The sequence below is a fragment of the Clostridium prolinivorans genome (assembly GCF_004011155.1).
Lineage (GTDB): Bacteria > Bacillota > Clostridia > Clostridiales > Clostridiaceae > Clostridium_AT > Clostridium_AT prolinivorans.
Window position 1 is genome coordinate 1 of sequence record NZ_RJWG01000009.1, and the last position, 57,671, is coordinate 57,671.

Here is a 57,671-nt window from a genome sequence, read left to right on the forward strand (position 1 = left end):
TATACATATAATCAATTTGTACATTCTTAAATGATCACTTTCTTACATTCTTATCGTATCATTTATAATTATGCACAGGAAGGACTTTCTTCGGTCTCCAAAACCGTTGGTTGCGGGTTCGATTCCTGCTGCCCCTGCCAAAGTAACTAGAAACATAAAAAAAGAGTTTTAGTATATTTTAGTGTATACTAAAACTCTTTTTTATTTTACTTTAAAACAACTTCAATCCATTGGTGTTATGAAGAAAATTTAACTACTTTAATCTGTTGTTTAGATAATTACCTATTATTAGATAATTACCTATTAAAAGGTTATTTGAATAGATATTGTTAATACTTTTTAATTTATGGCTAAATCAGTTTCATCTTTAATATTAATAATTTCATTAAAAATTTCATCACTATTGATTTCTCTAATCATATTAATTAATTCACTAAATATTATAAACTCCAATTGTAAATCAGTGTTTTTTTCAATATTTTTTAAATATTCCCATGCATTTTTATTAATACTTCCTGTAGTAACTATAATTCCTTTTTTTATGCCATCACCAACCATAGCTCCAACTAACTTTTGGCATATTTCTCTACCTATTTCAAATGTATCATATTCACCATTACCATCATTGTATCTTTTACACTCTACATATGTATCTCCATTTAATATAATATCTTTACCTCCATCACAAGAAGCTTTAGTTAGTTCAACACTTTCGTACTTTCCAGATTTTTTAAATAACCATGCACAAAATTTTTCAAATTCTCTACCTGTCATATTTTTTATTAAATTTTCTGCTATTTTTAAATCAATTTCACTTAATGAATTATATTCTTTAAATGAATTATGATCTTTAAATATAAATTTAAAGATTTTTACTATTATTAATTTAATCCATTCATATGATAATATTGCCAATATAAAAATAAAAAACATTTCTCCATAATTTACATCTAATAATTTTAAAATAATTTCTCCCATAAAAAATCACCTCATATAAATTATTGGCACAATATATATTTTTATACTTATTTGAATAATATATAAATTTATTAATAATTATGTTTATATATTTTCATAATTTTGTCAATAATTTAATTGAGGTGATTTCATGAATATAAAAAAATTAACTAAAAATATTGCTAAAATATATTTTTCCATAAGTGTGATTACATTAATTTTATTTTTTTTATTAATTTTATTTACTCCTAAAATTTTAAACTGGATTTTGTTTAAATAAAAAATTAAAATTTCCATGATTTTTAAAAATCGTGGAAATTTTAATTTTTATGAAATATCCAATAAAATTTCATATTAAGAATTTACTGATTTACATCTGCTTTTTTACTTTCTTCTTTTAATTGTATATTTTGAAGTAAAGTTTCTAAATTTTTTAAATTATACTTTAACATATCCTTATAATTTATGTCATCTTTATAAGATATAATATTTAAAGTATTAATATTATACTTTTTTATAAGAAAATCATTTGCTTTTAGTTTTTCTTCATTGTCATACAAAAATATAATATTGTTATTCCCTTTAATTTTCTCCTCTAAATCAGAAATTTTTTTCTTATCTTCTTCTGTAAGTACTAAACCATAATTATATAATTTTAAGCTGTTAAGTCCATAATTTTTTATAAAATAATCAAGTTCATCACCATCTACTATGAATGTATAGTCTTTTAATTGTTCAGTAATATTTTTTAATTCTTTTTCATATCCATCAATTTCTTTTATTAAATCATTAAAATTCTTCTCATATATATCTCTATTTTTTGTATCCTTATCTTGTAATGCATTTTTAATATTAAGCATTGCTATTTTATAATTTTCTGTATTTGACCAAAAATATGGATTATCATTTATAGTTTTATCTTTATATAAAATTCCACGCTCTAATTGTATTATTTTAACACCTCTTGATATATTAACAGGAGCAACCTTATTTTTATTTAGCTCATTTATAAAATTTTCAATCCATGGTTCCATTGCATTCCCAAAATAAAAGAATATATCTTTTTTACTTATATAATCTAAATTTTCTTTTGAATAATTAAAATTAAAAAGTTCATCCTTATTAGTAAACATATATTCTATATTGTTTTTATCTTTTGATATATCTTTAACCATATTATAAAGAAACTTATTAGTTGTTACTATATTTAATGGAATTTGTTCTTCATTTTTATTCTCTGATTTTATATAAGGTTTAGTTTCTTTAGATTGGACAGTACAAGATACAAATATAAATACAAAAGATAAAATAAATATGCCTATTATATTTTTTTTCAATTTATACACCTCTGTATTATTATAATATGGTATTTACTATATATATTTTACATAATATATATGTTAAGTGCAAACTAAACTTTCTATATATTTAATTCCCATGTTTAATATTATAATAATAGTTTATTATATAATTGCCTTTTTTATTTATGTGTATTAATATAAAAATATATGTTTATGTAAAAACTTAGGAGTGAAAATTTATGGAATTTATTGTAGATAGTGTTGAAAAAACTATTGCTCTGGGTGAAAAAATTGGAAAACTTGTAAATTCTCAAGATATTATATGTTTAATAGGTGAACTTGGAACAGGTAAAACTCATATAACAAAAGGAATAGCAAAAGGTTTAGGTATAAAAGAACATATTACAAGTCCTACATTTAATATAGTAAATGAATATTATGGAAGATTAAAACTTTATCATTTTGATGTATATAGAGTTAATGATCCTGATGAAATATATGCTATTGGCTTTGATGAATATATATTTTCAGATGGAGTAAGTATAATAGAATGGGCTAACTATATAGAAGAACTCATCCCAAAGGAATATTTAAAAATTACTATAGAAAAACTCCCTAATTTAGGTGAAAATTATAGAAAAATAACTTTAGACGCATATGGAGATAGATATAATTATATAAAGGAGATTAGTTTATGATAGTATTAAGTATAGATTCCTCAACAGAATGTGCTAGTTGTGCACTTGTAAGTGATGAAAAGCTTATTGGAGAAATAAATTACAATAGCAAAAAACAGCATTCTATAATATTAATGCCAATGGTGGATAAACTTCTTAAAGATTTTAAATTAACTTTAGAAGACATAGATGGATTTGTAGTTTCAAAAGGACCTGGTTCTTTTACAGGCCTTAGAATAGGTATGTCTATGGTGAAAGGGTTAAGTCAAGGAACTAATAAACCTTTTGTTTCTATATCCTCACTTGATGCACTTGCTTTTAATTTTCCTTGTAGTAATTCTATTGTTTGTCCTATATTAGATGCACTTAGAGATAACGTATATACAGCTTTATATTATTTTAATGATGGAAATTTAAATAAACTTACAGATTATATGACACTTTATATAGATGATTTAATAGAAATGATAAAAAAATATAATAGTCCAGTTATATTTGTAGGAGATGCTGTACCTAAATTTAAGGATAAACTTGCAAATAATATCTTAAATACCTATTTTGCACCTAATCATCTTAATGTAGTTAAGGCTTCTTCATTAGGAGAATTAGGCATAAAAAAACTTTTAAACAAAGAATACGATAATCTTTATACTTCTGTACCAATATATTTAAGAAAGCCTCAAGCTGAAAGAGAGTATGAAAAGAAGATGAGTATAAAAAATGAATAAAATAGAAATTGTACCTTTTAACGAAAATTATATAAATGATATTTTTAAAATAAGTACTATGAGTTTTACAACCTCTTGGAGCTATGAATCAATAAAAGAAGAATTAAATAATAAATTTGCTAAATATGTAGTGGCAAAAATAAATGATATAGTAATAGGTTTTGGAGGAGTATGGCTTATATTAGATGAAGGACATATAACAAATATTGCAGTTCATCCTGAGTATAGAGGTATAGGAGCTGGTGATATGATTGTTGAAGCTTTAATTGAACTTTGTAAGTTAGAAGGAATAAAATCTATGACTTTAGAAGTTAGAGCTTCAAATATAATAGCACAAAATTTATATAAAAAACATGGTTTTATAGAAGCTGGTATAAGAAAAAATTATTATTCTGATACTAAAGAAGATGGAATTATAATGTGGAAATATAATTTATAATTTAAAAGGCAACTTGTAAATTTACAAATTGCCTTTTAAATTATAATTTTATATTTCATTATATTTTTCTTTTTTGGCTGAAAAATCAGTATTTTTATGAAGTACTGGAGATAAACCTTTATATAAAGGTGTTGTAATGACTGCAATTACTATACCTTTTAAAATATTAAAAGGAACTATTGACCATATTATAAGAGTTTTTAAATCTGTAACCTTTGGATTAATTGCTTTTGCCATATCTATAATAGCTTGAAGTCCAAATCCTCCTGCTGTTGCATAAAAAGGTATTAATATAAAATAATTAAATAATGCAGCAGTTATTGTCATAGCAATGTTCCCAAGAATCATACCAAATATGGCATTTTTCTTTGATTTGTGTCTTTTGTATATATATCCTGATGTAAATACAAAAGCTGAACCTACTAAAAAATTCGCAAGTTCTCCAATCCACATTGTTTTTGAACCTGTTATAGCACCATTTAATATATTTTTTAATAATTCAATTATTACACCTTCTACTGGACCTAATGCAAAAGCTCCAATTAATGCTGGAATATCACTTAAATCAATTTCTAAAAAAGATGGAAAAATTGGTAATTTAAAACTAAACATCATAATTACAAATGATATAGCCCCTAAAAATGAAATTTTTACTAATGTGTTTATATTTTTGTTCTTCATTAAAGTCCCCTCCTTATAATATTATTTTGTATATTTGTATAATTTAATTCACAATAAAAAGCCCTGACAAAACTGTCAGGGCAAACAAGCTTATAAATTAAATATATTTCTAAATATATTTCTTCTTTCATCCAGACTTTACTGTCGGCTTCGGAGTTACACCGAATCTGCCATAAAATGGCTCGCGGGCTATACCGCCGGTCGGGAATCCTAATTTCTTAGTCACCCTGCCCTGAAGATTATAATTATTAACTTTTATAAAAAAATTATATAACAATTTTATACATAAAACAAGTATTACAAAAAATTTTTTAATAATTATTCTTTTTTCATACTAAGAGATATTCTTTTCCTTTTTTCATCTACATCTATAACTTTAACCTCTACTATATCTCCAACTTTAACAATATCTAAAGGATGTCTTACAAATTTATCTGACATTTGGCTTTTATGTACAAGTCCATCTTGATGAACTCCTATATCTATAAATGCTCCAAAATCAGCTACATTTCTTACTGTACCCATAAGTACCATCCCTGGTTTAAGTTGAGTTATATCTATAACTCCTGTTTTAAATATAGGTTTAGGGAGCTCTTCTCTTGGATCTCTTCCTGGTTTTTTTATTTCTTTAACTATATCTTTTAATGTAGGAATACCTATGCCTAATTTTTCAGCTAAAAAATCTATTCCTTTTTCATTAATTCTTTCATCTATGTCATAAAGCTTTGAATTTTTTAAATCATCTAAAGTATAACCCAAAATATTTAAAAGCTCTTTAGCAGCTTTATACGATTCAGGATGAACAGATGTATTATCTAAAGGTTCATCACTTTCCATAACTCTTAAAAATCCTGCACATTGTTCAAAAGCTTTTTCTCCAAGCCTTTTTACTTTTAAAAGCTCTTTTCTATTTTTAAATTTTCCATTTTCTTCTCTATATGCAACTATATTTGAAGCTATTGTTGAGTTTATACCAGATATATAAGATAAAAGTGATGGTGTAGCTACATTTAAATCAACTCCAACAGAATTAACACAATCTTCTACTACTCCTCTTAAGGATTCATCTAATTTTTTAGGACTTACATCATGTTGATATTGTCCTACTCCTATGGATTTTGGATCAATTTTTACAAGTTCAGCTAAAGGATCTTGTAATCTTCTTGCAATAGATATAGCACCTCTTATAGAAACATTAACTTCAGGATATTCTTTAGATGCAAGTTCAGATGCCGAATAAACAGAAGCTCCAGCTTCACTTACTATTACATAATAAATTTCTTTACCTGTTTCTTCTTTAACTTCTTTAATAAGTCTTGAAAGTACTTCTTCTGATTCTCTGCTAGCTGTTCCATTACCCAAAGATATAACATCTACATTATATTTATAAATTAATTCTTTAAGTTTTTTTATAGAACCTTCTATATCGTTTTGAGGTTCAGTAGCATAAACTGTTGCCTGATCTAAAAATTTTCCTGTATCATCTAAAACTGCTATCTTGCATCCAGTTCTAAATCCAGGATCATATCCTAAAACAACTTTTCCTTTTATTGGAGGCTGCATAAGAAGTGATTTTAAATTAGCCTTAAATATTTCTATTGCCCCATTTTCTCCTTTTTCAGTTAAATCTGCTCTTATTTCTCTTTCAATAGAAGGATATATAAGTCTTTTAACAGCGTCTTTTATAGCCTCTGCAATATAATAGTCTGTTTCTTTATTTTCTTTTAAACATTTTATATTTAAATATTGTATTATTTTATCATTATCTACAGTAATTTTAACTGATAATATTTTTTCTTTTTCTCCTCTATTAATAGCGAGAATTCTATGAGGTGGAATTGATTTTACAGCTTCACTATAATTATAATACATTTCATAAGGTGTAGGCTCCTCTGAACTTCCATTAGTTTCAATTATACCTTCACGAAGAACTAAACTTCTTATCCATTTTCTATAATCAGCTACATCTGATATCATTTCACTTATAATATCCATAGCTCCCTTTAAAGCTTCTTCTTCATTTTTAACTCCCTTTTCTTCATTTATAAAAGTTTTAGCATATTCTTTAATATCTCCATTAAATTCACCATTAAATATTATTTCTGCTAAAGGTTTTAAACCTTTTTCTACAGCTATAGTTGCTCTTGTTCTTTTCTTAGGTTTAAATGGTCTGTATATATCTTCAACTTCTGTAAGAGTTTCTGCTGCCTCTATATTAGCTTTTATTTCTTCAGTCATATTACCTTGCTCTTCTATAAGTCTTTCAACATCTTTTTTTCTATCTTCAAGATTTCTAAGATATGTAAGTCTTTCTGAAAGATTTCTAAGTGTTATGTCATCAAGACCTCCAGTAACTTCTTTTCTATATCTTGCAATAAAAGGGACTGTATTGCCTCCATCTAAAAGTTCTATGAAATTTTCCACTTGCTTTTTTTTTAAATTAAATTCTTGAGCAAGTCTATTTGAAATATTTCCCATAATATTATTTGTACCTTCTTTCTTTAAATTGTTACATTAAATGGTAAAATAGTATACTCTATACTATATTATTTTACAAAACTATCCTGCAAATTAAAAGATAAAATTTAACTTTAGTTATATAAAATTATAAAAGTTCATATTATTTATAGATAGTAATAATATAAAGGAGTACAAAGTGAAAAAAAATATAACTGCATTTATGATAATAATATCAATATTATTATTAACTTATAGTATAAATATTTTTAATAGAATTTATAGTTTTAACCATACAATAGTAAAAAATAACATAAATTATTTATCTTCCGACTATTTTAAAGGAAGACTTGCAGGGAGTCTTGAAAATTTAGAAGCTGCTACATACATAAAAAATGAGTTTAAAGAAATTGGTTTACTACCTTTTAATAATGATTACTATGATCCATTTGATTCAATTTATCCTCAAAAATTAAATCAAGATCCATACTTTAAAATATTAGATAAAAAAGGATCTTTTGTAAAAGAATATAAATACGGTGTAGATTATAAAGAAGAAATGTTAAGCTTTAAAAAAAACCATATAGTTTTTAGTAATAAAGACTATATTAAAGAAGGAAATGAAGCTTTACAAGTTATAAAAGGAAATAATAGTTTTTTATTCTTTGTACCTCAAGGAGAGGACCTTAGTTTTAGAAGTTCTTTTATGGCTTTTGAACCTTCTTCTCAAGATATGTATATAATGCTTTCTAAAAATGCACTAAAAGAAGTAAAAAATTATTTATCTAAAGAATATACAATTTCATGTTTTATACCTTTTGAAGTAAAAGAAACAAAATTAAATAATGTTACAGGCTATATTAAAGGGAAAAACTCTAGCCTTCCACCCATTATAATATCTGCTCATTTTGATCATGTAGGTTCTGATGCAAAAGGAACAGTATATAATGGTGCTCTTGATAATGCATCTGGTACTGCATTTTTACTTGAATTAAGTAAATATATATCCTCTTTAGGAACTCCAGAGAGAGATATAATTTTTGTAGCCTTTAATGCTGAAGAATTTGGGCTTTTAGGTTCTAAACATTTTGTTGAAAAATACTTAAATGAAATTCAAGGAGCAAAAGTTTATAATTTTGATATGATTGGCAGCAGTTCTGTACCATTAAATATAATGGGAGGTAAAGATGATTCTGATAATACAAAATTTGTTCGTTCTATAGTTTCTACACTAAATAAAGAAAAAATAAATTATAATCTTACATTTGAACCTTCCAGCGATCACGAATTTTTTAGAAAAAATGGAATTGATGCTGTAACTTTCTGTGACAGTGATATGTCTAGAATTCATACTCCAAAAGATGATGCTCAATATATAGAAGTTTCAGCTATTGATAGAGCTTTTAATGTAATTTCTAAAGAAATAATAAAAGAAGGATTTGATAACAATATTTTTCTTATATATTATAAAGATATTATTATATTTTCATCATCAACGTTAATTTTGTTTATTTTTATATATCATCGTATAAATAGCTCAAAAGAATAAAATAAAGCAGCAGTTTAAATTCACTAACTGCTGCTTTATTTTTATATATCTAATTTACCATTACTGCTTTGCTTTAAATATTCTTTGATAAATAAATCTATTTCTCCATTCATTACACTTTCTATATTCCCATCTTCTATTCCAGTTCTATGATCTTTTACTAATGTATAAGGATGAAAAACATAAGAACGTATCTGGCTGCCCCACCCTATATTTTTAAGTTCTCCTGTTAAATCTTCTATCTTTTCTTTATGTGCTCTTTCTTTTAAATCTATAAGTTTTGCTTTAAGCATTTTTAAAGCTGTTTCTCTATTGCTATGCTGACTTCTTTCGCTTTGACATTGAACTACTATTCCTGTAGGTATATGAGTTATTCTTATTGCTGATTCTGTTTTATTTACATACTGTCCTCCTGCTCCACCAGCACGATAAGTATCTACTTTTAAATCTTCAGGTCTTATTTCAATATCTTGATCTTCGGTAAGTTCAGGAAGAACTTCAACAGAAGCAAAGGATGTTTGCCTCTTTCCATTTGCATTAAAAGGCGAAATTCTAACTAATCTGTGTATTCCCTTTTCTGCTTTAAGATATCCGTAAGCAAATTCTCCTTCTACCCTTATAGTTACTCCTTTAATACCAGCTTCATCTCCACTTTCATAATCTAAAGTTTCAATTTTATAGCCTTTATTATAACACCATCTTGTATACATTCTTAAAAGCATTTCTGTCCAATCTTGTGCATCTGTTCCTCCTGCTCCAGCATGAAGAGTTAAAATAGCATTATCTTTATCATAATCACCAGAAAGCATAGTTTGTATTTTAAATTCCTCTATTTCTTTTTTTATGTTTTTAATATTTGTTATTATCTCTTTTTTTATTTCTAAATCTTCTTCATCTTTAGAAAGCTCTATTAAAACTTCTATATCTTCTAATTCACTTTCTAATTTTTTATATTTATCTAATTTATCTTTAAGGATTTTTGCCTCTTGAGTTATACTTTGGGCTGTTTTTAAATCATCCCAAAAATTCTTTTCCTGCATTTTATTTTCAAGCTCATTTATTTTTTTTTCTAAAGTTTCTAAGTCAAAGAGACCCCCTAATCTCATTTAATTCTATTTTTAGATTTCCTAAAGAATTTATTGCTTCATCAAATTCTGAAAACATACATATCACTCTCCATTTTATTTTGCAAATTGAAATAAATATAAGTTATATGAAAATTAGCTGCAATATATGAAATATGTAAATACTAATATATTTCATGTATTGCAGCAATAAATTTCGTAACAGTTTTTATATTAAAAATATTTTAAGCTAATCTTCCACAGCAATTTTTGTATTTCTTTCCAGATCCACAAGGGCATGGGTCATTTCTGCCAATTTTTTTATCTTTTTTTATAGGCTGCTTTGGAAGAGATTGTTCAGCATTTGTACTAGTTTCAACAGCTACTTTTTCTCTTTCAGGTGCTTTTTCAATTTGAACGTGGAAAAGATATTTAACAGTATCAAGCTTTATGTTATAAATCATTTCATTAAACATTTCGCTTCCTTCAAATTGATAAGCCTGAACAGGATCTTGCTGCTTATATGCTCTAAGACCAATTCCTTGTTTTAAATGATCCATATTATCTATGTGGTCCATCCACTTACTATCTACTACTCTAAGAAGAATAACTCTTTCTATTTCACGCATTTGTTCTGGAGTAAATTCTTCTTCTTTCTTTTTATATATATCTAATGCTATTTCTATAAGTTTTTCTTTAATTGCTTCATTCCCCATATCTTTAAGTTCTTCTATAGAAATAAAGCTTTTAGGAATACAAATTTCATCTAAATAAGCAATAAGCTTTGATAAATCATCTTCAAATTCTTCTTCAATTCCAGAAATATGGGAATCAACTGCAGAATTTATAACATCTTTTATCATATCTTGAATTTGTTCTTTTAAGTTTTCCCCTTCAAGAACTTGTGAACGCTGTTTATAAATAATTTCTCTTTGAGTATTCATTACATCGTCATAGCCTAAAAGAGTTTTTCTTATATCAAAATTATTACCTTCTACTTTCTTTTGAGCATTTTCTATAGCAGAAGAAACCATTTTACTTTCAATTGCTTCATCATCTTGAAGGCCAAGTCTTTCTACCATACTTTGAAGTCTTTCTGAGCCAAATATTCTCATTAAGTCATCTTCTAAAGATACGTAAAATCTTGATTCTCCTGGATCTCCTTGACGTCCAGAACGTCCTCTAAGCTGATTATCTATACGTCTAGATTCATGTCTTTCTGTTCCTATAATCTTAAGTCCTCCAAGTTCTGTAACACCTTCTCCAAGTTTAATATCAGTACCACGGCCTGCCATATTAGTAGCTATTGTTACCATTCCTTTTTCTCCGGCATGAGATATAATTTCAGCTTCTAATTCATGAAATTTAGCATTTAATACTTGGTGAGGTATTCCTTTCTTTTTAAGCATAGAAGAAACAAGCTCTGATTTCTCTATACTTACTGTACCTACAAGTACTGGCTGACCTTTTTTGTAAGTTTCTTCTATTTCTTTAACTACAGCATTGAACTTACCTTTTTCTGTTTTATAAACTAAATCAGGATGATCTATTCTTATCATAGGCTTATTAGTAGGTATAACAACTACATCAAGACCATATATTTCTCTAAATTCTGTTTCCTCTGTAAGAGCAGTACCTGTCATACCAGAAAGTTTTTGGTACATTCTAAAATAATTTTGAAATGTTATAGTTGCTAAAGTTTTAGATTCCTTTTGAACTTTTACTCCCTCTTTAGCTTCTATTGCTTGATGAAGTCCATCACTGTATCTTCTTCCTTCCATAAGTCTTCCGGTAAATTCATCTACAATAACAATTTCTCCATCTTTTACAATATAATCTTTATCACGTTTCATATGATAATTAGCTTTAAGTGCTTGAACTACGTGATGTTGAATTTCCATATTAGAAGCATCTGTATAATTGTCAAGTCCAAAAAACTTTTCAGCCTTTAAAACACCTTCGTCTGTAAGCATAACTGCTCCAGCTTTTTCATCTACAGTAAAATCTTTATCCTTTAATAAAGTTTTTACAAACATATCTGCAATTCTATAAAATTCTGTAGATTTATCTCCTTCTCCAGAAATTATAAGAGGAGTTCTTGCTTCGTCAATTAATATAGAGTCAACTTCATCCACAATAGCAAAATTAAGACCCCTTTGAACTCTTTCTTCTTTATAAATTACCATATTATCTCTAAGATAATCAAAACCAAATTCGTTGTTTGTACCATAAGTTATATCTGAATTATAAGCTTCTCTTCTTTGTTCATTATTTAAATCATGAAGTATTACTCCAACACTTAAGCCTAAAAATTCATAAATTTTTCCCATCCATTCTCTATCTCTTTTAGCAAGATAGTCATTAACGGTAACTATATGAACACCTTTTCCTGAAAGAGCATTTAAATAAGCAGGTAAAGTAGCTACTAAAGTTTTTCCTTCACCAGTTTTCATTTCTGCTATTCTTCCTTGATGAAGTACAATTCCTCCAATAAGCTGCACTCTATAATGTTTCATGCCTAAAGTTCTCCAAGCTGCTTCTCTGCATACTGCAAAAGCTTCAGGGAGAATATCGTCTAAAGTTTCACCATTTTTTAGTCTATTTTTAAATTCTTCTGTCTTTCCTCTAAGTTCTTCATCGCTAAGACGCTGTATATCTCCTTCCAAAGATTCTATTTTATCAACAATTGGAAGTATTTTTTTCACTTGTCTTTCACTATAACTTCCAAATATTTTGTTTATTAATCCCATAATTTTTCATCCTCACTATCTTATTCAAATTAAAACAAACATTTATACTTAATAGATTATATCATCTAATTAAATTCCATTCAACTTTTTACAATTATTTAAATTATTTTGTTAAACATAATAAAGGACACAAGCTTTAAGCCTATGCCCTTATGGTTAATTTAATTTACTTAAAATTCCGGTTCAATTAAACCATAATTTCCATCTTTTCTTTTATAAACTACGTTTACATCTCCAGTATCAGCATTTGAATATACGAAGAAATCATGACCTAAAAGATCCATTTGAAGTACTGCTTCTTCAGATGACATTGGTTTTATTGCAAATTTTTTAGTTTTAACTATTTTAGGTTCTTTAACTTCATCAGCACTATATTCATATATAGGTATATTTTGATATTTTAATGGAACATTTGAATGATATTTTCTTTCAAGTCTTGATTTATGCTTAACTATCTGTCTTTCAAGTTTATCGCTTACTATATCAATAGCTGCATACATGTCAGAGTTGGCTTCTTCGCTTCTTAAAAGTACACCATTAAACCTTATGGTTACTTCAATTATTTTTCTTGCCTTCTGCACACTTAAAGTTACAAAAGCCTCTTGTTCACTATCGAAAAATTTATCCAATCTAGATAATTTTTTTTCAATAGCATTTCTTAAGCCTTCTGTAACCTCGATGTTTTTCCCTAATATGTTTACCTTCATAAAGACAGCCCCTCTCTACTTATATTAAATCTATAATATAAGATTTTAAATAGTAAATTTTTATTTCTTAAGTATATTTTGTTAATATAATTTTATAGCGAATTTTACCAAATATCAATAGTAATTTTTATAATTAACAAAATATTTAATAAATTCACATTTTTATTACTTATGTTACACAAAATGCAATAATTTTTGATTTTTTATATTTAAAATATTATATTTATATATAGCGTTGCTTTATAATTATATGTATTTTTTTATTTTATATCCTTAAAGATTTTTAGTTAAATTTTAATAATCAGAAATTTATAGAAAAAAATGTAAATTTTTTAATTAGCTGCAATTTCATTAACCTCAATAAGCTGTAATTTAATTTTCATTACACAATTTATAGTATATGTAAATTTCTATTACATCTATATATAGTTATTAATATTTAATAAAAATCCCTTTTGCAATATAATTATTTTATAATAATTTACTATATATATTTTAAAATATATTTAAAATTCTTATTTTTTTATTTTTTAAAGTAGTTTCAAGTAAAACTAAAGAAATAGCATTAAATAACCCTAATAAATAATATTAAAATAATAAAAAAATAATGTGATGTATTAGCCATATAAAAACCGATACACCACATTATTTTTACTATAAGTTAGTTGACCTGGTCTTTGCCCCCACACTCGCCTGCTGGAGTTTTTGCTACTCGGCATTATCCTCTCACTACTCACTCTCTCGTAAATTTACGGCAGGACTTACTTCTAAGCCGCACCATGCTCATTAAACATTTGTTTAACTTACGTGGGTCGTTTTGCCTGCGACTGGCATCGACTTTCAACCACAAACCTAACTTATCATTTTTTATTATACTCTACTTTTTGCTGCTGTCAATATAATGACCTCTTTCGCTCCTTTAGATAAAAGCTCTTTACTGCAGCAAAAAGCTGTAGCTCCTGTAGTAAATACATCATCAATAAGTAATATTTTTTTATCTTTAAAATATTTTTTATTTACTGCTTTAAAACTGTTTTTTAGATTTTCCCAACGCATATCATCATCTAATCCTATTTGATCTTTTGTATATTTTATTTTTTTTAAACAATTTACAATAGGTTTTTTATTATAATTTGAAATACGTTTAGCTAAAAATTTGCTTTGATTAAATCCTCTATGGCTAAGAGATTTTCTATGAATAGGAACAAATGATACTATATCATATGAAATTTGTTTTTCTTTTATAGTTTCAAAAAGAATATTGCTTAAAACTTCACCACATCTAAAATCACATTTATATTTTAATTTTTTAATTAGTTCCATTACTATTCCATTATAATAAGTAGAACTATAACACAAAAGTTCTATATTATCCTTTTTTAAATTAAATTCTTTATTTAAATTATTTATTTTTCTACTGCATTTAATGCAAAGAAAACTATCTTCATGGCAGTAATCATTACAAATAATACAATTTTCATCATTGTTGTATATTACACTTAAAGAACTTTCTATTAAATATCTAATAATCCCTTTTCCCATGCTTCTTTATTAAAACATCTTATTATATTTTTAGCTTTATCCATATTTTCACTTTCAGTATTAGCTAAAAATATGACTTCTTCTCCTTTTAAATATTTGTTTCTTCCTGCCTTTGCACAAAAATATATTAATTTTTTATAATCAAAATATAAATTGTCTGCATGATATACTATTATATCTGTATCCTGCATATTTATAGATTCTTCTTTGTAATCATTTGTAATTAATATAGCTTTTTTTATTTTAGAAAAATTATATAATATTTTTTCATCATTTTCATTGGCTATATAATACATAATATTTTTGCCTAAATTATCTTTAAAATTTATAAAATACGAATAGACATTATATACATCTTCTTTACTTGGAAGATAAATTATAATTTTTCTATCATTAGAAATTAAAAATTTTAAATAATCATATATTATATATGGAATATCTTTATTTAAATCTACTCGTGTAATTACATATCTTGGTTCTATTAAAGGCATTCTATTAATTCTTGTAGGTATAATTATATCCTTTATATTTTTAAATATACTCTCTATAGAAAAACATATTGCTTTACCATTCTCATCTAAACATTTTATAACTAAATCTAATATTTCATAACTAGTATATTCTGGAAAACTATTTACATCATCATATACAACTAAATTATATTTATTTTTTAATTTTACAGCATTTTTATAATTACATATGATTAAAGAAGCATTTTCAGAAACATAACTATTTCTTATATAAGTATAATCTCTAAAGTCAGTGTATTTTTTTATTACATTTAATATTTGAATATTATTTTCATCTTCTCCTGTTATGTAAAGAACTTTTTTATCTTTGTCTATAAAATATAGTAAAGTTTTTAAAAGCACATTAGGCGGATTATAAGGAGGGGAAATAACATTTAAAGCTTTTTCTCTTCCTAAGCACCAATTAAATATACTTTCAGAAATTTTATCTTTATAATTTATAAAATTAGATGTTTTATAAATAACTATAAAAATCCCCTGCCTTTCCTACCTTTATAATCTTTTATTTTTCATTGTCTATTATATTTTTAATTCTCCAATTTAAAGCAGAAAATCTTTCAAAGCTTTTATTATTGTTTATCATAAATTGTATTGCTTTAATAGAACCTACTAAAACTACCATTTGTTTAGCTCTTGTTATTCCTGTATAAAGAAGATTTTTATTCATAAGAAGGGGAGGCCCCATAAAAGCAGGCATAATAACTACAGGAAATTCGCTGCCTTGACTTTTATGTATAGTTATAGCATAAGCTAAATCTAATTCATCTAATGAAGTACTATCATAATATACTCTTTTTTCATCATCAAAATTTACTATAATAGTATCATTTTCTTCATCTATTTCTTCTATATAGCCTACATCTCCATTAAATATACCTGTTCCTTCAGGCTCTCCTTCTCCTTTTATTCTAGTCCATTTTATACTATAATTATTTTTAATCTGCATTACTTTATCGCCGGTTCTAAATATAATATCTCTAAATACCTTTTCGTTTTTATAAGGTTTTTTAGGATTTAATATTTCTTGAAGTTTTTTATTGAGATTAAAAACTCCTAAATTTCCTTTTCTCATTGGAGAGAGAATCTGAATATGCTGCATTTTATTCCATTCTTTATTGAATTTAGGTAATCTTATGTTTATAAGTTCTATTATTGTGTTTAATATTTCATTTTGATTATCATTTCTTATAAAATAAAAGTCTTTATTTTTTTCATTTAAAATAGGCATTTCTCCACTATTAATTTTATGAGCATTTACAATAATCATGCTTTCTTTTGCCTGTCTAAATATATGTTTAAGCCTTACAACTTTAACACATTTACTCTCTATTATATCTCTTAATACATTACCAGGTCCTACAGAAGGGAGCTGATCTACATCACCAACTATTATTACTCTGGTGCCTATAGAAACAGCTTTAAGTAAACTATTCATAAGCATAATATCTATCATAGAAGCTTCATCAATTATTATTACATCACATTCTAAAGGTGAAGATTCATCTCTTATAAAATCTAAATTTTCATCTTCACCTATTCCTATCTCTAAAAGCCTATGTATTGTTTTTGCTTCTCTACCTGTAGCTTCAGTCATTCTTTTAGCAGCTCTTCCAGTTGGTGCAGCCATAAATACTTTCATACTAGCTTTTTCAAATATACCTGTAATACAATTTATTATGGTAGTTTTCCCCGTTCCAGGACCTCCAGTAATAATTTCTATTCCATTTTCAAAAGCCCCTTTTATTGCCTCTATTTGAGTTTTTTCAAAATTTATATTATTTATTCTTTCAAATTCCTTTATCTCAAACTCTACATCAATATTTATAGGTTGGTATTCGCTAAAGGCCAAAGTAAGTATTTTACGCGTTACTCCAAGTTCACAATAATAAAAAGGTATATTAAAAACACATTCTTTTCCATCTATGACTTCAACCTTTACATTTCCCTCAAGAGCACTATTATATAATACTTTTTCTATTTCCTCTTCTGACACTAAAAGTAATTTTTTGCACTCTTTTACTAATAGATCTAAAGGCATATAAGTATTTCCCATAGAACAAAAATCATTTACTATATACTTTATACCACTTTTTATTCTAAAATCAGAATTCATTTCTACACCAAGATTTCTAGCTATTTTATCTGCAGTTTTAAAGCCTATTCCTGATATTTCTTCGCAAAGTATATATGGATTTTGTTTTACAATATTTATGGAATCAATGCCAAATTTTTTATATATTTTTATACATTGATTAGGAGTAACTCCATAGTTTTGAAGGAAAAGCATTATATTTTTAATTTCTTTCTGTCTTAAATAAGATTCTTTTATAATTTCAACTTTTTTATCTCCTATTCCCTCAATATCTATAAGTTTATCTATATCATTATCCAATATATCTAAAGTTTTATCTCCGAATTTTTCTACAATCTTCTTTGCAGTTACAGGTCCTATACCAGATATAACTCCTGATGCTAGATATTTTTCAATATCATAAGCTGTACTAGGAACTAATTCTTCATAAGCTTCTACTTTAAATTGTTTACCAAATTGAGGGTGAATAACCCATTGACCTTCAATTTTTAAATTTTGTCCTTCTGTTAAATATGGTATAAATCCAACAAAAGTAACTTTTTCATTTTCAGTTTTTATATTTGCTACTACATATCCATTATCTTCATTTTGAAATATTATATCTTCAACTAATCCTTGTATTTCTGGCATAAAATCGCCCCTATATTTAAAGTTTATATTTATACATTTTTAACAATAAAATATTATATATATAGAATACTTCAAAATAAACTATTTCTCAACCTTATATTACTTAAACATAATTTTTTAATAAAAAACTCAAATTTTAAAAATCCTATAGTATAATAAAATAATAATCTAAAAAGAAAATATGTTTTATATTAAAAGAGATCGTTTTTTAATATATTCATAAATTAAACTTTAAGTTTTATATATACTAAATTGGGTTGACTATTATGTTTAAAAATTTTACTATATAAATAAACGTAAAATTAGCTATAGGAGGCAAAATTTATGTTAATTAAAAATTGTAAAATAATATTTGAAAATAAAATTGAATTTGGAAACGTTCTAATAAAGAATGGAAAAATAGAGAAAATAGACATTGAATTTTTAGATAATAATGAAATTGATGATAATGAAATTATAGATGCAAAAGGTTTATATCTTTCTCCCGGATTTATAGATATTCATATTCATGGTGCAGGTGGCTGCGATACAATGGACGGCACTGTAGAATCTTTAAATACTATAGCTAAAACAATCGCTAATTATGGTACTACTTCCTTTCTTCCTACAACAATGACTTGCCCTATAGAAGATATAAAAAAAGCAGTTGATTCTGCTTCTCAATGTATGAAATATGGTACAGAAGGAGCAAATATACTTGGAGTTCATCTTGAAGGTCCTTTTATAAGTCCATATATGATAGGTGCCCAAAATCCAAAATATATTCAAAAGCCTTCTATTGATACTTTTAATCTTATTGCAAAAGATAATATAACTGCCATTAAAAGTATAACATTAGCCCCGGAAATAGAAGGAAGTAAAGAGCTTATTAAATATTTAAAAGATAAAAACATAATAGTTTCTATAGGTCATTCTAAAGCTACATATAAAGAAACTTTAGAAGGAATAAAATGTGGAATTAGTCACTCAACTCATCTTTATAACGCTATGACTCCTCTTCATCATAGAGAACCTGGAATAGTAGGTGCTGTTTTTGATACTGATATTACTACTGAAACTATTTCTGATGGAATTCATATAAGTTATCCATCGCTTAGAATTGCATATAAACAAAAGGGACTTGATAAAGTTATTTTGATAACAGATGCAATGATGGCTTGCGGTATGCCAGATGGAAAATATTCTTTAGGAGGTCAAGATGTATTTGTTAAAAATGGTGCTGCAAGGCTTAAAGAAGGTAATTTAGCCGGATCAATATTAACTTTGGATGATGCAATAAGAAATATATATAAAAATTCAAATTATAAACTTTATGAAATAGTAAAAATGGCAACTTATAATGCTGCTAAACATTGCAAGGTTGATAACAAAAAAGGCCTCATAAAAGAAGGTTATGATGCAGATTTAGTTTTATTTGATGAAAATATTAATATTAAAAAAGTAATTATTGGGGGCAAAATATTTAAATCTTAATAAAATAAATTAAAACTAATAAATTAAACCCCAAAATATTATTTATAATTTTGTCTTAATCTAAAATTATAATTTTATAATTAAATTACTATAATAGCTAAACTACCCTTTTATTATATTTTAGGTTAAGTTTCACTATATTTATCTATTTTAAAAATCTATTTTTATAAATAGCACTTAATTATTAAAAATATTTTATAGATTAATTATTCTATTTTTCTTTAAAATAAGAATTTAATCTTTTTTCTAAAAAATAAGATATTAAAGGTATGGTTATTAAAATTATAAATAATGATATAAAAAAACTTGGATTTATTTTGAAAACAAGAGCTATTTTATTTATAAAATTTATAAAAGAATATATAGAAAGAATTGCACTTCCTAAAAGTACTATAGCTATTAATATAAATGCTTTTGAAAAAGTTACCCTTATTATATGAAAAAATTTAGCTAATTTCATAGTAATACCTCTTTTCTTTTTATATATTAAGAGTATTGACAATTTAAAATAATTTATTTATTAAATATTAGTTATACAATAAAGACTGCTTATTTGCAGTCTTTATTGTATATATTCTTTAATTTCATTAACTTTATCTAATCTTTCCCATGGAAGGTCTAAATCCGTTCTACCAAAATGTCCATAAGCTGCAGTTTGTTTATATATTGGTCTTCTTAAGTCTAGATTTTTTATTATAGCAGCAGGTCTTAAATCAAATACTTTATTTATAATTTCTATAATTTTATCATCTGAAATTTTTCCAGTTCCAAATGTATCAACCTCTATAGATACTGGTTTTGCAACTCCTATAGCATAAGCAATTTCTACTTCTAACTTATCAGCTACACCAGCAGCAACTAAATTTTTAGCAACATATCTTGCTGCATAAGCTCCAGATCTATCTACTTTTGTTGGATCTTTACCTGAAAAAGCACCACCGCCATGTCTTCCATATCCACCATAAGTATCAACTATAATCTTTCTTCCAGTAAGACCAGAATCTCCTTGTGGTCCTCCAACAACAAATCTTCCTGTTGGATTTATGAAGTATTTTGTATTTTCATCTAAAAGATCTGCTGAAACTACTTTATTTATAACATGTTCCATTAAATCTTTTTCTATTTGTTCTCTTGTTACTTCTGAATCATGCTGAGTGGATATAACAATTGTATCTATTCTAATTGGCTTATCATCTTCATATTCTACAGTAACTTGTGTTTTTCCATCTGGTCTTAAATAAGATAAAGTTCCATTTTTCCTAACTTCTGAAAGTCTTCTTGCCATTTTGTGTGCTAAAGAAATTGCAAGAGGCATATATTCTTCTGTTTCATTTGTAGCGAAACCAAACATCATACCTTGGTCTCCAGCTCCAATGGCATCTATCTTATCCATTTCCCCTTTTTTTGCCTCAAATGCTTCATTTACTCCCATTGCTATATCTGGAGATTGCTCATCTATAGAAGTTAATACAGAACAAGTATCACAATCAAAACCATATTTAGCTCTGGTATATCCTATATCTTGTATAGTCTTTCTTACTATTTTAGGTATATCTACATAACAATTAGTAGATATCTCTCCCATAACTAAAACCATTCCTGTTGTAACTGCAGTTTCGCAAGCTACTCTAGCATTTGGATCACGAGATAATATTTCATCTAATACAGCGTCAGAAATTTGGTCACAAATTTTATCTGGATGTCCTTCTGTAACAGATTCAGAAGTGAATAATCTTCTCATTTATAAATTTCCCTCCTATGCTACATAAAAAATAAAACCCCTTCATAACGAAGAGGCACGATTAACGTATCCTCTTATCTTGCAGTAAATACTGCTGGAATTGGCACCTTTGTTGTAAAACTGGTTGCCGGGCTTCACAGGGCCATCTCCCTCCACCTCTCTTGATAAGAGATTATAATTTGGATTACTTTTAATTCTAGTACATAATATCACAGTAAAAAATTTCTGTCAATATTTATCGAATAAGCTATTTTGTAGTTATTATACTCAAAATATTATTTATAATATCAAACTAATAATTTTCAAATACTAAACTTTTTAGATATCTTAGAATTATAAAACAAAGTACTAAAGTTTTTGAATAAGTTAAAATTATAAAAAATTTAATATTCTAAAATTTAAATAGTTTAAGATTTATTAATTTTTTTATATTTTTCTTCTATATTTTTAATATTTTCATATTCTTTATCTGAAAGTCTCTGCTTTAACAAATTTAATGCATTTATTATATCTGCATTATTTATATATTCCTCTATTTTACTCTGATCTATAGGGGACAATGTTTTTGAAACAGTCAGTATTTTTTCTTTATCTAAATCTGTTATAAGTACATTATTTTTATTAATTGAATTATTAAACACTGATAAATTTTCCTCTGTATTTTCTTTATTATTGTTTTGATTTATTTCTTTATTATTATTTTCTTTATTGCTTTCTTTTAGTTTATTATCAGCTAAGCTATTATTTAAATTTGTAGTATTCTCTTCTTTTAATGCATCTAATAATTCTTTTTCATCTTTATAAGCTCTATCAAATTTAAATCTTATTACGCTTTTAGGTAATGGAGAAAATTTTATATTTTTTTCATTACTATCTGCTATTTTTTCTTTTTCAGAAGTTTGAGTATTTTTAATATTATTATTTAAATTTTTACTCTTTTTAGGTAAAATAGTTTGTACATTAATTTTTTTAATATTTTGAAAAATATTTATTTGATGAATACTATATTTTTCGTTTAAATAATCTTTATTTGTATATACAGTTGCAACTGTATATATAATAGTAAAAAATATAACAATTACAGAATAAAATTTTTTAGACATAAATAAAACCACCTCATCGTATTAGTATCCCCTTATTTAATATTTTTATTCATTCTTAATATTTTTATATTTAACAGCATATATATTATTAAATAGTTTATTACAATATAAGTAGAATGAACTTTATTGGCTACTGAATATTGATAGATATTAATCTCTTTTTAATAAAAAATCAATATGATAAGGAGGTTATTTGTTGAGTAAAGTTAAAACTCATTATAAAAACCCACTAGCTTATTACGAAATTGCAAATTTCCTAAAGAATTATATGGATGAAAATACAGTTATTGTATGTATAGGTACAGATAGATGTATAGGGGATTGTTTGGGACCATTAGTAGGAACTTTTTTAAAAGAAAAGTTTTTCCCGTTACCCGTATTTGGTACAATATCAGAACCTATTCATGCTTTGAATATTGATAAAAAGCTCTCTGAAATAAAAACTCTTTTTCCTAAAGCTAATATTATTGGTATAGATGCCTGCTTAGGAGATGATGATAGTATAGGTGAAATTCAAGCACGAGATTATCCTATACACCCTGGAAAAGGTGTTGGTAAATCGTTACCAGAGGTAGGGAAAATTTCTATTATAGGTATTGTAGATTCAAGCGACAATAATGAATTATTTACTAATAGAAATATAAGATTAGATTTAATAGTTGAAATAGCTAAAGTAATAACTCAAGCTATTATACATTCATATTATTTATATGAGAAAAATAAAGCAAAATCAACTTAAAATAAAAATCATTTTTATAGTTAAATATAAAACACATAAAATGCGTAATATCTAATCTTTTAAAAAGATTTATTTTAAAATAGCCACAAATCAAGTATTTTCGTTAAACTTACTAACGTTTAAACAAATAATACTTAATTTGTGACTATTATTTTACAAAAAGTTTTTTAACTTTACTTAATGTCATCACGCATTTTTTATTTATTTCGGCTTATAGGTCTATATATTTTTTAACATCTAAATTAAAATTTATCCTGATATTAATGAAACATCATATCCACTAATTCCAGTATCTATTTTATCTATATATTCTAATACTTTACCTGTTCCTTCTGCCACGCAAGAAACAGCATTGTCAGCTATACGTACAGGTACCTTAGTAACTTCAGCTATAAGGCTATCCAATCCGTTTAATAAAGATCCTCCACCAGTCATTAATATACCTTTTTCAGCAATATCAGCTGCTAACTCAGGAGGAGTTTTTTCAAGGACTGAATGTGTACAATCGGCAATAGCATTGACAGTTTCCCTTAAAGCTTCTCTCATTTCCTCTGAGGATACAATTATATTTTTGGGAAGTCCTGTTATAAGGTCTCTTCCTCTTATTTCCATAGTAATTTCTTTTTCTCTTTTATAGGCTGATCCTATATTTATTTTTAAATCTTCTGCAGTTCTTTCTCCAATCATTAATTTATGTTTTTTTCTAATATATCTTATTATAGATTCATCAAATTTATCTCCAGCTATTTTTATAGAAGCTCGTACTACGATTCCGCCTAAAGAAATTACTGCTATATCTGTAGTACCACCACCAATATCAATAACCATGTTTCCACTTGCTTCGGTTATATCAAGATTAGCACCTATAGCTGCTGCTAAGGGTTCTTCAATTAGATAAACTTTTTTAGCTCCTGCATTTATTGATGCATCTCTTACAGCTCTTTTTTCAACTTCTGTTGCTTGAGATGGAATACATACAACCACTCTAGGAGCAGATATTTTTTTACGACCACAAGCTTTTTTTATAAAATGCTTTAGCATTGCTTCTGTAATATCATAATCTGATATTACTCCATCTCTAAGTGGTCTTATAGCTACTATATTCCCTGGAGTCCTTCCTATCATTTGTCTTGCTTCTTCGCCAACAGCTCTTATTACATTGTTGTTTTTATCAATAGCCACTACAGAAGGTTCTTTGAGTATAACACCCTTTCCTTTGAGGTACACAAGTACTGTAGCTGTACCTAAATCAATCCCCATATCAGTTCCAACTTTAAAAAACATTCCCTTCTCCTCTCTATCTCTCATATAATATAGCAAGTTATATTTAACTTGAATTTATATTAAAATTAAATCATATAGATTAATTATAATAGGAATGCTTTTAACCTTCAATAGCTTTATACTTCATTTTAGTGGCTTTTCCACCTCTAATGTGCCTTTCTGCTTTATTAAAATCTAAAATCATTTTGGCTTCATCTGCAATTTGAGGATTTATTTTGGGTAATCTCTCTGTCATATCTTTGTGTATAGTGCTTTTACTTACTCCAAATACCTTGGCTGTTTTTCTTATTGTAGCTTTGGAATCAATAATATAATTTGCAACTTCAAGTACTCTTTCTTCAATGTAGTCTTTCAAAGTGCTACCTCCTTAACCCTTCTATATTTATAATATGCTTTTATACCCTGTTAAATTACTTTCATTAGCCATTTTCCGATGTTCATTTCGGTAAATGGCTAATGAAATGTTAGTATTTTATGCTATTTGCAAAATAGTATAATATTTTGCAATTTAAAAATAAGTTGATTTTATAACTATTTAGAAAGCGTATATTTTACATATTTAGCAGGATCAACTTTATTTTCATTTTTAGTTATGTCCTTACCCTTTACAACTTCAAAATGTAAGTGGCTGCCATATTTTTCATAGCCTGATCTAAGACTTGTGTTTCCTACTTTACCAATTACTTCACCTTTTTTAACTGATTTATCTTTTGATACTTTTATATCTGGGTCTAAATTGGCATATACAGTAGTTAATCCATTTTGATGATAAATGGCAACATATTTTCCATATTCGCCTTCACCAACTTCTAATACTTTACCATCTAAAGCAGCTACTACTTCTTTACCTAAATCAGTTTTAATATCAATACCTAAAACTGGTCTATATGTGCTAGTGCTATCTGACCATACAGGATCTTCGCTATATGCTCTTGCAAGTGTTCCTTCAACAGGATTAGCAAATTTAGTATCAACAGTTTTTGATACTGCAGCTGAAGTTTTGTTTGTTGAAGTTTTAGTCTGAGTATTATTAGTTTGAGTATTATCTACTGTAGATTTTGAAGGAACAGTATTTTTCTTTACTTGAAGAGCATTATCATACTCTTCATTAGCCTCTTGAGCTACAATTTCAGAGCCTTTTGTATCCTTTGCTGATTCCTGCACTACTGGTGGCTTTACAGGAGTCTTGTTACTTTTTGAAGTAACCGCTGCTACCGTAGCAACTACACACAAGCAAACAAAAAGTACTACATAAAAACCCTCCTTTTTAAAAAAGTTTGACATTTTGTTGAAATTTTTTTTGTCCATACAAACACCTCCTTTTTGTAGTTTGTCCAGTAGATACTAAAAAATACATATTTTATGAAAAAAATTTACTATTTTTTTCTACATTTTTTGACATAATTTATATAAAAATAAGCTGATGTACAAATAACCATTTAGTTAATTGCACATCAGCCATTTCATTTTTGTATTATATTCACTTAAAAGAAACTATTATAAAAAATGATGAGGGATTCTTTGCATTTCTTCTTTTTTTATTTTATATGTTATAAAATATTTTATGATTATCTCACAAAAACTATTTTTCTTAGAATTGATCACTATATTTTTGAAGTAAATCAATAATAAAACATACTACTTCATTGTGTAATGAAAATTTATTTAGAGTTTATTGTGGTTTAATCATATTATGCATAATAATATATTAATTTATTTTTGTCTAAAGATTATGATAAAGGTATTACAAAATATATTATGCATAAATAATTATTTTATTTCATCTATTTTATTTATATTAACTCCTTTATAGTAGTGAGTTAATATTTCTTTATAGTTACTTCCAGTGTCAGCCATAGCATCAGCTCCCCATTGGCTCATACCGACTCCATGTCCATAACCTTTACAAGTAATATTTATTACTTTAGAATTAAATGCTATCTGAAAATTAGAGGATTTTAAATCAAGCATACTCCTAAAATCAGAACCAGTTATTGTAATATCTCCAATTTTAATTTTTTTTACACTTCCCCCACCTTCAGTTCTTTCTAATATAGATATTTGATTTTTTAATTTATTTTTTGAAACTTTAGCATTAGGATATTTTGAGTTGATTATATTTGCTAACTTGCTATATGTATACTCTGTAGAACTTTCATAATTTTTTAGTTTTTTATCTAAACTACTATCTACACTTTTAAGGTATGGACTATCCCCTGAGAATACATCTACAGCATTTTCAGTTCTGCCACTACTTATGGCAAAATAAAAAGGCCTCATAACTAACTTTCCATCATAAGTTAATACTTCCCCTGCAGTATCTGAAACTGCTTTTGTAATTTTACTCCAATACTCAGCTGCCGAAGATTTTTTCCAACCATTAAATCGTTCTTCTTTGCTTAAATATGCTTGACAATGTACTGTATCGCATAAATCTGCCCCTTTACCATTAGAACAACTGCTCCCTCCAAATTCTTCCATATGGGCTAATGCATAAGTTCTTGCTGCTACAGCTTGAGCTTTTAGAGCTTCAATATTAAATTCAGCAGGCATTTCTGCTGAAACCACTCCTCTTACATATTCCTCAAGATCCATCTCAACTATTTTATTTTCTTTAGTTATATACACCTTTACTTTATATTCTTTATTATTATTTTTCAAAATTATATCATCATTTTTTAATTCATAATTTTTTAATTTATCTATACTACTATTATTATTTCCTATTCCTACAACAGATATAGATAATATTATTATAAAAGTTATAACTATTGATATAGAAATAAATAATTTTTTTACATGATTAAAGATAATAACTTTCTGCATAAAAATATCCCCCTCTTTAGTTAATAGCTATAATAAAACCAGCTATAATATAGTTTATTAAGGGGGGATATTAATTATTACCATATAATATTTTATCTAATAAATTACTCTTTCTATATCAGCTCCTAAAGCTTTAAGCTTACCTTCTATATTTACATATCCTCTATCAATATGATATACATCTAAAATTTCGGTATATCCTTCTGCAGCAAGTCCTGCTAATATCAAAGCTGCACCTGCTCTTAAATCTGTAGCTTTAATTTCAGAGCCTGTGAGTTTGTCAACTCCTTCTATAACAGCTGTTCTCCCGTCAATTTTTATATTTGCACCCATTCGTTTTAATTCTTGAGCATGCATAAATCTATTTTCAAAAATAGTCTCTGTTATAATGCTAGTTCCTTTAACTAAAGATAATAAGCTCATCATCTGAGCCTGCATATCTGTCGGAAACCCAGGATAAGGCATAGTTTTTATATCTACAGGTTTTAATTCTTTTCTTCCATCAACAATAATACTATCGCCATCTATTTCTAAAAAAACTCCCATTTCTGTAAGTTTTGCTATAACAGGCTTTAAGTGTTCTTCATTTATACCGCAGACTTTAATTATACTTTTTGTTATTGCAGCTGCTACCATATAAGTTCCAGCTTCTATTCTATCATAAATTGGTTTATAGGTAACACCTTTAAGGCATTTTACCCCTGTTATTTTTATTGTATCACTTCCAGCTCCAATTATTTCGGCTCCCATAGCATTTAAAAATTTTGCTAAATCCTCTATTTCAGGTTCTGCTGCTGCATTTTCTATTATAGTTTCTCCATCTGCTAAAACTGCCGCCATCATTATATTTTCTGTTGCTCCAACTGATGGAAAATCTAAATATATTTTACTTCCTATCAACCTTTTAGCAGAAGCCTCAACATAGCCATGTCCTATATTTACATCTGCTCCTAAAGCTGTAAGTCCTTTTAAATGAAGATCAATTGGTCTAGTACCTATGTTACATCCTCCTGGAAGAGATATTTTAAATTTCCCAAATTTAGCTATCATAGGGCCCATAATTAAAAACGATGCTCTCATTTTTCTTACTAATTCACTTGAAGGCTCTCCAAAGGTTAATTTACTTGTATCAATAAATACTTTATTGTTATATTTATCTATTTTTGTATATGCACCTATAGATTTTAATACATCACTTATTACAAATACATCCTCAAGCATAGGAGCGTTTTCTATTATGCATTTATCTTCACTTAATATACTTGCTGCTATTATTGGTAGTACGGAATTTTTAGCTGAACTTATACTTACACTTCCGCTTAATTTGTTCCCACCTTTTATTACTATTTTCTCCATATATATCCCCCATTTCATTAATAAGTTTCTATTATTATAGGAGTACCAATAATGATATAGTTTCCTGAAGTATAACTGCATAGTGCATAATTAAAATCTATATATTTACCATTATTTTTTATAACAGGATATTTACCAGTATAAGCAGTACTAGTGTAACCATTTTCTATTTTTACAGTGTCTATGTTTTTTACCCCATTATCTTTTAATAATACTTCTATATCTTTATTAGTTTTATAAATATCTTTACTTGGAATTTGAGCTTTTATATATTGAAAATACTTCGCTTTATTATAATTTTCTCCCAAAGCATTATCGACAAGCTTTTCTAAACTATTAATACCATTTGTTGATCCCTTTTTTATAATGTTTAATGTGACAGTATTATAGCTATCACCTTTTGTGCTTTCTATGTAACCGTAAATATTATTATTTCTAAATTCTATGCAATAAATATTACTTTCTTTAGTAATATTAGTTATAACGTCTTTTAAATTTAATGATTTTAAAATTTTATTACAATAATTTTCACTGTCTTCTTTTGTATTAACTACAGTTTTTATACCATATTCTTCTACACTTCCATTTACTTTAGTTAGTATTTCATTGAAAAAATTAATATTTTTTTTAGCAAATGATAAATTCTTATTAATCCCCCCAAAAAGTATTATTAAAATTAAAACTAGTATAAATAATTTATTTCTCATTTTTTCCTCCTGATTTTAACTTTTTATATAGGTATTAAAACTTATACCCCCTATTTTCTTTATAGATTATTGACAACAAAACGATATTTTATTCTTTAATATATTATTAATATATTAAACTTGCAAAAAAATGTGAAAAAAAAGAAGGCATTAGCCTTCTTTGAAATATTTATAAATATTTTTTAACCTTTATTTTTTATTTATGTAAAACTATATAAATTCTGATACTCTATCTTTTTTGTAGCCAAAACTATATAATATAGCATCTACTATTCTTTCAGAAGCTTTTCCATCTCCATACGGATTTATAGCTTTAGTCATATTTTGATATTCTTCTTTATTTCTTATTAAATTATTTGCTTCTTTAGTAATACATTCTATATCTGTACCAACAAGTTTTACAGTACCTGCTTTAACAGCCTCTGGTCTTTCTGTTACTTTCCTTAATACTAAAACAGGTTTGCCTAAATGAGGGGCTTCCTCTTGAAGACCTCCCGAATCTGTCATAATCATATAACATTTGTTCATAAGATTATGTGTCTCTTTTGTGTCAAGTGGAGGCAAAAGGTGTACTCTTTCTAATTCGCCTAAACATTTATAAACCACATCTTTTACAACAGGATTAAGATGTACAAGATAAACAATTTCTACATCTTCGTTGTTTTGTACTATATTTTTTAAAGCTTTGCATATATTTTCAATTCCTTCTCCCCAGTTTTCTCTTCTATGGGCTGTAACCATTATTACTTTTTTATTTTTAAAATCTATACTATTTAAAATTTCATTGTTAAATATATAATCTTTGCACACCGTAAAATTCATTGCGTCTATTATAGTATTACCTGTAACAAAAATATCATTTTCTTTTACACCCTCATTTAAAAGATTTTTCTTGGAAGTTAAGGTAGGTGCAAAATGTAAATCAGCTATAGATCCTGTAAGTTTTCTATTCATTTCTTCAGGAAAAGGAAAATATTTATTAAAAGTTCTAAGTCCTGCTTCAACATGCCCGACTTTAATTTTTTTATAAAAAGCAGCAAGTGCTCCAGCAAAAGTTGTAGTAGTATCTCCATGTACAAGTATTAAATCAGGCTTTTCTTTTTCAAATATTTTCTCTAAGCCTTGAAGAACATTTATAGTAATACCAGTTAAACTTTGTTTAGATTTCATTATATTCAAATCAAAATCAGGGTTTATATTAAATAATTCAAGAACTTGATCTAACATCTGTCTATGTTGTGCAGTAACACATACTAAAGATTCTATTTCATTTCTTTTTTCAAGTTCTTTCACAAGAGGAGCCATTTTAATAGCTTCAGGTCTTGTTCCAAATATTGTTATAACCTTAATTTTTTTCATTTGTATCCTCCTTATCTTTAATAAGAACCGTCTCCTATTAAAGAATCATCATTTTTAATCCATTCTTCTACATATATAATTCTAAATTCATTTTTTGTATCTCTTATTATAACTTTATCTATTCCAGCATTTATAATAAATCTTTTACATAAAGAACATGGAGATGCATTTTTTACAAGCTCACCATTTGATTTTTCTTTACCAACTAAATATAATGATGCCCCTATCATATCTTGTCTTCTAGCTGATATTATGGCATTTTGTTCAGCATGTACAGACCTGCAAAGCTCATACCTAGTACCTCTAGGAATATTAAGCTCTTCCCTTCTGCAATATCCTAAATCACAACAATTTTTTCTTCCTCTGGGCGCCCCTGTATATCCAGTAGATATTATTTCATCATTTTTTACTATTAAACTTGCAAAATTACGTCTTAAACAAGTTCCTCGTTCAAGTATAGTTTCGCATATATCAAGATAGTAATTATGTTTATCAATTCTTTCCATAAATCCTCCACTTAAAATTTACGAAGATTTTTATTTTTATTTTATTGTATATTATATCTATATTATAATCCTAATTTTATGTTTAGTGAATAAGCAAAGAGGATACAAACATTATGTTTATATCCTCTTAATATTATACTACTTAGTTCCAAAAAGTCTATCTCCTGCATCTCCAAGTCCTGGAACTATATATCCATTTTCATTTAATTTTTCATCTATAGAAGCTACATATATATCTACATCAGGATGAATATCCATAACAGTTTTTATTCCTTCTGGAGCTGCAATTAAACACATAAGTCTTATATACTTTGCTCCTTTGTTTTTTAATAATGTTATAGCATCTACTGCAGAACCACCTGTTGCAAGCATAGGATCAGTTACTATAACATCTCTTTCTCCTATATCTTGTGGAAGTTTGCAAAAATACTCAACAGGTTTTAATGTTGTTTCATCTCTATAAAGTCCAATGTGTCCAACCTTAGCAGCAGGGATAAGTTTAAGTATTCCATCAACCATTCCTAATCCTGCTCTTAAAATTGGTACTATTGCAATTTTTTTACCTGCAAGCATTTTACACTTTGCTTTACATATTGGTGTTTCAATTTCTACCTCTTCAAGTTGAAGGTCACGAGTAACTTCATAAGCCATAAGCATCGCAACTTCTTCTACAAGTTCTCTAAAATCTTTAGATCCTGTATTTTTATTTCTTATAAAAGCTAATTTATGAAGTATTAAAGGATGGGCAATTTGTGTAACTTTACTCATTTTTTGTTCCTCCTATTTCATGTACTTTTTCTCAATTTCAGTAATCTTATTTATTCTTCTTAAATGTCTATCTCCTTCAAATTCAGCATTTAAAAAAGTATCAACTATATCTAAAGCTATGCCTGTTCCAACAACTCTAGCTCCCATAGCAAGAATGTTTGCATTATTATGTTCTCTGCAGGCATGAGCACTAAAAGTATCACTGCAAAGTGCTGCTCTTATACCTGGAACTTTATTAGCTGCTATACTTATACCAATTCCTGTCCCGCAAATTAAAATACCTAAATCATAATTTTTACTTGCTACTTCTTTAGCAACAATTTCTGCAAAATCAGGATAATCACAAGATGCCTCACTAAAGGTTCCAAAGTCTTTAAAATCATATCCCTTTTCTTTTAAATGTTTTACTACTTCTTCTTTAAGCGAAAAACCTGCATGATCGCTTCCTACTGCAATTTTCAAAATTATCACTCCTTAATCATAATTTTTACTTGCTGCTTTTCTTTAGCAACAATTTCTGCAAAGTCAGGATAATCACAATATGCCTCACTAAGCTTTTTTATATATTATAAATTAACAATGTATTGTTTGACAATTTTAAATTTTTTATCACAAAAAAGAAGATAAACATGCCTATAAGGCACCTTTATCTTCTTTTAATTTATCTATTAAAAGTAAAATACTATTTTTTAAAGATTCAAAAGTTTTTCTGTAAATAGCTATACTGCCGCCATAAGGATCTAAAACATCGCCCTTAACGCCGACATATTCATTAAGTGAATATATTTTATCTTTCATATTTGGAAAATTATTCTGTAATATATCTTTTATATATGAAGTCATAGTTAAAACCAAATCTGAATCTTTTAATATTTCTTCTGTTAATTGTACTGCTTCTCTATTGCTTATATCTAAATTGTAATTTTCTTTTATTAAAATAGCGGTATTTTGGGAGGTTTTGCTTTTAGGAACAACTGAAAGTCCTGCTGAAGCAGCAGTTACATTATTTAAAGTACAAAGATTATTAAATATAGCCTCAGCCATACAACTTCTACATGTATTTCCGGTACATACAAATAATATTTTCATAAACTCAAACCTCCTCTTTAAACATCTATAATATTAAATCCTGCAGATTTTTTTAACCTGTTCATAATAGCAATGCCTAATTCATTTTCATCAAATGCTTCTGATAATATAATATCTACACCGGCATCATCAAAAGTTCTAAGTGCTTCAAAAAGATTTTTTCCGATATTTTCTATTTCATTTCTGCTTCCAAGAGATATTACTATTCCCTTTGGATAAAGATTTTTACTTTCATCAGTAGCTAAAATCCCAACTTTTTTATTTTCATCTATACTATTTTGCACTATTTCATTTATTTTTGCAATAGTTTTTTTCAAATCTCCTCGTATTATTTTAAGTGGTGCTTTAGGTGCATAATGTCTATATTTCATACCTGGAGCTTTTGGCTTAAAATCTCCTTTAGGTTTTTCCATAACTGCAGGATCTAAATATATAGAAGGTTCTACTTCTTTTAACATATTTAAAGTAATACCGCCAGGTCTTAATACACATGGTGGATTTACAGTACAATCTATTATAGTAGATTCTAATCCTACATCGCATCTTCCACCGCCTAATATAAAATCAACTTTACCATCTAAATCCTCAATACAACGTGAAACTTCAGTGGGACTTGGTCTGCCTGATATATTAGCAGAAGGAGCTGCTACAGGTACTCCTGCTTCACGTATAAGTTCTCTTGCTATTATATTTGATGGCATTCTTATCCCTACACTTTTAAGTCCTGCACTAGTTTCATCAGGTATTATAAACGATTTATTTAATATAATAGTTAAAGGTCCTGGCCAAAACTTATTTATAAGCTTTTGTGCTACTTTGGGGATATCTTCAACTAAATGTTCTATATTAAAATCAGCTACATGAACAATTAAAGGATTGTCTTGAGGCCTTCCTTTAGCAATAAATATTTTTTTAACAGCTTCTTTGTCTAAAGCATTAGCTCCAAGTCCATAAACTGTCTCAGTAGGGAATGCTACAAGTCCTCCATTTCTTAAAACTTTTCCAGCCTCTTTCAAAGCATCTTTATCTAAATTACATTCATCTAATATTACAACTTTTGTTTTCATTTTTATTACCTCTTAGTTTAATAAAATTTTAAATTATTTTTGTCATTATAAGACCAAGCATTATTCCTGTTAATATACCAATGCTGCTGGTTATTCCGTCCCAAAGTTTATTTGATTCTGGCAGCATCTCCCCGCAAACAACATACATCATTATTCCAGATGCAAAAGATAAACAAGCCCCTAAAATATTTTGAGAAATACTTCCTACATATGCCCCTATCCAAGTTCCTATAGCTGTAGGGAAGGCAGTTAAAAAAGCATATAAAAGTATTTTAGGAATTCTTACATTTGAAGCCATAAGTGGTGCAGATACTGCTATACCTTCTGGTATATCATGTATTGCTATAATTAAGCTCATTTTTAATCCAAGACTTTGTCCTCTAGCAAAACCGCAGCCCATTATAACTCCTTCAGGGAGGTTATGTAACATAAGTCCTAAAGCAGCCATAAAAGCTACTTTTAAATGCGTATTATGTTTAAATTTACTTTCATTTATGTTAATTTTAGTGTCCATTATTACTATGCATATTATTCCCAAAAAACAAAAGAACAAAGTCCCTATAAAACTCCAACTAGACATGGCTTCAGGAATTAAATCAAAAACTACAATAGAAAGCATGAGACCTCCTGCAAAACCTATTATAGCTCCTAAAAATTTTTTTGATGGCCTTTTTACTATTATTCCCAAAGAAGCACCTATCATAGTACCAATAAGAGAAACAATACTGCCTAACAAAATTATTAAAATTATATTGCCCTTATCCAATTTTTACCCCTTTTTAATAAATTACTCTTACTTATATTTTATTTATTAAAATGTAGGTGAAGAACTAAAAATTTTATTTTCTAGGAAACTCTATATTCTTTTATTCTTTCAATTGCTTCCTCACTATAATAAGCTGTAATACAATTTTTATATATTAAATCCAAAAGTCTATATTTGTGATATCCTCCCTTATTAATTATAATATAAAAATAATTATTTTCGGGATGATGTTTCTTTATTATATAATACTTATGAGCCAAATAAGGATACTTTTTAAGTAAATTTTCATCTATAGGTTTTATATTTTTATTTCTAAATTTAGAAGTAGTTATTATTATAATTTCCATATTGGAATTTTTTCCTTCTGCAAAAACCATGGCTACTTTATCACATAATATATTGATACTTTCTCCAAATTTTTTTAATTTAATTTTTAATTTATAATTTTCAACACTATATTTTAAATAATTATTATTTATATTTATTACTATAGCTATTAGTATTAATAATTCTATTACAAATAAATAAATAAATAAAAATATATTAAATCTACCTGATAAAAATAATATTAGAGGAAGTACAAAAAAAATAAAGCATAAAGTAAGCAGAAACCTTTTATTAGATTTTTCTTGCTTTCTTATAGCTTTATTTATATTCATTAACTTCACCTCAGAATATTAAAATAATTTATAAATACAAACTTTTAATTATTCCCCATAGCTTCCATTTTTTTAGCTTGATCCTCAGTAATAAGAGCTTCTATCATTTCTTCAATATCTCCATCCATAAAAGCTTCAAGTTTATAAAGTGTAAGTCCTATTCTATGGTCAGTAACTCTACCTTGAGGATAGTTATAAGTTCTTATTCTTTCACTTCTATCTCCTGTACCTACTTGATTTTTTCTATCTTCTGCTATTCCTGCATTTCTTTGAGCTTCTGCAATTTCATAAAGTCTGGATGCTAAAACTTTCATTGCCTTTTCCTTATTTTTAAGCTGTGATTTTTCATCTTGGCAAGATACAACTATACCTGTTGGAATATGTGTTATTCTTACAGCAGAATCCGTAGTATTAACACTTTGTCCGCCATGACCTGATGATCTGAAAACATCTATTCTTAAATCATTTGGATTTATGTTTACATCTACTTCGTCAACTTCAGGAAGTACAGCTACTGTTGCAGTTGAAGTATGAATTCTACCGCTGGATTCTGTATCTGGAACTCTTTGTACTCTATGAACTCCACTTTCATACTTTAATCTACTATAAGCAGATTGTCCTTTAACCATAAATACAACTTCTTTGATTCCGCCAAGATCTGTTTCATTTATACTCATAAGCTCAACTTTCCATCTATGACGTTCTGCATACCTTGTATACATTCTAAATAAATTTGCTGCAAATAAAGCTGCTTCTTCTCCTCCAGCTCCAGCTCTTATTTCTATAAATACATTCTTTTCATCATTAGGATCTTTGGGAAGAAGAAGTATTTTTAACTCTTTTTCTAAATTTTCTTTTAAACTTGTTAATTCTTTTATTTCTTCCTGTGCCATTTCTTTAAGCTCTTTTTCAATATCTTCATTAAGCATTTCTTTATTTGCTTCTATATCTTCCACCACTTTTTTATATTCTCTATATTTATTTACAACCACTTCAATATCCGAATGTTCTTTGCAAAGTTTTTGCCACTCTTTTTGATCTGCCATAATTGAGGGATCACTTATTTTTCTTGAAAGCTCTTCATATTTATTTTCTATAAAATTAAGACGTTCTAACATCATATTATCACTCCATACATTATTTTCACAATTTATTATTATAACACAGTAAATAAAATTTGCGAAGAATTTTTTAAATCTTAACTCCAATAACTACTCTATCTAATCCCGATAAATCTTTAACAACTCTAATGTCCGTATAATTATATTGTTTTAGTATATCTGAAACTGCCTCTGCTTGATCATAACCTATTTCATAAGCTAAAACTCCTCCACTTTTTAAAAGCAAAATACTTTCTTTGGTAATTTTTTTATAAAAATCTAATCCATCTTCTCCACCACAAAGTGCAATATAAGGTTCATATTTTTTTACATCTTCCATAAGAGTCGGTATTATATCTTTTTTTATGTAAGGTGGATTAGATACAACCACATCAAAATATAAATTTTCATCTATTGCAAATTTCAATAAATCGCTTTTTACAACACTTGCTCTAGATTTAAGAGAAAGATTATCTATATTCTTTTGTGTAACTTCTAAAGCTGTATCATCTATATCAGAACATACAACAATTGTGTTTTCTAAAAGTTTAGCTATTGAAAGTCCTATAGCACCACTACCACAGCATACATCACATACTTTTTTTAATTTTCTTTTATTTATTTCTTTTAAAACTTCTTCTACTAATACTTCAGTATCAGGTCTTGGAATTAAAACACCTTCTTTTATATAAAAATCTATTCCCATAAATTCTACAGTTTCTGTTATGTATTTTATAGGCATTCTAAGTTTTCTTTTTTTTATTAGTTCAAAATATTCATAAGCTTTATCCTCACTTACTTCTAAATTCCCATTAATAATTATAGACATTCTATCTAAGTTTAAAACCTTACCTAAAATTAATTGACAGTCTAAAATATAACTTTCTATTTTTTCTTCTTTTAAAATTTTATATCCTTTATTTAAAAGTTCTTTTATTTTCAATATTTTCATTCCTTTATTTTTTTATTCTATACCCTCTGCAGCTTTAAGTGCTTCAATAGCTACTTCTATTTGACTTAAATCTGGTTCTTTAGTTGTAAGCTTTTGAAGCATAAGTCCTGGATATGATAAAATTTTAGATAATTTACTTTCACTCTTACCCATCCACTTTATAATTTCATAAGTTACACCTGAAACCACTGGAAGTAATATAATCCTATATAAAATTCTCTTCCATAAAGAACTCCAACCTGTTAAAGAGAAAATAATAATGCTTACTATCATAACTAAAAATAAAAAATTTGTTCCGCATCTTGGATGAAGTCTACCAAATTTTTTAGCATTTTCAGGGGTAAGTTCTTTGCCGTTTTCATAGCAAAATATAGTTTTATGCTCAGCACCATGATATTCAAATACTCTTTTTATATCTTCTATTTTGGAAATAAGATATATATATATCAAAAATATAGCAACTCTTATTATACCCTCTATTATATTTAGCAATACAGCATTTATATTCAAAGTCTTTTTAAAAAAATTTGCTGCAAAAGTCGGAAGTAAAAAAAATAATAAAATAGTAAAACCTAATGACATTATAAGAGATACAATTGCAATTATATCATTACCCTTATCTTTAAATTTTTCTTTAAACCATTTATCAAATTTAGATTCATTCTCATCATCCTCAAAAAATGAAGATGAATAATTTAGTGTTTTTATACCAACTATGAGAGAGTCTATAAAAGATACAAAACCTCTAATTATAGGAAGTCCTAAAATTTTATATTTTTTAGTATACGGAATGGTTTCTTCTTTATCTACAATAATTTCACCATTAGAAGTTCTTACTGCTGTAGCAATTCCCTTTCTTCCCCTCATCATTACGCCTTCAATGACTGCCTGTCCACCAACTGTTACATTTTTATCCATAATTTAAATACCCCTTTATATTTCTATGCTTTTTTATTTTTTTCATATTCTTCCTTGTATTTGAAATAACATTTAGGGCAAAGTGCTTGATATTCAATATTATTTTCTTTATCTATAGCAATTTGTTCTCCTTCAAATACAAATTTTCCATTAATAATTCTACCATTTAAAAGAGCTTTTTTCCCACATTGGCATATATTTTTTAATTCTTCAATACTATGAGCTAAAAGGAGAAGTCTTGAACTTCCTTCAAAGCCTCTCATCTGAAAATCCGTTCTAAGTCCATAACATATAACTGGAATATCCATTAAAACAGCTATTTCAAAAAGTTCATCTATATGCTTTTCCTTTAGAAATTGAACTTCATCTACAAGAATACAATCTAAATTTCCATTTTTATTTATCCAATTTCTAACTTCATTGCATATATTATGTTCTTTGTTTATAAGAATATCTGCCTCTCTAGTTACTCCAAGTCTTGATACAATTTTATTTCCACCTTTAGTATCTGTTTTAGGCTTTATTATAATTACTTTCATTCCTCTCTCTTCATAGTTATGTGCAACTTGTAAAAGATTTGTTGATTTACCACAATTCATTGCACCATATCTAAAATACAGCTTACTCATCTTTCTTTCTCCTTTGTAAATAAAGTGCATAAGTATATTTTATCAGACACTAATAATTTATTAAAGATAATATTTTAACTTTATAAGTTATTTTTCTATTTAAGCTTTCACCTTATCTTGACGCATAATATCTACCATGTTATAATTTACTGGTTAAGAATATGAGTTCATGTTCTAAAATCGAAAGAGGTGAAAAAAATGAGAGAAGGCATACATCCAGAATATAACCACGATGCTGTGGTTAAGTGTGCATGTGGAAATACTTTTACAACTGGTTCTGTAAAAAAAGAACTAAAAGTGGAAATATGCTCTAAATGCCACCCATTCTTCACTGGCCGTCAAAAGATAGTTGATGTTGGCGGAAGAGTTGAAAAATTCAGAAAGAAATTCAACATCACAGAAGAATAAAAAAAATGGGAAAGATAAAACTTTCCCATTTTTTATTTCTATATTTATTTTTATATATTTATCTTCCTATGTCTTTATTTAATATATCAAGTTTTGTAAATGTCTCAAGAAATTCTTCATTTCCTTTTGTTTTTGACATAAGAGCTATAAGCTTTTCTGTTACTGAGTCTATATTATTATCTCTATACATAACTTTTCTAATATTAAAAGCCACTTCCTGCTCTTTTGGAGTTAAAAGTAAATCTTCTCTTCTAGTACCTGATTTATAAATATCAATCGCAGGAAATATTCTTCTTTCTTGAAGTTTTCTATCTAAATGTACTTCCATATTACCTGTACCTTTAAATTCCTCAAAAATCATATCATCCATTCTACTTCCTGTTTCAATAAGCGCAGTAGCAAGAATAGTAAGGCTTCCACCTTCTTCTATATTTCTTGCAGCTCCAAAAAATTTCTTAGGATTAATAAGTGCTCCTGGATCTAATCCCCCTGATAAAGTTCTACCAGTTGGAGTTATTGTAAGATTATACGCTCTAGATAGCCTAGTTAAACTATCTAAAAGTATAACTACATCTTGCCCTTGTTCCACCATTCTTTTAGCTCTTTCAAGCACCATTTCAGCTACTTTTGCATGATGCTCTGGTTCTTCATCAAAAGTAGAAAATATAACTTCTCCTTTTATAGAACGCTGCATATCAGTAACTTCTTCTGGTCTTTCATCTATTAATAATACTATAAGTTTTACTTCTGGGTGATTTATCGAGATACTATTAGCAACTTTTTTTAGAAGTGTAGTTTTACCAGCCTTAGGTGGTGCTACTATAATTCCTCTTTGACCTTTTCCTATTGGGGAAATTATATCCATAAGTCTTGAAGATAAATCTAAAGGACTTGTTTCTAATTTTAATCTTTCATTTGGATATATAGGTGTTAAAGTTTCAAAACGCTTTCTATTAACTGCTCTTTCAGGGTTTTCACCATTTACACTTTCAACATATAAAAGTGCTTTAAACTTTTCACCTTCTTTAGGTATTCTAACTTTACCCTCTACCATATCTCCAGTTCTTAAATTAAATCTTCTTATTTGAGATGGGGAAACGTAAATATCATTCGGACCTGATAAATAGTTTTCTCCTCTTAGAAATCCAAAATTATTTTCTATAACTTCTAATACTCCTCTTGCAGTGTCCGATTCATTAATCATTTCTTTTAATTTTTCTCTTTTTTCTTCATAAGAAGGTTTTATTTCAGAAGGTTTTACTTCAGAAGGTTTTACTTCTTCTAAATGTTTATTATAAGATTTAACATCATCTAAATTAACTGTGTTTTCCTCTTTTTCTTGATTATCATTTATTTCATTAGTTTCAATTGTTTCATTATTAAAATTTTCTTTTTTGGGAGATATTTTTTCTCTTAATACAATACCATCTTTTTCAATTGATACAGGAGAAACTTTTTTGATTTGTTCTATTAATTCAGCTTTTTTAAATTTAGATATGTTTTTTATTCCTAACTCTTTAGCAATTTCTCTAATTTCAATCAGAGTCATGCTATCAAAATCTTTGCCAAGCAAACAATGCACCTCCAAATATTTTTTATATACCTTAAACTTTAACCCTATATTAATAAATCATTATAAATATCCAAAATTAATGCCGGCCTCTTAGTAAAATAATAATATTCCATATTTAAATAATATATATTACCTGTCATGTCTATAACATTGCATCCTCTTTTTCCATCAAATGCTTATATTTAAATCTACTATGATTATTATTTTACTAAGCTATATTTATTCTCATACTTGGATATGTATAAAACCAATACTCTAAATTATATACTATTTTATTATTTAAATCTATATAATTTGCAAAATTATACATTCTTATTTTAAACAAAAAAAGCTGCAATTATGCAGCCCTTATATCATGGCATATATGGATTTATTTATTTGATTGTATTTTTTTATTCTCCAATTAACTTTTCTACAATCACCAATAAAAAATAATGGCATACCTAAAATTTCACAGCCCCCAATGACCATATCACGTTTTAAAATTTCATTTATATTATATTTATAATAATGATATTCTCCGCACAATGGACATTTTAATCTAAAGCTTACTTCTTTATTTTTATTGAGCCTTACATCTAAATTTAAAAAACTGTTTTTTAATTTATTTAATTCAAATAAAGATATTTCTTTTATTTCATACTGGCCGTAGTGATTTTTTAAGGCAATGCTAATGTCTGTAGTAAGCAGCACCTTTTTCACCCCCTGAATTAAAAAATATACTTCCTTTCTTGTATAATTTAATAATTCTATAACTTTTTATAAAATCCTGCAAAAAATATGACATTTTTTGCAGGATTTTAATAAATTAATTCGACAAAATAAAAATATACCCATATATTTATTTTTAATTTTTATTTTTAATATCTAATGAAGCTTTTATAAAATCTCTAAAAAGTGCATGAGGTCTATTAGGTCTTGATTTAAATTCTGGATGAAACTGTACCCCTACAAACCAAGGATGATTTTCTATTTCTATAATTTCAACAAGTCTTTCATCAGGACTCGTTCCTGAAAGTATAAGTCCCGCCTCAGTTAATTCTTTTCTAAATTCATTGTTAAATTCATATCTATGTCTATGTCTTTCATAAATAAGCTCTTCTTTGTAAGCTTTAAAAGCCTTACTTTCTTTTAAAATCTTGCATGCATAAAGCCCAAGCCTCATAGTTCCACCTTTTTCATCTATATCCTTTTGTTCTGGCATTAAATCAATTACAGGATATTTAGTTTCTGGATTTATTTCTGAAGTGTTTGCATTTTCATATCCAAGTACGTTTCTAGCAAACTCAATTACAGCGCATTGCATACCAAGACATATTCCTAAAAAAGGAATGTTATTTTCACGAGCATATTTTATAGCTTTTATTTTTCCTTCTACTCCTCTATCTCCAAAACCTCCTGGGACTAAAATACCATCCACATCAGCTAAAAGTTCTTCTGGATTTTTATTTTCCATATCTATAGAATCAATCCATTTAATATTTACATTAGCATCATTAGCTAATCCACCATGATTTAATGCTTCTACAACCGAAATATATGCATCATGCAATTCAACATATTTACCAACTAATGCTATATTTACATTTTTAGATAAATTTTTAAGTTTATCAACCATGTCTATCCAAGGTTTATTATTAATTTCACTACAATTTAAATTAAGTTTTTTGCAAACTAAAGAATCTAATCCTTCTTTATGAAGCATAAGTGGTACTTCATAGAGATTTTCTGCATCTAAATTTTGAATAACTGAACTTCCTTCTATATTGCAAAATAAACCTATTTTGTTTTTTAATTCTTCAGATAAAGGTTTTTCTGATCTGCACACTATAATATCAGGTTGAATTCCTATACTTCTCAATTCTTTTACAGAATGTTGAGTTGGCTTTGTCTTTAATTCACCAGCTTTCCCTAAGTAAGGTACTAAAGTTACATGAATAAAGCACACATTTTCAATACCAACTTCATATTTTATTTGTCTTATAGCCTCTAAAAATGGAAGTGATTCAATATCACCAACAGTTCCTCCTATTTCAGTAATAACTACATCTACATCTTTTTCTTTAGCAACTCTATATACCCTTTGTTTTATTTCGTTAGTTATATGAGGAATAACCTGAACAGTACCTCCAAGATAATCTCCTTTTCTTTCTTTTGATATTACCGACCAATAAATTTTACCTGTGGTAACATTACTATTTTTACTTAAATTTTCATCTATAAATCTTTCGTAATGTCCTAAATCTAAATCTGTTTCCGCTCCATCATCTGTTACAAAAACTTCTCCATGCTGATAAGGGCTCATAGTTCCTGGATCTACATTTAAGTATGGATCAAATTTTTGAATAGAAACTTTAAATCCTCTATTTTTTAAAAGTCTTCCTAAAGAAGCTGCTGTTATTCCTTTTCCTAAAGAAGATACAACTCCACCTGTTACAAAAATATACTTTGTATTATTCATAAAAAACCTGCTCAACATATAAATAGAGCAGAATTTCACCCCCTACAATAAATAATTTTTTAAAACAATGTCAATTATTTTAAAAAATGTCCCAAATTTTATACTATTGGCACCAGTTTCAATAGTGCTTTTTTAATTATTTTTGTGCAGTTATCAACAGAAATTGTGGTATATTGGGACATTATCATAAATTAATCATACATAAATTAATCATACATAATAAATATAATAAATAATTGACAAATATAAAATAGCATGGTATAATGGAAATTACCTTAAGTATACTGTTTTTTTGATTTTAAAAATACTATAATATAATAGCATAATCTTATTTATTATGCTATACATTTTTGTTACTTTTTTTATATTTTTTTATCTGTTACATTTAATTTTATAATAAATCTATCTTTTATAATATACTTTTGTTGATGATGTTATCTATTTCAAAATACATATCTCTAAACTCTTTATTTATAAAAAACTTTTCTTCAGCCTTTTTATAATTGTAATTAATTGATTTTTGACTTTCTATAAGAAAATCCTTATTAAGCATTTCTATATCTGCACATTTATATTTTTTTAGAAGTAAAAATAATAAATACTTGCATTCTCTGTCTTTTAATATTTTAGGAATATCATTTTTGCTTATACCTTTAATTTCGCATATGGTTTCTATTATTTTTATATATTTGTCCTCTTTTTTAGTAATTGTATCCAATATTAACACCTCCACTACCTATTTAAATTATTGTCAAAAATTCCTAAAATAAACCTGAAACAAAAAAATAGCTATTGCAAAATAAAAATTACTTCGCAATAGCTTTATAAATTCTTTTTATGCTTTAATATTTATTTTAAGCTCAGTTTTTTGAGGACTTTGTCCTGCTATAATCATATCATAATTTATTATAACTTCTCCTCCATTATCATTCATATTAACTATTAAATCTTTAGTATTTATTGATATTTCAATAACACCATAAGGAGTACTATAAATTGTTTTATCTTTATTTCCTTTTATAAATCTCATGTCTCCTGTTGTTGTCCCAGTTCTTGTAAGTAAAAAGTCATTTTCTGAAATTCTAATTTTAGTTTTTGTTCCTTCCATTCCTGATAATTCTGTTTCATCATAAACAGCATAGTAATAATTATCTTCTATATAAAATTCTCCTGGCGTAACAACTTCTATAGCGTCATCTTCTAAATCTTTTTGCTTGCTTACTATTGTAATAATAGCCCTTTTACTCATTTGTGTTCCTCCAATTAAGTAGTTAATTAGTTATTATTTCTCTCTATAGCAAGTTCTATAAGATCATCTATTAATTCTTCATAAGGCTTGCCAGATGCCTGCCACATTTTAGGATACATACTTATTTTAGTAAATCCAGGTATAGTATTTACTTCATTTAAATAAGCTTCTTCGGTATCTTTATCTACAAGAAAATCTACTCTTGCCATACCAGCACAATCTAATATTTTATAAACTTTTATTGCTGTTTCTTTTATATACTCTAATTTATCTTCACTTAAAGCAGCTGGTATTAAAAGTTTTGAAGCTTCATTTTGATACTTAGCTTCGTAATCATAAAATTCTTTAGCTGGAATTATTTCTCCTGGAACTGCAGCTTTAGGATAATCATTCCCAAGCACTGCAACTTCTATTTCTCTAGCATTTAATCCTCTTTCAACTAATATCTTTCTATCATATTTTAAAGCCTCTTTAATACCTTTTTCAAGTTCTTCTTTATTATGAGCTTTTGTTATTCCAACAGAAGATCCACTATTAGATGGTTTTATAAAAATTGGATAAGTTAAAATATTTTCTATATTAGAAATAACTTTGTCTTTATCTTCTTTGTACTCATAGGCATTTACTACTACATACTCTGCTTGTTTTATTCCAAATCTTTCAAGAAGGTATTTAGTATATATTTTATCCATACAAACTGCAGAAGACATAACTCCTGGGCCTACACAAGGAAGATTTAATAACTTGCAAAGCCCTTGTATAGTTCCATCTTCCCCATAAAGTCCATGAAGCACAGGAAATACTACATCTACTTCTTTATTAAATAAAAACTTATGTCCATCAGGAGTTTTATAATATTCATCTTGCTCCCATTGTCCATTTTCAATTTTATCTATACTTCCTGTATATTCAAACCATTTACCTTCTTTAGTAATTCCAATAGGATAAACATCATACTTGCTTTGATTTATATTTCTTAAAACTGATGCTGCTGATACTCTAGAAACTTCGTGTTCTGTTGATTGACCTCCAAAAAGTACTGCTACCTTTTTCTTCATAAACCATTCTCTCCTTATATAATACAAAAATTACTATATAATATTATATCACTAAATTATCTTATTTCCACTTATAAAAATAAAATAGAAAAAGATTAAGAATATAATGACAGAAGTTATAATCTTAATCTTTTTCTATTTTTTATAATTAATTTCCCATGTATTAAAACCTTTAAAAGATAAATTCATATTTTACATAGTTAACTCTCCATTAGGAGTATTAATTATTTGAATTATTTTTTGTTCAAATCCTGTTGCTGCATTTATATAAACTATAAATTTATCATCTTTGTAATTTCCAACAAATTCATAACACAATACTTCTTTATTAGATTCTGTTGGTATCAAAGCAAGCCTTTCAGTAGTTATATTAAGTCTTTTACTAACTTTTGATTTTGCTTGAGTCTGTGTTATTTTTGGACTATCTATTTTTCTATTTTCATCATGAGCAACTAAATATTTCTCAGATTCTATTCCTAATATACTTCCATCATCCATAGCTATTTTAAGTTTTATTTGATCTGGATATATAACTGTTTTATCCTCTTTATATACATAATTTATTATTGCTGTATTATCATATCTTAGACTATATGTAGAAAACATATTTTTATAACCTAATTTTTCAAGATATTTATTACCTAAATCTATTGCTTTTTTCATATCAATAGTTGGATTATTTATTATTCTATTATCAAGCATATATACTACTTTACCACCGTTTTTACTAATTTCAATATTTACTACATTTTCATTTTTCTCTCTTCCTTTTAATGTAACATTAAATCTATAAGAAGGAATTCTTGTTTTTCCATCACTAGATAAAGTTTCAATTTTTTCAATTTTATCTTTCCCAATAACTTTATATACTACATCTTTTGCAGCCTTTTCCGAAACTTCTTTTTCAGATAATACTTTAGGTTTTATTTCAAGAACATTATCTGAAAAAGGTCCATCATATATTAGAGCAGGATATTGTGCAACTTGTTTTTGTATATTTTCAAATTTATTAGTAAGAGTTTCCTCTTCTCTATCTTTTGCGAAAACTCCACTTGTTTTCTGCCTTATCTCTCCCCATTTCACACTTCCTTCATTTATTGCCATTAATGAATTGTTTAGATCATTTTCAAGAGTAAATGCATCATTTTTTAATCTATCTATTGTATTATATTCCTCTTGTGTTAAATCTCTTCCCTCAGAAGAAGCTTTTACAAGACTATAGCAAAAATCTCCTACCTGCGATATAAATTTACTGGTATTATTTATATATTGCTGTTCAATAGGCAGAGAATGTAGCTTATCATTAGCCATTGCACTATATCTAAATATCTCTTGGAATGTAACAATCTTTTGTTCCCTTGAACCTGTTACTGCTGCTTTGCCTAAATTTACTCTTATATTCTCTACAGAAGTTATTAAGTCGTACATATTTTTACTATATTCCCCTTGAAGATAATTTCTATAATCATTTCTTTCAAGAGTCATCAAAACTGCAAATGTAGTTGAAAATACAACTATTAAAGTTACAGCTAAAGTATATATAATTCTTTTTTTTGTCATTTTCATTATACTAAGCCTCCTATGAATATTTTCCCATAAATTCCTTTCTTGTAATTTCTCTAAATAGTATTTGTAGTTATATTTGTTATTATTCAGTAAAAATTAAAACCCAGCTTATATAGACAATATTAATTACTTATTATCTATAAAACCGGGCAGATTTTATTTTTTAAAAATATCATTAAATACTTCAACTATTTTAAATTTTATTATAATTTTATCTCCATTTTCAGCTCCTTTTTCTTTATTTAATTCACCTTCTTTATCTTTATTTAATAAGTCTTTATTTTTATCAGTTTTTTGATTATCTATTGCATTATATTCTTCCTCTGAGAGCACTTTTTTCATAGTGCTCTCTGTTTCTTTATAAGCTACTTCACCTTTATTTATATCTATAAAACATAAAGGAGGAAACATAACACACCACCAATTTTGGCCTTTTCCGTTTCCTATAATTATTCTATAAGCTTCATACTCACCTTGTGGCAATGTTATATTACCATAAGTTTTTATAGGAAAATTTTCTTTTGATAATGTAGTATTTACACTATAATTATATCCATTTGATTTTATAACAGATTCTGCTATTTGCTTTATTTTTTCATCATTTGCTTTTAGTATATTTCTTGATTGTTCAATGCTTTTTGAATTTTTTAATTTAGGATTTATATATTTTAAAACTTCATCTCTAACTTTAAGTTTTAAAGCTTGATCAAAAGAAGTATCACTATTTGCTATTACATGAAATCTTATAATTTTATTTTCTATTGAATATTGAATTAAATTTTCATTATCAGCACTTTTAACACTAGAATTCCCTATAGATATAGTAAATATAATAATTAAACAAACTAAAACATAAATTATTTTTTTCATTGTATATCCCCCTGCATTGTTTTATTTGTTTAATATTATTTCCAGTATTTTACTAATTATTCAATTAAAATATTTTTATTTAGTTATTCCGATTCTTCGTACTTTGAAATTTATATTAACATTTATATCTGCATCTTTATAAACTTCATCCCAATTATCTTTAACTTCATTCCATAGAGATGGTTTCCTCTCCTCTAAATATTCTCTAAGTCCTATAGGATCTACTTGAAAGTTATTTTGAAGCATTTTAGCTATTGTATTACATTCTTTGCTAAGTGAATCACTAAAATTTTTTTCTATAGAATTAAGTTCCTCTTTTGAAAAAACATTGTTATCTATATAATATCCTTTAAGCTGCCCTTCAATCTTAATATCTATATTAAATTTTAATTTATTTTTATCACCTGATACTCTTAACTTTCTATCTATATCTTCAATATTAACATCTATAGGATGACCTTCTTTATATATAACTCTTTTCCCACCTTTTGCATTTCCTCTCATTATTTCAAGATCAGCAACTTCAAGCCTTGTTAAATAACCTTTTAGTCCATAATTTTTTATTATAGCTACACCAGATAAAGTTATTTCATTTTTTTCTTTTTCAATCTCTAATTTTGGTATAATAGCATTACCATTTTGCCCTAATTGAATAAGCATTTCACTTACTGTAACAGGTAATATTGTAGAATTTTTTTTAGTATTTTCCATAAGTCCTGTTAAATAATATTCAACATTCTTTTCCATAGGCGGCTGATATTTAACGTATTCCTCTGCACTGCCTTCTACTACTACTATCTGCATCATTTTATTTAAATTTGGATGTCTTTCTATATAATCAATTATTTCTTTAAATATATCTGGATCTTCTAAAATTCCACTGCTTATCATAAGAAGTTTAGTTTGACTTAAATATATACTTCTACTGCTTTTACCAGTAGCTTCAAATATACCATCTTCCATAGATGCTGCATCTACATTTATAAATTGATCTTTTGCTGTTCCGCTTTTCCCCGGCCCTAATTCACTCATATCTGGGAAACCATACGTTATAGAAAGCTTTTTTTGCTGAACTCTTCCTTGAAATGGATCAGATAATTTCATTTCTTTAGCTTCTTTTTTATTTGAATAATCTTTACCAAGATCAACGGCAATTACAGATATAAAAAGCTGTTTATCTATTTCCATCTTATCCCAGCATCCAGTAAATAAAGTAGAAAATAAAAGAGAAGCTAAAATTATAGATAATATTTTTTTATGTCTCACTTTTATTTTTCCCCCTTTCTTTTGCTCTACCAAAAAACAGCAATATTAGAGGTAATATTAAAAAACTAAATACAGATAAAACCGGATTAATTTTTTTAGAAACATCATAAACTTCAGCTATATTTTGAGGATATAAAGCTATTATGTATACAATAGGAGCTAAAATAATAGAGGACAATTTTATATCGTGTAAATTGAAAATATTTTTAATAATATCTCCAGAAAAATAATACATATTTACAAATGTAGTAAAATAAAAAAGCACCCATAATGCCATAACAACACCTTCCCATCTTTCAATAAAAGCCCCTGGCATATTTATAGCTCTAATAAGTGTTATTGTAGGCCAAAGAAGTTCTTTTGTATGTTCCTTAGAAAAAAACATTATACAAAGTATAGTAACTATAGCATAAAATATTGTAATTATACTTATACTTTTAAAAAATGTTTTTCTTATTCCATCTTTGTCCTTCATATATGGCAAAACCATATATGCAATTTCAAATCCACCAAATGCAAAAGTAGAATCTACTAAAGCTCTTAAATAATCATCAGGTTTATGCTGAAGAACTGGAAGTAAATTTGTTGCTTTACCTCCTTTTATTGAAAATATAAGTGTTATAGCTATTGGTATAAACATTGCAGGAAAAGCTATTTCATTAAATTTAATCAAAGCTGGAATTTCTCCTCTTACTAAATATATTCCTGTAAAAATCATAACTAAAATTATAAATTCTGTTGGAGTTCTTTCAAGCAGATACATTTTTATAACTTCTGTAAAAATTCTCATACCCAAAGATATAGAAAAAATAAAGTGTATGCAAAATATAATCCCAAAAATTTTACTCATTGCTTTGCCTAAATTATCTTCTAAAATATTATAAAAAGTCTGGTAATTATTTTTTATAATTACTTTATATATTAAAGATAAAAATAAAAAAACTATTAATCCTGATAATATAGCAACAAACCATCCATCAGTTCCTATTTCATTTGCCATAAGATTAGGATATGCAAATACTCCTACTCCTGTAACAGTTACTACAATTGTAGAGAGTAATCCATATTTGCTTATAAATCCTTTATTATTCATAAATTGGATTCCTCCATTCTTATATACAGTACTTTATTTTTGCCTTATTTTATCTCTAGGTTCTATAAACTCTGGTCTATTTTTAAACATATTAAGAGGAGCTCTTATAAATATGTCTTTAAAATCTTTTTTATGTGGATGTACTATTGGAGATAAATAAGGTATCCCAAAACTTTGTAGTTTTGCTAAATGTATAAGAATAATTATAAGTCCTAGTGATATACCATATAATCCCATAATAGTTGCAAGTATTATAAGAAAGAATCTTGAAATCCTTAAAGCCGAACTTAATTCATAATTAGGAGTTATAAAACTTGCTATAGACGTTACAGAAACTATTATTATCATAATAGGGCTTACTATTCCTGCACTAACTGCAGCCTGCCCAATTATAAGACCTCCAACTATACCAATTGTAGAACCTATAGCTTTAGGAAGTCTTACTACTGCTTCTATTAAAAACGACATAGCAACTTCCATTATTAAAGTTTCTACAAAAGCAGGAAATGCTACTCCTTCTCTAGAAGCTGCTATTGAATATGCAAGTTTGGTTGGTATAATAGAAACATGAAATGATGTTACTGCAACATATAAAGCCGGCATTATCATTCCTATAAATATAGCTAAAAATCGTATAATTCTAAGCATAGATGAATTCATCCATCTTTGATAATAATCATCTGGTGTTTGAAAAAGACTTGGAAATGTTGCTGGTGCTATAATTGCAAAAGGAGAATTATCTACAAGTATAGCAACTCTTCCTTCATAAAGTGCACCAGCTACTACATCTGGCCTTTCTGTGCTTTGCATTTGTGGAAAAGGGGACCATTTATTGTCTTCTATAAGCTGTTCTATATATCCACTATCTAATACCGCGTCTATATTTATTTTATCTATTCTTTCCATTACCTTTTGAAGAATATCTTTATTTACTATGTCATCTATATAAGATATAACTACATCTGTTTTTGATCTTACTCCTATAGATTTAGAAACAAATTTAAGCCTTGTATCTCTAATTCTTCTCCTTATAAGTGCAGTATTAAATCTTATAGTTTCTGTAAATCCATCTCTTCCACCTCTTATAACTGTTTCTCCAGATGGCTCTGAAACTCCCCTTGCAGGCCATGACCTTGTTGCTATAACATATATAGCCGGTATACCTTCTATAAACATTATAGTTTCTCCTGACATTAAAGCATTTACCCCTTCACTGAATTTTAAAATCTCTTTCATGTCTGAAACAGTTAAAATGTTGTTTTTTATATCCATTACATTATTTACCCGTTCGCTTCTAAGCATTACAGATTCTAAAATAAAATTATTTATAATTTCTTTATCTGCCATACCATCAATATATGAAATAGCCGCCTTCCATTGTCCAATGTTAAATTCTCTATATACAATATCAGAAGCATCTTTTAAAATTTCTTTTAAATATGATATGTTTTCATCTACTTTAGGAGTTATTAAATCTCTGATTATTTCTTTCAAAACTATCACTTCCTTAATTTTATGTAATGTGTAATTATATATTTTGCATTATATTGCTATTTTAAATAACTCTTATTTTATTGTTTAGTTTTATGCTAAATATCTAATAATTACAGCTTTATATTTAAAAAATATAAAACTATCCCTATAATAATAGATCCTATTCCTAAAATTCTTGCCTTTCTTGCTATATAATTTAAATGACTTCTTTTAAAAGAATAAGTATCTATAAATGCAGCTATTATCCCTTGCACTAACATTAATATTAAAAAATATTTTGAACACAATTTTATAATCTGCACAGTATTCCTCCATTTTTATAATTTTTATAGATTAGTATTATTAAATATTTTTCGCTGTAAATTTATAAAATATACATTAATAAAAATAAAGCATACTACATTAAATTTTTAAATTTAATGTAGTATGCTATTTATAATTTTTATGTTATGATTATCCAACAAAAGTATTTTCCCTTAGAACTGATAAATATATTTTAAAGTAAATCAATAATAAACATACACTCATGTATAGCGAAAATTTATTTACAGCTTATTGTAGTTTAATCATGTTATATATAAGTCTTTAAAAATTAATTTATCATTCTAAAAAATACAATATCTCTTTTAAAATATATTCCTATTTATTATTTTAAATTGTTCTTGTTATAAATACTTCATTATATTTTTCTTTAAATCTGTCATAACATTTTGCAGCTTTCATAATATCATCAAAAAATCCAAATACAGTAGGCCCGCTGCCACTCATCATAGAACCTAAAGCTCCTAATTTTAGCATTTCATTTTTAATATCTTTTAATACACTATATTTTCTTAAAGTTACATTTTCAAGTACATTTTTCATAAAATATGAAGCTTGTATTAAATCATTATTTTCTATTGCTTTTATTATTTCATCTGTTTTAGGGTGCTTATGTATTTTATTTATGTCTAAATTTTGATAAACCTCTTTTGTAGATACACCAAATGGAGGTTTTACTATAACTAAAATATGGTTTTTAAAAGGTTTAAGTATAGTTAATTTTTCTCCAATTCCTTCACATAAAGCTGTTCCTCCTACAATACAAAATGGAACATCTGCACCTATTTGAAGTCCTAAATTTATAAGTTCTTCATCTTTTATATTAGGATTAAATAAAATTCTCATAGCTTTTAAAACTGCTGCAGCGTCTGTACTCCCACCTGCTAACCCTGCCGCAATAGGTATATTTTTTTCTATATATATATCTACTCCAGATTTTATATTATATGTGTCCATAAAAAGTTTAGCTGCTTTGTATGCCAAATTTCTTTCATCTTTTGGAATATATGCTTTATTACATATTATATTTATATCTTTTTCTGATTTATTAACTGTAATTAAATCATAAAGTTCAATTGTCTGCATTATCATTTTTAAAAGATGATAATTGTCTTCTCTCTTACCAACTACATCAAGTGACATGTTAATTTTAGCATAAGCTTTTAACTGCATATCATTTTCTTCCTTCCATATAAATTTTAAGTATCATTATATTATATTATTTTAAAAAAATAAAGCTAAATTAAAAGATAAACTTTTTTATTTACAATAAATTCGTTTATCTTTTAACCTAGCTTTATATATTAAATTTATACCATAGTTAAGGTTTTTTCTGACTCATTTTCACAACTTATTTTTTCTTTTATTAATTTTACAAGAGGTTCATATTCTTCAAAAAATACTATTATCAAATCACCTGATCTTATATTTTCAATAGCTTTATTAAGAGCTTCAGCTTCATTTAATATTATTTCCATATTTTTGGGGTTAAATTTTGAATTTAAAACTCCCTTTTCTAAAAGTTTAGCTACTTCCATAGGCTTTCTTCCTCTTTTGTCTTTATCTTCTTTTATATATATATAATCAAAATATGTCCCTGCAATTTTTCCAAGTTCTAAAATATTTTTATCAAGTCTATCGCCTGGTACTCCTATTACCCCTAATAATCTATTGTGTTTTATTTTTTTTGCTCCTTCAAGCACAGCTTTATACCCTTCTATATTATGTCCATAATCTAATATTACAGTTCCTTTATTTAAATTATAAATATTAAATCTCCCGGGATTTTGTTCTTCATTACATCCAAAAGTCATTAACCCTTTCCTAATTACAGAATAATCAACATTAAGAGCTACCAAAGCTCCACACGCTGCCATAGAATTTTCAATATTATATTTTAATTTTCCATTCATAGCAATATTTATATTTTCTATTTTTATAAGAGGAAATGCATTCCCTTTTTTCTCAATATATATATATCCTTCGTGAGAATAGATGCCAAAACCACCTTTTTTTAAGTTTTCTCTAAGAAGTTTATTATTTTTATCCATTGAAAAAAATATAATATTGCTTTTAATTTTATCGATAATTGTTCTGCTTACAGGATCATCTGCATTAATAACTACATAACCTTCATCTTTAACTGCTTCAGCTACAAGAGATTTAACATAAGCTAAATCTTCTATTGTATTTATTCCATCTATGCCTATGTGATCTTCAGTTATATTTGTAATAACACCTACATCTGCTAAATCATAAGCAAGACCTTTTTTTATTATTCCACCTCTTGCAGTTTCAAGAACAGCAGCATCAACTTCTTTATTTCTAAGTACTGTCATTGCACTTTTATACCCAGTTGTATCTCCTTTATCTATACACTTGTTGTTTATATATATTCCACCTGTTGTAGTCATACCTACATTATAATTCATAAGAGAAAGTGTATGCCCTATAAGTCTTGTAGTAGTTGTTTTACCATTTGTACCAGTTACAGAAACTATAGGTATACTTCCTTTACCTTCTTTAAACATCATATCAATAATAGCTCCTGCTACATTTCTTTTTTTACCTTCATAAGGATAATGATGCATTCTTATTCCTGGAGCAGCATTTACTTCAATTATAGCTCCATTTTCATTTAAAGGTACACTTATATCATTACAGCAAATATCAATTCCGCAAATATTTAATCCAATAGCTTTAGCAGCCCTTTTACAAATTTCTATGTTTTCTTTACATATTATATCTGTACAATCTATTGCTATGCCCCCTGTTGAAATATTTGCATTTTCTCTTAAGAAAAGTTTGGTACCTTTAGGAAGAATAGAGTTTAAATCCCATCCATTTTTGTTTATATAATTATTAAGAGATTCATCTATTTTTATTTTAGTTAATGGTTTTTCGTGTCCTATTCCTCTTCTTTCGTCTTTATTTACTTTATTTATAAGTTTTCTAATAGTACTTACACCATCACCTACTACAAAAGGTGGTATTCTTTCTGCTGCAGCTGCAAATTCACCATCTACTATGCATACTCTAAAGTCTCTGCCTTCTATATATTTTTCTACCATTATATCTTTATAACTTTTACTTAATATGCTATATGCTCTTAAAGCTTCTTTTTCATCTTTAATGTCTATAAATACGCCTTTCCCTTGATTTCCATAGCGTGGTTTTAATACTATAGGATATCCTATTTTTTCACTTTTAAATAAAAGATCCATTGGATTTTTTATTATATCTCCTTTAGCTACGGGAATACACTGATTTGAAAGAATTTCCTTTGTAAGAAGTTTATCACAAGCTATATCAATAGATAGTCCACTAGTGTCACTGCATATAGTAGCTTCTATCATTTTCCCATATTTACCATAACCTAATTGAAACATACTATTAGAACCTATTTTTAAAACTGGTATACCTCTTTTTTTAGCTTCTTCACATATAGCTAAAGTACTAGGTCCTAATTGTTCATTTAATAAAATTTCTCTAAGAAGCTTTATTCTTGATCTTATATTGAAATTTTTTTTGTTTATTAAAGCATTTATTATATCTACAGCTAATCTTCCAGCTTCTACTGCAGTATTTTTATATTCATATTGATATATTATATAGTACCTGTCTTCTTCTATTTCTCTAGCTTTTCCATAAGCTACTTCAATTCCAATCATGTTTTGTAATGCTATAATACAATGCTCACAAATATGTGCAAGATAAGTACCTTCTTTTAATCTTTTAAAAAATCCTCTTTCTTCATCTATTCCACATCTGTGTTTTTTTAATTCAGGCAGTAGTTTTATTAAACGTTCATTAAATCCTTCTATTTTATTACTTGGAATTTCACAATAACCTTCTAAGTCCAAGTCCATTCTTATACATTTTTTATGAGAGTATATATTTCTGCCCTCAAAAACGTTAACGTCCACTATTTTCATTTTTACTTTGTTTATCCTCCTTAATTGGCTGCCTTATATTTAAATTGAATTTATCGCCATTTTTTAAAACATGCATTTTAATGTCAAACATAGAAAGTATTTCTTCAGGGTTTTGTTCTGAAACATTAGTGTAAGTTATAGAACTTCCATCTATTATATAAACTGCTCCTGAACCTATTACTTTAAATTTACCTTCTTTGCAAATCACAATAGCAGTATCTTCATCAATACCTATACCTAAGCTTTCAGGATTTTCTGCTATTGCAACAAGAAGCCTTCCTATCCTTCCTCTTTGTGCAAAATGCTGATCTATAACTACATTTTTTATAAGTCCAAGACCTGGTGCCATTTTTAAAGTACATTTTTTAGGAGATTCTTCATCTTCACCTGTGATTATCATAGTGTCACTTACTACCGAAGCTCCTGCAGATGTTCCAACATATACACAACCCTTTTCATAACTTTCATGTATGATATCATATAAAGGAGTTCCCCCTAATATGCTTGTTATTTTTAATTGATCTCCACCTGTGAAAAATACTAAAGAAGCTTTTTTTATCATTTCTATATTATTTATCTTATGAGTATCTTTTCTATCTTCAACATTTAATACATTTATGTTCTTTACTCCAAGATTTTCAAATATATTTTTATATTCACATCCAACTTCTTTTGGAAGATCTGTAGCTATAGTAGCTATAACCAGTTCATCTTTTTCTTTATCTATCTTACTGCAAACCTCTTTTAATATATTTTTTTCTCCTTTTTTATCTTCAGCCCCTCCTATTATAATTAAGTTTCCTTTTAGTATTTCATCCAAGCAATATCACATCCTTAATCACATATATCTTATATTCTTTCCACATAAAATTTCCTTATACAGTATTTTTTAAGTTTTATACCACATTTTTTATTTTGTATTATTTTTTAAAACTTATGCAAAACTTCTACAAAATTTATATTAAAATAAAATTTGTTATTAATCTTTAATAATATTTAAAGTAATTTTTTATATAATTTTATAGAGTTTAATAAATTTTCACTTTATAAATATTTAAAATAGATATTTAAGGAAGTTTAAAAGCCATGTATAAATACGGAAAATCCTTTTTATACATGGCTTTTATTTATAAATTTACAGATATATTTTTTACATAAGAGCAGCAGAAAAGTATAGAAATAATAATTTTTATTTTTAATATATTTTACTATTTTATATTTCTACTGCCTG

54 protein-coding genes and 2 riboswitches (1 of these 56 running past the window's edge) are annotated in these 57,671 nt (G+C 26.8%); of the genes, 7 read left to right on the forward strand and 47 right to left on the reverse strand.

Annotated features, from left to right (window positions below):
- Nucleotides 1-339 precede the first annotated feature (339 nt).
- Together EGD97_RS08370 and EGD97_RS08375 are read right to left on the reverse strand one after the other, a co-directional pair.
- Nucleotides 340-978 (reverse strand): restriction endonuclease, encoded by a 639-nt coding sequence (locus tag EGD97_RS08370; RefSeq protein ID WP_078682112.1) that lies wholly within the window; start codon nucleotides 976-978, stop codon nucleotides 340-342.
- Between the two features lie 341 nt (nucleotides 979-1,319).
- On the reverse strand, nucleotides 1,320-2,294 hold the full coding sequence (locus EGD97_RS08375; RefSeq protein WP_078682113.1) for a metal ABC transporter substrate-binding protein: 975 nt from the start codon (nucleotides 2,292-2,294) through the stop codon (nucleotides 1,320-1,322).
- 203 nt (nucleotides 2,295-2,497) lie between these two features.
- Between EGD97_RS08375 and tsaE the strand changes: the two genes are divergently transcribed.
- From tsaE to rimI, 3 genes are read left to right on the forward strand one after another with little or no spacing between them, the layout of a single operon-like run.
- Nucleotides 2,498-2,956, forward strand: coding sequence for a tRNA (adenosine(37)-N6)-threonylcarbamoyltransferase complex ATPase subunit type 1 TsaE (gene tsaE, locus EGD97_RS08380; RefSeq protein WP_078682114.1), 459 nt, complete (start codon nucleotides 2,498-2,500; stop codon nucleotides 2,954-2,956).
- A complete protein-coding gene (gene tsaB / locus EGD97_RS08385; RefSeq protein ID WP_078682115.1) occupies nucleotides 2,953-3,663 on the forward strand; it encodes a tRNA (adenosine(37)-N6)-threonylcarbamoyltransferase complex dimerization subunit type 1 TsaB in 711 nt (236 codons plus the stop codon). Before tsaE ends, tsaB begins: the two co-directional genes overlap by 4 nt.
- A complete protein-coding gene (rimI, locus tag EGD97_RS08390) occupies nucleotides 3,656-4,102 on the forward strand; it encodes a ribosomal protein S18-alanine N-acetyltransferase (RefSeq protein WP_078682116.1) in 447 nt (148 codons plus the stop codon). The genes tsaB and rimI overlap by 8 nt, the downstream gene beginning before the upstream one ends.
- Before the next feature lie 48 nt (nucleotides 4,103-4,150).
- Here the strand turns inward: rimI and EGD97_RS08395 are convergent, their stop codons facing one another.
- A complete protein-coding gene (locus EGD97_RS08395; RefSeq protein ID WP_078682117.1) occupies nucleotides 4,151-4,783 on the reverse strand; it encodes an ECF transporter S component in 633 nt (210 codons plus the stop codon).
- Between the two features lie 115 nt (nucleotides 4,784-4,898).
- Nucleotides 4,899-5,027, reverse strand: a riboswitch (FMN riboswitch).
- Between the two features lie 74 nt (nucleotides 5,028-5,101).
- On the reverse strand, nucleotides 5,102-7,261 hold the full coding sequence (locus EGD97_RS08400) for a Tex family protein (RefSeq protein WP_127837039.1): 2,160 nt from the start codon (nucleotides 7,259-7,261) through the stop codon (nucleotides 5,102-5,104).
- 178 nt (nucleotides 7,262-7,439) lie between these two features.
- Between EGD97_RS08400 and EGD97_RS08405 the strand changes: the two genes are divergently transcribed.
- Entirely contained in the window at nucleotides 7,440-8,789 is a 1,350-nt protein-coding gene (locus EGD97_RS08405; RefSeq protein ID WP_228201995.1) for a M28 family metallopeptidase, read from the forward strand.
- A 41-nt stretch (nucleotides 8,790-8,830) separates the two neighbouring features.
- Here EGD97_RS08405 and prfB read toward each other — a convergent pair.
- The 6 genes from prfB to recD2 form a co-directional block, all read right to left on the reverse strand.
- Nucleotides 8,831-9,953 (reverse strand): peptide chain release factor 2 gene (gene prfB / locus EGD97_RS08410; RefSeq protein ID WP_180376965.1). Its coding sequence is split into 2 segments (ribosomal slippage): nucleotides 8,831-9,874 and nucleotides 9,876-9,953, totalling 1,122 coding nucleotides; the frame shifts between segments, so codons are not numbered across the junction.
- A gap of 145 nt (nucleotides 9,954-10,098) precedes the next feature.
- On the reverse strand, nucleotides 10,099-12,603 hold the full coding sequence (gene secA, locus EGD97_RS08415) for a preprotein translocase subunit SecA (protein ID WP_127837040.1): 2,505 nt from the start codon (nucleotides 12,601-12,603) through the stop codon (nucleotides 10,099-10,101).
- 170 nt (nucleotides 12,604-12,773) lie between these two features.
- Nucleotides 12,774-13,310 carry a ribosome hibernation-promoting factor, HPF/YfiA family gene (gene hpf, locus EGD97_RS08420; RefSeq protein WP_078682121.1) on the reverse strand — a complete coding sequence of 179 codons (537 nt, stop codon included), beginning with the start codon at nucleotides 13,308-13,310 and terminating at the stop codon, nucleotides 12,774-12,776.
- Between the two features lie 870 nt (nucleotides 13,311-14,180).
- The gene (locus tag EGD97_RS08425) at nucleotides 14,181-14,852 is read right to left on the reverse strand and encodes a ComF family protein (RefSeq protein WP_078682122.1); all 672 of its coding nucleotides are present in this window, start codon (nucleotides 14,850-14,852) and stop codon (nucleotides 14,181-14,183) included.
- A complete protein-coding gene (locus EGD97_RS08430) occupies nucleotides 14,825-15,724 on the reverse strand; it encodes a hypothetical protein (protein WP_127837041.1) in 900 nt (299 codons plus the stop codon). Before EGD97_RS08430 ends, EGD97_RS08425 begins: the two co-directional genes overlap by 28 nt.
- Before the next feature lie 160 nt (nucleotides 15,725-15,884).
- The gene (gene recD2, locus EGD97_RS08435; protein WP_078682124.1) at nucleotides 15,885-18,104 is read right to left on the reverse strand and encodes an SF1B family DNA helicase RecD2; all 2,220 of its coding nucleotides are present in this window, start codon (nucleotides 18,102-18,104) and stop codon (nucleotides 15,885-15,887) included.
- Between the two features lie 324 nt (nucleotides 18,105-18,428).
- On the opposite strand from recD2, the gene nagA reads away from it, so the two are divergent.
- Complete coding sequence (gene nagA, locus EGD97_RS08440) at nucleotides 18,429-19,577, forward strand: N-acetylglucosamine-6-phosphate deacetylase (protein WP_078682125.1); 1,149 nt, start codon at nucleotides 18,429-18,431, stop codon at nucleotides 19,575-19,577.
- Nucleotides 19,578-19,788: 211 nt separating this feature from the next.
- Here nagA and EGD97_RS12405 read toward each other — a convergent pair whose 3' ends face one another.
- The 3 genes from EGD97_RS12405 to EGD97_RS08450 all read right to left on the reverse strand — a co-directional run bounded on the left by EGD97_RS12405 (nucleotide 19,789) and on the right by EGD97_RS08450 (nucleotide 22,421).
- Nucleotides 19,789-20,037, reverse strand: a complete 249-nt coding sequence (locus EGD97_RS12405; protein ID WP_078682126.1) for a hypothetical protein — start codon at nucleotides 20,035-20,037, stop codon at nucleotides 19,789-19,791.
- Nucleotides 20,038-20,139: 102 nt separating this feature from the next.
- The gene (gene metK, locus EGD97_RS08445; RefSeq protein WP_078682127.1) at nucleotides 20,140-21,318 is read right to left on the reverse strand and encodes a methionine adenosyltransferase; all 1,179 of its coding nucleotides are present in this window, start codon (nucleotides 21,316-21,318) and stop codon (nucleotides 20,140-20,142) included.
- A gap of 71 nt (nucleotides 21,319-21,389) precedes the next feature.
- Nucleotides 21,390-21,489: riboswitch (SAM riboswitch) on the reverse strand.
- A 236-nt stretch (nucleotides 21,490-21,725) separates the two neighbouring features.
- The gene (locus EGD97_RS08450; RefSeq protein ID WP_127837042.1) at nucleotides 21,726-22,421 is read right to left on the reverse strand and encodes a hypothetical protein; all 696 of its coding nucleotides are present in this window, start codon (nucleotides 22,419-22,421) and stop codon (nucleotides 21,726-21,728) included.
- Nucleotides 22,422-22,617: 196 nt separating this feature from the next.
- Here EGD97_RS08450 and yyaC point away from each other — a divergent pair, with 196 nt between their 5' ends.
- Nucleotides 22,618-23,160, forward strand: coding sequence for a spore protease YyaC (gene yyaC, locus EGD97_RS08455; protein WP_078682129.1), 543 nt, complete (start codon nucleotides 22,618-22,620; stop codon nucleotides 23,158-23,160).
- Between the two features lie 249 nt (nucleotides 23,161-23,409).
- Here yyaC and mreB read toward each other — a convergent pair whose 3' ends face one another.
- The 18 genes from mreB to EGD97_RS08545 form a co-directional block, all read right to left on the reverse strand.
- A complete protein-coding gene (gene mreB / locus EGD97_RS08460; protein ID WP_078682130.1) occupies nucleotides 23,410-24,444 on the reverse strand; it encodes a rod shape-determining protein in 1,035 nt (344 codons plus the stop codon).
- 100 nt (nucleotides 24,445-24,544) lie between these two features.
- Entirely contained in the window at nucleotides 24,545-24,799 is a 255-nt protein-coding gene (spoIIID, locus tag EGD97_RS08465; protein ID WP_078682131.1) for a sporulation transcriptional regulator SpoIIID, read from the reverse strand.
- A 176-nt stretch (nucleotides 24,800-24,975) separates the two neighbouring features.
- Entirely contained in the window at nucleotides 24,976-25,752 is a 777-nt protein-coding gene (locus EGD97_RS08470; RefSeq protein WP_078682132.1) for a M23 family metallopeptidase, read from the reverse strand.
- A 462-nt stretch (nucleotides 25,753-26,214) separates the two neighbouring features.
- Nucleotides 26,215-27,270 (reverse strand): stage II sporulation protein D, encoded by a 1,056-nt coding sequence (spoIID, locus tag EGD97_RS08475; RefSeq protein ID WP_127837043.1) that lies wholly within the window; start codon nucleotides 27,268-27,270, stop codon nucleotides 26,215-26,217.
- 96 nt (nucleotides 27,271-27,366) lie between these two features.
- Nucleotides 27,367-28,626, reverse strand: a complete 1,260-nt coding sequence (gene murA / locus EGD97_RS08480) for a UDP-N-acetylglucosamine 1-carboxyvinyltransferase (RefSeq protein ID WP_078682134.1) — start codon at nucleotides 28,624-28,626, stop codon at nucleotides 27,367-27,369.
- Nucleotides 28,627-28,643: 17 nt separating this feature from the next.
- Nucleotides 28,644-29,333 carry a YwmB family TATA-box binding protein gene (locus EGD97_RS08485; RefSeq protein ID WP_078682135.1) on the reverse strand — a complete coding sequence of 230 codons (690 nt, stop codon included), beginning with the start codon at nucleotides 29,331-29,333 and terminating at the stop codon, nucleotides 28,644-28,646.
- A gap of 210 nt (nucleotides 29,334-29,543) precedes the next feature.
- Complete coding sequence (gene wecB, locus EGD97_RS08490) at nucleotides 29,544-30,692, reverse strand: non-hydrolyzing UDP-N-acetylglucosamine 2-epimerase (RefSeq protein ID WP_078682136.1); 1,149 nt, start codon at nucleotides 30,690-30,692, stop codon at nucleotides 29,544-29,546.
- A gap of 17 nt (nucleotides 30,693-30,709) precedes the next feature.
- Entirely contained in the window at nucleotides 30,710-31,198 is a 489-nt protein-coding gene (locus tag EGD97_RS08495; RefSeq protein WP_078682137.1) for a deoxycytidylate deaminase, read from the reverse strand.
- A gap of 138 nt (nucleotides 31,199-31,336) precedes the next feature.
- Entirely contained in the window at nucleotides 31,337-31,966 is a 630-nt protein-coding gene (upp, locus tag EGD97_RS08500; RefSeq protein WP_078682138.1) for a uracil phosphoribosyltransferase, read from the reverse strand.
- A 12-nt stretch (nucleotides 31,967-31,978) separates the two neighbouring features.
- Nucleotides 31,979-32,428, reverse strand: coding sequence for a ribose 5-phosphate isomerase B (gene rpiB, locus EGD97_RS08505; RefSeq protein WP_127837044.1), 450 nt, complete (start codon nucleotides 32,426-32,428; stop codon nucleotides 31,979-31,981).
- A gap of 171 nt (nucleotides 32,429-32,599) precedes the next feature.
- Nucleotides 32,600-33,055 (reverse strand): low molecular weight protein arginine phosphatase, encoded by a 456-nt coding sequence (locus EGD97_RS08510; RefSeq protein WP_078682140.1) that lies wholly within the window; start codon nucleotides 33,053-33,055, stop codon nucleotides 32,600-32,602.
- A 17-nt stretch (nucleotides 33,056-33,072) separates the two neighbouring features.
- The gene (locus tag EGD97_RS08515; RefSeq protein WP_127837045.1) at nucleotides 33,073-34,122 is read right to left on the reverse strand and encodes an L-threonylcarbamoyladenylate synthase; all 1,050 of its coding nucleotides are present in this window, start codon (nucleotides 34,120-34,122) and stop codon (nucleotides 33,073-33,075) included.
- Between the two features lie 28 nt (nucleotides 34,123-34,150).
- On the reverse strand, nucleotides 34,151-34,825 hold the full coding sequence (locus EGD97_RS08520) for a ZIP family metal transporter (protein ID WP_127837060.1): 675 nt from the start codon (nucleotides 34,823-34,825) through the stop codon (nucleotides 34,151-34,153).
- 143 nt (nucleotides 34,826-34,968) lie between these two features.
- Entirely contained in the window at nucleotides 34,969-35,547 is a 579-nt protein-coding gene (locus EGD97_RS08525; RefSeq protein WP_078682142.1) for a hypothetical protein, read from the reverse strand.
- Nucleotides 35,548-35,591: 44 nt separating this feature from the next.
- Nucleotides 35,592-36,668 carry a peptide chain release factor 1 gene (prfA, locus tag EGD97_RS08530; RefSeq protein ID WP_164850187.1) on the reverse strand — a complete coding sequence of 359 codons (1,077 nt, stop codon included), beginning with the start codon at nucleotides 36,666-36,668 and terminating at the stop codon, nucleotides 35,592-35,594.
- Nucleotides 36,669-36,738: 70 nt separating this feature from the next.
- Nucleotides 36,739-37,599, reverse strand: coding sequence for a peptide chain release factor N(5)-glutamine methyltransferase (prmC, locus tag EGD97_RS08535; protein ID WP_323052683.1), 861 nt, complete (start codon nucleotides 37,597-37,599; stop codon nucleotides 36,739-36,741).
- A gap of 12 nt (nucleotides 37,600-37,611) precedes the next feature.
- Nucleotides 37,612-38,517: a DUF1385 domain-containing protein gene (locus EGD97_RS08540; RefSeq protein ID WP_078682144.1), complete on the reverse strand. Its 906-nt coding sequence runs from the start codon at nucleotides 38,515-38,517 to the stop codon at nucleotides 37,612-37,614.
- A 23-nt stretch (nucleotides 38,518-38,540) separates the two neighbouring features.
- Entirely contained in the window at nucleotides 38,541-39,146 is a 606-nt protein-coding gene (locus tag EGD97_RS08545; protein ID WP_078682145.1) for a thymidine kinase, read from the reverse strand.
- Between the two features lie 198 nt (nucleotides 39,147-39,344).
- Here EGD97_RS08545 and rpmE point away from each other — a divergent pair, with 198 nt between their 5' ends.
- Nucleotides 39,345-39,554 carry a 50S ribosomal protein L31 gene (rpmE, locus tag EGD97_RS08550; protein ID WP_078682146.1) on the forward strand — a complete coding sequence of 70 codons (210 nt, stop codon included), beginning with the start codon at nucleotides 39,345-39,347 and terminating at the stop codon, nucleotides 39,552-39,554.
- A 58-nt stretch (nucleotides 39,555-39,612) separates the two neighbouring features.
- On the opposite strand, the gene rho is transcribed toward rpmE, so the two are convergent.
- The 16 genes from rho to pyrE all read right to left on the reverse strand — a co-directional run.
- Nucleotides 39,613-41,127 (reverse strand): transcription termination factor Rho, encoded by a 1,515-nt coding sequence (gene rho / locus EGD97_RS08555; RefSeq protein WP_078682147.1) that lies wholly within the window; start codon nucleotides 41,125-41,127, stop codon nucleotides 39,613-39,615.
- Between the two features lie 348 nt (nucleotides 41,128-41,475).
- A complete protein-coding gene (locus EGD97_RS08560; protein ID WP_127837046.1) occupies nucleotides 41,476-41,820 on the reverse strand; it encodes a hypothetical protein in 345 nt (114 codons plus the stop codon).
- 154 nt (nucleotides 41,821-41,974) lie between these two features.
- Nucleotides 41,975-43,588, reverse strand: a complete 1,614-nt coding sequence (locus EGD97_RS08565; RefSeq protein WP_127837047.1) for a CTP synthase — start codon at nucleotides 43,586-43,588, stop codon at nucleotides 41,975-41,977.
- A gap of 409 nt (nucleotides 43,589-43,997) precedes the next feature.
- A complete protein-coding gene (locus tag EGD97_RS08570; RefSeq protein WP_228201997.1) occupies nucleotides 43,998-44,306 on the reverse strand; it encodes a ribose-5-phosphate isomerase in 309 nt (102 codons plus the stop codon).
- Nucleotides 44,307-44,423: 117 nt separating this feature from the next.
- A complete protein-coding gene (locus tag EGD97_RS08575; protein WP_078682150.1) occupies nucleotides 44,424-44,837 on the reverse strand; it encodes a DUF1934 domain-containing protein in 414 nt (137 codons plus the stop codon).
- Nucleotides 44,838-44,863: 26 nt separating this feature from the next.
- Nucleotides 44,864-45,895 carry a D-alanine--D-alanine ligase family protein gene (locus tag EGD97_RS08580; protein ID WP_078682151.1) on the reverse strand — a complete coding sequence of 344 codons (1,032 nt, stop codon included), beginning with the start codon at nucleotides 45,893-45,895 and terminating at the stop codon, nucleotides 44,864-44,866.
- A 192-nt stretch (nucleotides 45,896-46,087) separates the two neighbouring features.
- Nucleotides 46,088-47,461: a germination protein YpeB gene (ypeB, locus tag EGD97_RS08585; protein ID WP_127837048.1), complete on the reverse strand. Its 1,374-nt coding sequence runs from the start codon at nucleotides 47,459-47,461 to the stop codon at nucleotides 46,088-46,090.
- Nucleotides 47,462-47,617: 156 nt separating this feature from the next.
- Nucleotides 47,618-48,331 (reverse strand): stage II sporulation protein R, encoded by a 714-nt coding sequence (gene spoIIR, locus EGD97_RS08590; protein ID WP_078682153.1) that lies wholly within the window; start codon nucleotides 48,329-48,331, stop codon nucleotides 47,618-47,620.
- Nucleotides 48,332-48,406: 75 nt separating this feature from the next.
- A complete protein-coding gene (locus EGD97_RS08595) occupies nucleotides 48,407-49,597 on the reverse strand; it encodes a Ger(x)C family spore germination protein (protein ID WP_164850188.1) in 1,191 nt (396 codons plus the stop codon).
- Nucleotides 49,587-50,690: a GerAB/ArcD/ProY family transporter gene (locus EGD97_RS08600; RefSeq protein WP_078682155.1), complete on the reverse strand. Its 1,104-nt coding sequence runs from the start codon at nucleotides 50,688-50,690 to the stop codon at nucleotides 49,587-49,589. Before EGD97_RS08600 ends, EGD97_RS08595 begins: the two co-directional genes overlap by 11 nt.
- 33 nt (nucleotides 50,691-50,723) lie before the next feature.
- Nucleotides 50,724-52,184 carry a spore germination protein gene (locus EGD97_RS08605; protein WP_078682156.1) on the reverse strand — a complete coding sequence of 487 codons (1,461 nt, stop codon included), beginning with the start codon at nucleotides 52,182-52,184 and terminating at the stop codon, nucleotides 50,724-50,726.
- 110 nt (nucleotides 52,185-52,294) lie between these two features.
- Nucleotides 52,295-52,486 carry a CLC_0170 family protein gene (locus EGD97_RS08610; protein WP_078682157.1) on the reverse strand — a complete coding sequence of 64 codons (192 nt, stop codon included), beginning with the start codon at nucleotides 52,484-52,486 and terminating at the stop codon, nucleotides 52,295-52,297.
- Nucleotides 52,487-52,835: 349 nt separating this feature from the next.
- Complete coding sequence (gene ispE / locus EGD97_RS08615; protein WP_127837049.1) at nucleotides 52,836-53,678, reverse strand: 4-(cytidine 5'-diphospho)-2-C-methyl-D-erythritol kinase; 843 nt, start codon at nucleotides 53,676-53,678, stop codon at nucleotides 52,836-52,838.
- Nucleotides 53,679-53,815: 137 nt separating this feature from the next.
- Entirely contained in the window at nucleotides 53,816-56,440 is a 2,625-nt protein-coding gene (gene cphA, locus EGD97_RS08620) for a cyanophycin synthetase (protein ID WP_078682159.1), read from the reverse strand.
- Nucleotides 56,421-57,260 carry a cyanophycinase gene (locus EGD97_RS08625; protein ID WP_078682160.1) on the reverse strand — a complete coding sequence of 280 codons (840 nt, stop codon included), beginning with the start codon at nucleotides 57,258-57,260 and terminating at the stop codon, nucleotides 56,421-56,423. Before EGD97_RS08625 ends, cphA begins: the two co-directional genes overlap by 20 nt.
- Before the next feature lie 388 nt (nucleotides 57,261-57,648).
- A protein-coding gene (pyrE, locus tag EGD97_RS08630; RefSeq protein ID WP_127837050.1) for an orotate phosphoribosyltransferase crosses the window boundary here: on the reverse strand, nucleotides 57,649-57,671 show its 3' portion. Its footprint extends 547 nt past the window's final position; 23 of the gene's 570 nt are visible here — the last part of the coding sequence; its start codon lies beyond the right edge, outside the window; it ends in the stop codon at nucleotides 57,649-57,651.

Excerpts from the sequence above, each read along its gene's own strand:
- EGD97_RS08370 (WP_078682112.1), bottom strand. The coding sequence starts at position 978 with ATGGGAGAAATTATTTTAAAATTATTAGATGTAAATTATGGAGAAATG.
- tsaE (WP_078682114.1), top strand. The coding sequence starts at position 2,498 with ATGGAATTTATTGTAGATAGTGTTGAAAAAACTATTGCTCTGGGTGAA.
- tsaB (WP_078682115.1), top strand. The coding sequence starts at position 2,953 with ATGATAGTATTAAGTATAGATTCCTCAACAGAATGTGCTAGTTGTGCA.
- rimI (WP_078682116.1), top strand. The coding sequence starts at position 3,656 with ATGAATAAAATAGAAATTGTACCTTTTAACGAAAATTATATAAATGAT.
- EGD97_RS08395 (WP_078682117.1), bottom strand. The coding sequence starts at position 4,783 with ATGAAGAACAAAAATATAAACACATTAGTAAAAATTTCATTTTTAGGG.
- EGD97_RS08400 (WP_127837039.1), bottom strand. The coding sequence starts at position 7,261 with ATGGGAAATATTTCAAATAGACTTGCTCAAGAATTTAATTTAAAAAAA.
- secA (WP_127837040.1), bottom strand. The coding sequence starts at position 12,603 with ATGGGATTAATAAACAAAATATTTGGAAGTTATAGTGAAAGACAAGTG.
- hpf (WP_078682121.1), bottom strand. The coding sequence starts at position 13,310 with ATGAAGGTAAACATATTAGGGAAAAACATCGAGGTTACAGAAGGCTTA.
- EGD97_RS08425 (WP_078682122.1), bottom strand. The coding sequence starts at position 14,852 with ATGGGAAAAGGGATTATTAGATATTTAATAGAAAGTTCTTTAAGTGTA.
- recD2 (WP_078682124.1), bottom strand. The coding sequence starts at position 18,104 with ATGCCAGAAATACAAGGATTAGTTGAAGATATAATATTTCAAAATGAA.
- nagA (WP_078682125.1), top strand. The coding sequence starts at position 18,429 with ATGTTAATTAAAAATTGTAAAATAATATTTGAAAATAAAATTGAATTT.
- EGD97_RS12405 (WP_078682126.1), bottom strand. The coding sequence starts at position 20,037 with ATGAAATTAGCTAAATTTTTTCATATAATAAGGGTAACTTTTTCAAAA.
- metK (WP_078682127.1), bottom strand. The coding sequence starts at position 21,318 with ATGAGAAGATTATTCACTTCTGAATCTGTTACAGAAGGACATCCAGAT.
- EGD97_RS08450 (WP_127837042.1), bottom strand. The coding sequence starts at position 22,421 with ATGTCTAAAAAATTTTATTCTGTAATTGTTATATTTTTTACTATTATA.
- mreB (WP_078682130.1), bottom strand. The coding sequence starts at position 24,444 with ATGTTTTTTAAAGTTGGAACTGATATGGGGATTGATTTAGGTACAGCT.
- EGD97_RS08470 (WP_078682132.1), bottom strand. The coding sequence starts at position 25,752 with ATGGACAAAAAAAATTTCAACAAAATGTCAAACTTTTTTAAAAAGGAG.
- spoIID (WP_127837043.1), bottom strand. The coding sequence starts at position 27,270 with ATGCAGAAAGTTATTATCTTTAATCATGTAAAAAAATTATTTATTTCT.
- murA (WP_078682134.1), bottom strand. The coding sequence starts at position 28,626 with ATGGAGAAAATAGTAATAAAAGGTGGGAACAAATTAAGCGGAAGTGTA.
- EGD97_RS08485 (WP_078682135.1), bottom strand. The coding sequence starts at position 29,333 with ATGAGAAATAAATTATTTATACTAGTTTTAATTTTAATAATACTTTTT.
- wecB (WP_078682136.1), bottom strand. The coding sequence starts at position 30,692 with ATGAAAAAAATTAAGGTTATAACAATATTTGGAACAAGACCTGAAGCT.
- EGD97_RS08495 (WP_078682137.1), bottom strand. The coding sequence starts at position 31,198 with ATGGAAAGAATTGATAAACATAATTACTATCTTGATATATGCGAAACT.
- upp (WP_078682138.1), bottom strand. The coding sequence starts at position 31,966 with ATGAGTAAAGTTACACAAATTGCCCATCCTTTAATACTTCATAAATTA.
- EGD97_RS08510 (WP_078682140.1), bottom strand. The coding sequence starts at position 33,055 with ATGAAAATATTATTTGTATGTACCGGAAATACATGTAGAAGTTGTATG.
- EGD97_RS08515 (WP_127837045.1), bottom strand. The coding sequence starts at position 34,122 with ATGAAAACAAAAGTTGTAATATTAGATGAATGTAATTTAGATAAAGAT.
- EGD97_RS08520 (WP_127837060.1), bottom strand. The coding sequence starts at position 34,825 with ATGATAGGTGCTTCTTTGGGAATAATAGTAAAAAGGCCATCAAAAAAA.
- EGD97_RS08525 (WP_078682142.1), bottom strand. The coding sequence starts at position 35,547 with ATGAATATAAATAAAGCTATAAGAAAGCAAGAAAAATCTAATAAAAGG.
- prfA (WP_164850187.1), bottom strand. The coding sequence starts at position 36,668 with ATGATGTTAGAACGTCTTAATTTTATAGAAAATAAATATGAAGAGCTT.
- prmC (WP_323052683.1), bottom strand. The coding sequence starts at position 37,599 with ATGAAAATATTGAAAATAAAAGAACTTTTAAATAAAGGATATAAAATT.
- EGD97_RS08540 (WP_078682144.1), bottom strand. The coding sequence starts at position 38,517 with ATGGATAAAAATGTAACAGTTGGTGGACAGGCAGTCATTGAAGGCGTA.
- EGD97_RS08545 (WP_078682145.1), bottom strand. The coding sequence starts at position 39,146 with ATGAGTAAGCTGTATTTTAGATATGGTGCAATGAATTGTGGTAAATCA.
- rpmE (WP_078682146.1), top strand. The coding sequence starts at position 39,345 with ATGAGAGAAGGCATACATCCAGAATATAACCACGATGCTGTGGTTAAG.
- EGD97_RS08565 (WP_127837047.1), bottom strand. The coding sequence starts at position 43,588 with ATGAATAATACAAAGTATATTTTTGTAACAGGTGGAGTTGTATCTTCT.
- EGD97_RS08575 (WP_078682150.1), bottom strand. The coding sequence starts at position 44,837 with ATGAGTAAAAGGGCTATTATTACAATAGTAAGCAAGCAAAAAGATTTA.
- EGD97_RS08580 (WP_078682151.1), bottom strand. The coding sequence starts at position 45,895 with ATGAAGAAAAAGGTAGCAGTACTTTTTGGAGGTCAATCAACAGAACAC.
- ypeB (WP_127837048.1), bottom strand. The coding sequence starts at position 47,461 with ATGAAAATGACAAAAAAAAGAATTATATATACTTTAGCTGTAACTTTA.
- spoIIR (WP_078682153.1), bottom strand. The coding sequence starts at position 48,331 with ATGAAAAAAATAATTTATGTTTTAGTTTGTTTAATTATTATATTTACT.
- EGD97_RS08600 (WP_078682155.1), bottom strand. The coding sequence starts at position 50,690 with ATGAATAATAAAGGATTTATAAGCAAATATGGATTACTCTCTACAATT.
- ispE (WP_127837049.1), bottom strand. The coding sequence starts at position 53,678 with ATGCAGTTAAAAGCTTATGCTAAAATTAACATGTCACTTGATGTAGTT.
- cphA (WP_078682159.1), bottom strand. The coding sequence starts at position 56,440 with ATGAAAATAGTGGACGTTAACGTTTTTGAGGGCAGAAATATATACTCT.